The sequence below is a fragment of the Vibrio sp. OPT41 genome, assembly GCF_015163595.1.
Taxonomy (GTDB): Bacteria; Pseudomonadota; Gammaproteobacteria; order Enterobacterales; family Vibrionaceae; genus Vibrio; species Vibrio alginolyticus.
Map to the genome: position 1 here is coordinate 12,717 of NZ_JADDYH010000030.1, position 45,730 is coordinate 58,446.

Sequence of the window (45,730 nt, forward strand, 5' to 3'; positions counted from 1 at the left end):
TCCTTGGTGTCGCTTCAGACCGCACTATCCGTGGTCACCGCTTCATGGGTGAGCAAGAGTTCACTATCGATTCTGCTGAGCAATACCCTGCGATTCTAGAAGAGCGCGGTAAAGTAATGGCAGATTACGAAGCGCGTAAAGCAATCATCCTAGCTGACGCACAAAAAGCGGCAGCAGCGGTTGGCGGTATCGCTGATCTAGAAGATGACCTAGTAGAAGAAGTAACGTCTCTGGTTGAATGGCCAGTAGTACTAACAGCGAAGTTTGAAGAAGAGTTCCTAAAAGTGCCTTCTGAAGCGTTGGTTTACACCATGAAGGGTGACCAGAAGTACTTCCCTGTCTACGATGAAAACAAGAAGCTACTACCTAACTTCATCTTCGTATCGAACATCGAATCAAAAGAGCCTCGTTACGTAATCGAAGGTAACGAGAAAGTGGTTCGTCCTCGTCTTGCTGACGCAGAATTCTTCTTCAACACAGACCGTAAGCGTCCGCTTATCGACCGTCTGCCAGAACTAGAACAAGCGATCTTCCAAAAGCAACTGGGTACGATCAAAGACAAAACAGACCGCATCACTGAACTTGCTGGCTACATTGCTGAGCAAATCGGTGCTGACGTTGAGAAGTCAAAGCGTGCTGGTCTACTAGCAAAATGTGACCTAATGACCTCAATGGTATTCGAATTCACGGATACTCAAGGCGTTATGGGTATGCACTACGCTCGCCACGACGGTGAAGCAGAAGAAGTTGCAGTAGCACTGAACGAGCAATACATGCCTCGTTTCGCAGGTGATGAACTGCCATCAAACGGTGTTTCAACTGCAGTTGCAATGGCAGACAAGCTAGACACTATCGTAGGTATCTTCGGTATTGGTCAAGCGCCTAAAGGCAGCGATCCATTCGCACTACGCCGCGCATCTCTAGGTGTACTACGTATCATCGTTGAATACGGCTACAACCTAGATCTTGTTGACCTAGTAGCGAAAGCGAAGTCACTGTTCGGCGACCGCCTAACCAACGACAACGTTGAACAAGACGTTATCGAGTTTATGCTTGGTCGTTTCCGTGCTTGGTACCAAGACGAAGGCTTCAGCGTAGACATCATTCAAGCGGTTCTAGCTCGTCGTCCGACGAAACCAGCAGACTTCGACCAACGAGTTAAAGCGGTTTCTCACTTCCGTGAACTAGAAGCAGCAGAGTCTCTAGCAGCAGCGAACAAACGTGTAGGTAATATCCTAGCGAAATTCGACGGCGAACTAGCAGCAGACATCGACCTAGCACTTCTACAAGAAGACGCAGAGAAAGCACTAGCAGAAAGCGTTGAAGTAATGACTGAAGCGCTAGAGCCAGCATTTGCTACAGGTAACTACCAAGAAGCCCTAAGCAAGCTAGCTGACCTACGTGAACCAGTTGATGCGTTCTTTGATAACGTAATGGTAATGGCAGACGACGAAGCACTTAAGAAGAACCGTCTGACACTACTGAACAACCTGCGTAACCTGTTCCTACAGATCGCAGACATTTCTTTGCTTCAAAAGTAATTCATTACTCTTCGAAGTGATTAAGAAATAAGTAAAAGGGAAGCAGATGCTTCCCTTTTTTGTTGCCTTCAAACCGATGAGGGTGACGCTTATTATTCATTTTGTGAACAAGACTAAAATTTGTAGGGTGAGACGCGTTTAACTTGTTGGTATAGAGCTCGGATTGTAGAGGCACAGTTTTGCTATAACTGGACTGTTTATTCGGGGGAAGGACACAATGAAAAAAACAATTCTCGCACTCTCTATCGGTCTACTGAGCGCCTGCAGCCAGATTCCAGAAAATGCCATCGTATTAAGCGTTGGTGATGATACCGCTGTTTTTGAGGAAAACTCACAGGGCTTACTTGTCGCCGAGCAAAAACTCGAAAAAGGCAGCTACACCTTTACCATTGCCGACAGTAATCAAAGCTGTGGAAGTAGCTTTGCCCTAGCAGAAGAAGATCGCATTAAGTTCAATCGTCCATTAAAAATGGATAATTGCGCCACTGATGCACAAATGCCGCTGCGTATCTTCAAAGCCAATACCTATCAATTTACGCTCAATCCAACCACCAACGAACTGACGGTAAAAATTAAACCAAAACAAAGTCAGGACATCACCTACTCTTGCCCTGTCGCAACTGACACGCCAAAAACCATCAACGTTGCTCAAACCTTTAATGATGGCGCTGTCGTTCGTGATGCCTTAACCGAACAAGAAACCACTGTCGCCAATGGCAGCGTCACCATGCAACCGGGTCCTATGAGCCAAGGTCTATTGCTGCTAGAAGAAGTTGAACAGCAAGCCGACAAACCGTTCAGCTGGGATAACGCAACAGTGTACTTCGTCATGACTGACCGCTTCTACAATGGCAACCCTGACAACGACAACAGCTACGGTCGCAGTAAAGACGGAAAATATGAGATTGGTACCTTCCACGGTGGTGACTTAGCGGGTCTGACGAAAAAACTCGATTACATCGAATCACTTGGTGTGAATGCTATCTGGATAACCTCACCACTGGAACAAATCCACGGCTGGGTTGGCGGCGGCGATAAAGGCGACTTTAAGCACTACGGCTACCACGGCTACTACCATCAAGACTGGACCAAGCTTGATGCCAACATGGGTACCGAAGATGAACTCAGAACCTTCGTCGATACCGCCCACAAGAAAGGTATCCGCGTGATTTGGGATGTAGTCATGAACCACACAGGTTATGCGACATTAGCAGACATGCAGGAATTCGGCTTTGGTCAGCTTTACCTTGATGACCAAGAAGCCAAACAAGTCCTTGGTGAAAAATGGACCGACTGGCAGCCAAAATCAGGACAAAGCTGGCACAGCTTCAACGACTACATCAAATACGGTGATAGCGAAGCGTGGGATAAATGGTGGGGCAAAGACTGGATTCGCACCGACATTGGCGACTACGATGCTCCGGGCTACAACGACATCACCATGTCTTTGAACTACCTACCGGATCTCAAAACCGAATCGACTCAGAAAACCGGATTACCAAACTTCTTCCGCAATAAAGACACCAATGCGCAAGATGAGCTGCAAACCCCACGTGAACACCTGATTACCTGGTTATCCGATTGGGTACGTGACTACGGCATTGACGGCTTCCGTGTCGACACCGCAAAACACGTTGAAATGGAAGCGTGGGCAGAGCTGAAAGCCAGCACCACCCAAGCGCTTGCCCAGTGGAAGCAAAACAACCCGGACAAAGCCTTGGATGACTTACCTTTCTGGATGACGGGTGAAGTGTGGGCACACAGCGTGGTGAAAAGCCCGTATTTCGATAACGGCTTCGATTCCATCATCAACTTCGAGTTCCAATCTGACGTAGCACCAAAAGCGCTGAAGTGTTTCGCTCAACTTGATAATGATTACCGCCGCTATGCAGAACGCATCAATACCGATCCTGAGTTCAACGTGTTGAGCTACCTGTCTTCACACGATACACAGCTGTTTTGGTCAGCGCGCAGCCGCAGCTTTGATGACCAAGCACGTGCAGCGAATGCACTGATGCTGGCTCCCGGTGCAGTACAGATCTATTACGGTGATGAGATAGCTCGTGATTTTGGCATTACTGGTTCAGACGCCCACCAAGGCACACGCTCAGATATGCCATGGGATAAGATTCATGGCGAGCGTGAAGATCTGCTGCAACATTGGCAAAAGTTGGGTGAATTCCGTAAACGCCACCCAGCGGTTGCTCAAGGTAAGCACATCACTCGCAATCAAGAAGGTTACTACGCGTTCGAACGCCAATACCAAGACGACAAGGTGCTGATTGTTTACACCGGTGAGTAAATCACACTCTTTCCACCAGCAAGGGAAGCATAAGCTTCCCTTTTTTATTGTTCTTTTTGCCCTTTTGTCTCGTTCCTCTGGTCTGATGACGCACTTTTTTCTTTTTCGGCTTAATTCACACTTTGCGTTAATTACACATTGAGGTAAGGTCAAGGATTACTCGATAAGCCGATAAAACATCGGCATAAACATACACAAAGCAATCACAATGAATTAGGTATAAGTCAGCATGCAGTTCTCAAAGTTTGGTGAAAAATTTAATCAGTATTCAGGTATTACGCAGTTAATGGACGATTTGAATGATGGCCTGCGCACACCAGGTGCCATCATGCTCGGTGGAGGTAATCCTGCCGCCATTCCTGCCATGCTCGATTACTTTCACCAAGCCAGTGAGGAAATGCTCGCCAGTGGGGAGCTCGTCGCCGCCCTCGCCAACTACGATGGCCCGCAGGGTAAAGACGCGTTCGTCAAAGCGCTAGCTCAGTTATTCCGTGAAACTTACGGCTGGGATATTTCCGAAAAAAACATCAGCCTAACTAACGGTAGCCAAAGTGGCTTTTTCTACTTGTTCAACTTGTTGGCAGGTAAACAGCCAGACGGTTCGCACAAGAAAGTGCTACTGCCTATCGCGCCTGAATACATCGGTTATGGTGATGCTGGCATTGATGAAGATATCTTTATCTCTTACCACCCAGAAATCGAGCTGTTAGATAACGGCCTGTTTAAATACCACGTCGATTTTGAGCAACTCGCCGTCGACGACTCTGTTGCGGCAATCTGCGCGTCTCGCCCAACTAACCCAACGGGTAATGTACTGACAGATGAAGAAGTACGTAAGCTGGACAAGCTAGCACGTGAGAACAACATCCCGCTGATCATCGATAACGCCTACGGTCTACCTTTCCCGAACATCATCTTTGAAGATGTCGAACCGTTCTGGAATGAAAACACCATCCTATGCATGAGCCTATCTAAACTTGGCTTGCCAGGTGTGCGTTGTGGCATTGTGATTGCGAGTGAAGAAATCACTCAAGCGTTAACCAATATGAACGGCATCATCAGCCTAGCGCCGGGCAGTGTTGGTCCAGCGCTGGCAAACCATATAATTGGCAAAGGCGATCTGCTTAAACTGAGTTCAGAGGTGATTAAGCCGTTCTACAAGCAAAAATCACAACGTGCGGTTGAACTGCTCCAACAAGCAATTACCGATGAGCGATTCCGCATCCACAAGCCGGAAGGCGCTATCTTCTTGTGGTTATGGTTTGATGAACTGCCAATCACAACAATGGAACTGTACCAACGCTTGAAAGCGCGTGGCGTATTGATTGTCCCTGGTGAATATTTCTTTATTGGTCAGCAAGACGAGTGGGATCACGCGCACCAATGCCTGCGTATGAACTACGTTCAAGATGATGAGATGATGCAAAAAGGCATTGCGATTATCGCTGAAGAAGTGGAAAAGGCTTACCGCGAAGGTAAATAGATGGATTGAACTCAGCCGTTCTTCTCTTTGAAATTACGGCTTTAAAATAGCGGATTTGAAAACCCCAAACTAAAAAGAGCGCCCATATGGCGCTCTTTCTCATTCTATAACTGGGTGGTTAACTGATTAGTTGTTCTCAATCAGGTTGTTACCACCGATAGCAATCTTACGTGGTTGCATGGCTTCAGGGATTTCACGAACTAAATCGATATGAAGTAGACCGTTTTCCATTGATGCACCGACAACTTTTACGTAATCCGCTAGCTGGAATTTACGTTCAAAATCACGTTCTGCAATACCTTGGTAAACATAGTTTTTGCCTTCTTCGGCTTTACGTTCGCCCTTTACAATCAACATGTTTTCGTTTTGAGTCAGATCGAGCTGTTCTTCAGCAAAGCCAGCAACGGCCATAGTAATACGGTAGTTGTGCTCGTCTTTTTGCTCAATGTTGTATGGAGGGTAACCGCCAGAAGTATTTTTCGCTGTATTCGCTTCCATCAGGTTTAGCAGACGATCAAAGCCAATTGCATTACGGTATAGTGGTGAGAAATCTACATTACGCATAAATCTATCCTCTTAATTAAGCAATAGTCTTAGTTCAGATGAGTTTCATCCTACTGGCGTGTTTATGCAAAAACCAACGCCGAACTAAGAGATTCTTATCATTCCACTGGCCTTGGTTTGGCTCGGAGACATGATATTGAATCTAAAGGTTTAAGTTGTGTGCTAAAACGCCATATCCTCTTCTGAGCGATCTCGTTTTAGCGATTTCAGAGGGCTGGTCTTCTAGTCTCTAGCAAGCCAGTCACCCTCTTCGTAACTAGATATAAGGTCGTCAAAAATGACTTTCAAGGGAAAAAATAAAAAATTTTTAAAGCATCCACTATCCCCTTGAACAGCTTAGTTCCTCATCACTTCGCGATCTGTGATAAAAAGCCCGCCGTTCTGGGGGGCTCAATCTACACTTTACTTGCGGGAGGATTTACGCGCTTTTACAACGTCCTTTTCTGCCGCCTTTTCCTGCTTTAGTTTGCGCTTTTCTTTTAGACTCAACTGCGGTTGTTTCTTTTCTTTCTTACTCATGACTTCACCTCTATTTATTGGCACAACAGACAACCACACAGCATTTTCTGAGCTGGTGGCTGCGATTGATGAACAATTTCAGTAATCACAAAGCAGCGTCGCTGATTAAAAATTTCCACTTCGAGCGCATCATTTTTAGCTCGACCTAACAGTCGAGACCCCAAATAAGAATCGACCGCGAGCATACCTGTCATGGGTTGCCCCTTACGCGAGCTGACCAATGTCATGCGATATTGATAGGCGCGTTCAACATCCACTAAGCGAACCGTGTCCCCAACCGCAATACGAGCTCGGTTACGGCAATGGGCTTGTTGCTCGCAGATTTCAAATAGCGATAACAACCTTAGTGGTGATTGATAGGTTAAAAAGCGACTGGTTAACCACCAAGTTCGCAGCGCCAAGCAGTACGCTGAGAACCAGCGTTCAAACATGATTATTTCCTTCTTAATGCCTTGTCTTACAAATAAATTCAGTGCATTGAACCGGAAGTGCATCACTTCCGGCTTAGTTCAGGAAAGTCATCACCATTTTCTTAGTCTCCTTATTCATCAGCTCTTCAGCACTATAGCGAGCAGAAAAAAGAAAGCAAAAACGCTCAAGCGAACAAAATGGCGAGAAAAAAAGAAAACAGAAATAAAATGGCAGGCTTGATCGGGTTGTTGGCAGTTAGTACCAGAAAAACATCCGCTTTAGCAGAAAGTGGCGATTTTAGCTGGTGGTACAACAAAAAAAGCAGCGATTTCTCGCTGCTTTTTACTATCACGAACAGTGTCGTTATACGTCTAGGTTCGCTACTTTCAGTGCGTTCTCTTCGATGAAGTTACGACGAGGTTCTACTTGGTCACCCATTAGCGTAGTGAACAGTTGATCTGCACCTACCGCATCTTCAATCGTTACCTGCATCATACGACGAGTTTCTGGGTCCATGGTGGTTTCCCAAAGTTGGTCTGGGTTCATCTCACCTAGACCTTTGTAGCGCTGACGGCTTAAGCCACGCATTGACTCTTTCACTAACCAGTCAAGCGCTTCTGCAAAGTTTGCCACTGGCATAGTACGCTCACCACGTTTGATGTACGCGCCTTCTTCCAGAAGTCCATCAAGTGCTTCTGATAGATCAGCCAACTTGCCGTACTCTTTCGAGTTTAGGAAGTCGATGCTAATTGCATGTTCGTGCGTCACGCCGTGAGTACGAACCACAATCTTAGGCAAGTTTAAGCCTAGCTCTTCGTGCTGCTCAACTTCGTAGCTGTACTGGCTTGCACCCACTTCTTTCGCATTCAGCTGTTCAATAAGCTGCTTCGTCCAAGCTTCCACAACTGATGCGTCATGGCATTGCTCTGGCGTTAGGCGAGGAGTGTAAATCAACTCGTTTACCAAAGCACTTGGGTAGCGACGGCTCATACGTTCCGCCAGTTTAATACCCGCATTGTACTGTTGAACAAGCTTCTCTAGTGCTTCACCAGCCAGTGCAGGTGCTTCTGCGTTTACGTGTAGCGATGCATTATCCAGAGCTAATGATACTTGGTATTGGTTCATCGCTTCTTCATCTTTGATGTACTGCTCTTGTTTGCCTTTTTTCACTTTGTATAGTGGTGGCTGAGCGATGTACACGTAACCACGCTCGATAAGCTCTGGCATTTGACGGTAGAAGAAGGTCAACAGTAGCGTACGGATGTGCGAACCATCGACATCGGCATCGGTCATGATGATGATGTTGTGGTAACGAAGCTTGTCCGGGTTGTACTCGTCACGACCGATACCACAACCTAGTGCGGTGATCAGTGTTGCTACTTCTTGAGAAGATAGCATCTTGTCGAAACGTGCTTTTTCTACGTTAAGAATCTTACCTTTTAGCGGTAGGATCGCTTGGTTCTTACGGTTACGGCCTTGTTTTGCGGAGCCGCCTGCCGAATCACCCTCCACTATGTATAGTTCAGAGAGTGCCGGGTCTTTTTCCTGACAGTCTGCAAGTTTACCTGGAAGGCCAGCTAGGTCTAGTGCACCTTTACGGCGCGTCATTTCACGAGCTTTACGCGCAGCTTCACGTGCACGTGCTGCATCGATGATTTTCGAACAAACCATCTTCGCTTCTGTCGGGTTCTCAATCAGGAACTCAGACAGTTTTTCACCCATTGCAGACTCAACAGCTGATTTCACTTCAGAAGAAACTAGTTTGTCTTTTGTTTGGCTTGAGAACTTAGGATCAGGCACTTTCACCGAAACAACCGCAGTTAGACCTTCACGCGCATCGTCGCCTGAAGTCGCTGTTTTCGCTTTCTTCGAGAAACCTTCTTTATCCATAAAGCTGTTCAATGTACGTGTTAGCGCAGCACGGAAACCAGCAAGGTGAGTACCACCATCACGCTGTGGGATATTGTTGGTAAAGCAGAAGATGTTCTCTTGGAAACCATCGTTCCATTGCATCGCCACTTCAACTGAAATGCCGTCTTCACGCTCAGAGTTAAAGTGGAAGATTTTTTCGATGATTGGCGTTTTGTTGGTGTTTAGGTGATCAACGAACGCTTGAATACCACCTTCATACATGAAGTGATCATGTTTGTCCGCTTCACGTTCATCAACCAATTTGATCGACACACCAGAGTTCAGGAATGACAGTTCACGCAGGCGTTTCGCCAGAATGTCATAGTGGAACTCAGTGTTAGAGAACGTTTCGGCACTTGGCCAGAAACGAATTTGTGTACCGGTTTTATCCGTATCACCCACAACGGCTAGTGGCGCTTGAGGCTCACCATGTCGGTAGGTTTGCGTATGGATATGGCCACCACGATGAATCGTTAGCTCAACTTTCTCTGATAGTGCGTTTACTACTGAAACACCTACCCCGTGAAGACCACCCGATACTTTGTATGAGTTATCGTCGAACTTACCACCCGCGTGAAGAACCGTCATGATTACTTCTGCTGCAGAGACATTTTCCTCTGAGTGGATTTCTGTTGGAATGCCACGACCATCATCGCTAACGGAAACCGAGTTATCCTCATGAATTGTCACAACGATGTCTTTACAGTGACCTGCCAACGCTTCATCAATTGAGTTATCCACCACCTCGAAAACCATGTGGTGAAGGCCGGTGCCGTCGTCCGTATCGCCGATGTACATTCCTGGACGCTTACGTACCGCATCCAGACCCTTCAGTACCTTAATACTCGATGAATCGTAATTTTCAGACATGAGTTTCTCTCTTCTAGTTTGACTCTATCCTGCCATGTTCCACATGAAACAATTTACCGTTATCGTCCAACATATCGGCGATTTGGCTTTCAGTGATAGAGCTTACAAATACTTGTGCGCCCGTCTCTTTTAAGCAGTCAGCAAGACGCTTGCGACGTTGGCTATCTAATTCCGACGCGAAGTCATCAATTAGGTAAATGCATTGTTTACCGGCCATCTCTGTCAGGTGTTGCCCTTGCGCTACACGCAATGCACACACCATGAGTTTTAATTGACCGCGTGACAGAACATCTTCAACGGGCGTTCCGTTCACTTTAATGCGCAAATCAGCTTTGTTTGGGCCACTAAAGGTGTATCCCAATGCCTGATCACGCTCAAAATTCTTTTCTAGTATCTCGTGGTATGGAGTGTCTTTATCCCAGCCACGATAATACTTCAATTGGATCTCAAATTCTGGCAAAAATGTCTGACAGATAGTTTCTGCGACAGTTTTCATCTGCTCGATGTAACTTGCTCGCCATTGGCTGATGTTTTCAGCCAATCCTGCCATTTCCTGATCCCAATAACTGAGCTCACGATAACTATTGGCGGTTTTCAACAACGCGTTGCGCTGCTTGTTCAGGCGCTTGAACCTTCCCCATGCTTGATAAAAAGCGGGCTCGGTATGAAACACGCCCCAATCAATAAACGCACGACGATGTTTAGGGCCATCTGTCAGTAAATCAAACCCTTCTGGGTGTATCAACTGCAGAGGCAGAACTTGTGCCAGCTGCGCTAATTTTTGTCCAGATTGACCGCCTATTTTAACCTCTGTTGAGCCATCACGCTGCTTATTAATGCCGATAGGTAGCTCAAATTGATCCGAGTTCAAAAAACGACCATGAACAAACAGTTCGTCACACTCATTTTGTATCACTCGTCCGGTGAGAGAGCTCTTGAATGAGCGGCCATGCCCGAGCAGATAAACCGCTTCTAAGACACTGGTTTTACCGCTGCCGTTCGGCCCGATAAGAAAGTTAAAGCCTGCTGATAACTCAATATCACAGGCTTTAATGTTTCGAAACTGCTGAATGATGAGACGAGAAAGAGGCATTCAGTTGGCTTATAGACGAATTGGCATCACCACGTACATGGCACTGTCATCGTCGGCATTTTCAATCAACGCGCTAGCGTTAGCATCCGACATCGACACACGTACATTTTCACAACGCAACGTGTTCAGAACATCAAGCACATAGCTTACGTTAAAGCCGATTTCGATAGCGTCACCTTCAAAGGTTACATCAAGCATCTCTTCCGCTTCTTCTTGTTCTGGGTTATTCGCGGTTATGCGCATTTCAGTATCAGCCAGATTCACACGCACGCCACGGAATTTTTCGTTGGAAAGAATCGCAGCACGAGAGAAGGCTTGGCGCAACTCGTCACAACTTGCTATTAGGGTCTTATTGGTGCTCTGAGGCAATACACGGCGGTAGTCAGGGAAACGACCATCAACCAACTTAGAGGTAAAAGTAAAGTTATTCACCTCAGCACGAACATTGGAGCTACCGATCTGAAGTACTACAGGCTGCTCTGGCGCATCCATCAACTTTACTAATTCTTGCACACCTTTGCGTGGCACGATGATTTGCTTCTGCGCAAAGTCTGCACCTAGCTGAGTTTGCGATACCGCCATACGGTGGCCGTCCGTCGCCACGCTGCGTAACGTGGTGCCGTCAATTTCAAACAACATGCCGTTGAGGTAGTAACGAACGTCTTGATTCGCCATCGAGAACTGAGTTTTGTCGATCAGCGTACGTAGATCGGCTTGGCTCAGTGATACTTCCACTTCGCTTTGCCAGTCTTCAATATTAGGGAAATCGTTCGCAGGAAGTGTTGCCAATGAGAAACGGCTGCGACCAGAGCGAACTTGTACGCGATCACCTTCTAATACAAATGTGATGATCGCATCGTCCGGTAAACCACGGCAGATATCGAGAAACTTACGCGAAGGAACGGTAATGCTGCCCGCTTCAAAATCACCTTCTAGCGTCACTTTGCTTACTAACTCTACTTCAAGATCGGTTGCCGTCATCGACAATACGTTCTCTTCTACTTTAAGAAGTAGGTTACCCAAGATTGGCAGAGTTGGTCGGCCACCTAAAGCGCCCGAAACCTGCTGTAGCGGTTTGATTAAATGACTACGTTCAATGGTAAATTTCATGCTTGGCTCTTTACGCTGTCAGCTCAATAAATGATTTGCTTAGAATACCGTTATTCTAACCGATTACGAAGACAGGGTGCGAATCAAGTTAGAGTAATCTTCTTTAATGTCGTGGCTCTCTTCACGCAGCTGCTCAATCTTGCGACAAGCATGAAGTACGGTCGTATGATCGCGGCCCCCAAACGCATCGCCAATTTCAGGCAAGCTATGGTTGGTTAGTTCTTTTGCTAACGCCATGGCCAGCTGACGAGGACGCGCAACAGAACGAGAGCGACGCTTAGACAGCAAGTCCGCTACTTTAATCTTGTAATATTCCGCCACGGTCTTTTGAATGTTATCGATCGTCACCAGCTTCTCTTGTAGAGCAAGCAGATCGCGCAGCGCTTCACGAACAAAATCAATCGTAATTGGACGACCAGTAAAGTTCGCGTTCGCGATAACACGGTTCAGTGCACCTTCGAGCTCACGAACGTTCGAACGCAGACGCTTGGCAATGAAGAATGCCACTTCATCAGCAAGGTGGATTTGGTGATCTTCGGCTTTTTTCATCAAGATCGCCACACGCGTTTCAAGCTCAGGCGGCTCGATCGCAACAGTAAGCCCCCAACCAAAGCGAGATTTAAGACGATCTTCAACGCCATTAATTTCTTTAGGATAACGGTCAGACGTTAGAATGATCTGCTGATTACCTTCCAATAGTGCGTTGAAGGTATGGAAGAATTCTTCTTGTGAACGTTCTTTATTAGCAAAGAATTGGATGTCATCGATAAGGAGCGCATCAACGCTGCGGTAGTAGCGTTTGAATTCTTCAATCGCATTGTTTTGCAGCGCTTTTACCATGTCTTGCACAAAACGTTCTGAGTGCATGTAGACCACTTTTGCGTTCGGGTTGTTATCCACAATCGCGTTGCCCACCGCATGCAACAAGTGCGTTTTACCCAAGCCCGTGCCGCCGTATAGGAACAGCGGGTTGTAAGCAGCTCCAGGATTATCCGATACCTGACGCGCCGCAGCCAAACCCAGTTGGTTCGACTTACCTTCAACAAAGTTGTCGAACTTGTGTTTTGGGTTCATGTTTGAGCGGTGATTGATAGCCGCAATCGCTTGAGCGTCGTCATCCCAGGTTTTGTGTACTGGCTTACGCGCTTGTAATTGTGCAGGTGCAGATGACTCGGCAGCCACATCTGCAGGCGTACGTGTCGGCGCTGGTTTTGGAGCAGAGACAGGTCGGCTCCCCACTTCAAAGCGTAAGTTAGGAATATCGCCACCGCAGTATTCCTGCAGTAAGCGAGTAATATTGTTCAGATACTTATCACGCACCCAGTCCAACACAAAGCGGTTTGGCGCGAATAGAGTGAGAGTATTGTCATTGAGCTCCGCTTGTAGCGGACGAACCCACATGCTGAATTCTGTAGCTGGTAGCTCTTCTTGAAGCTGCTGCAAACATTGCAGCCAAAGCGAAGATGACACGGTGCCCCCACTGAGTAATTGAATTATCGGAAAAGACTGGCAATTTTACCTGTTGATAACCAAGATCGCCAGCGATTGATCGACGATCCAGTGAATAAGATCCAAGTTATTCACAATTATTTCTGCAAACTTGATGAGATCAACACACCTTGCCCCAAATTTGCCCACACAACGATCCACAATTGGGCAAAATTCACAAGATCGAGCGATTGGTGATAAGTCTGTGTATTATTTTATTCCCAATGCTGATTTTGTCGATCATTTCGCTAGGTTCAGTTCGCATTTTCGTCACATTTAACATTCTTCTTCTATTATCTAATAACTCACAGGTCTAGGTTATTGCTCTTGGTTATTTATTTAATTGAGCTAACTAACAGTAGTATTTCCAACCATAAAATTATGGAGATGTATTATGAAAAACTGGATTAAGGTTGCCGTTGCAGCCATTGCACTGTCGGCAGCAACCGTACAAGCCGCTACTGAAGTCAAAGTTGGTATGTCAGGTCGCTACTTCCCGTTTACTTTTGTAAAGCAAGACAAGCTACAAGGCTTTGAAGTCGACATGTGGGATGAAATCGGTAAACGTAACGATTACAAAATCGAATACGTAACAGCCAACTTCTCTGGTTTATTTGGTCTTTTAGAAACTGGTCGTATCGATACGATCTCCAACCAAATCACCATGACTGATGAGCGTAAAGCTAAATACCTATTTGCTGACCCTTACGTTGTAGATGGCGCACAAATTACCGTGCGTAAAGGCAACGACAGCATCAAAGGTGTTGACGATCTTGCGGGCAAAACCGTTGCGGTGAACCTAGGCTCTAACTTTGAGCAACTGCTGCGTCAATACGACAAAGACGGCAAGATCAATATTAAAACGTACGACACAGGTATCGAACATGACGTGGCGCTCGGTCGTGCAGATGCATTTGTAATGGATCGTCTTTCTGCTTTAGAACTGATTAAGAAAACTGGTCTTCCTTTGGAATTGGCAGGCGAACCGTTTGAGACCATTCAAAACGCATGGCCTTTCGTGGACAACGAGAAAGGTCGTAAGCTGCAAGAAGAAGTAAACAAAGCACTGGCTGAGATGCGCGCAGATGGTACAGTAGAGAAAATTTCCGTGAAGTGGTTTGGCGCTGACATCACGAAATAAGAACTCTTTGTACTTTAGGCCGCAAAGTGGTATCACTCTCGGACTAAAATAAACTTACGTAAAGGTGGAACTTGTTTTCCACCTTTTCTTTTCTCTAGCCTTTAGGTAAGCCGTATGGGATTTGACTTTAATTACATGTTGGAACTGCTGCCGATATTGCTGAAATATCTTGGCACAACCATGGAAATGGCGACATGGGGATTGGTGTTTTCGCTGATTTTATCCGTCATTTTAGCCAATATTCGCGTATTTAAACTGCCAGTTCTGGATCAATTAAGCCAACTGTACATCAGCTTCTTCCGTGGCACCCCACTGTTGGTTCAGCTTTTCCTGCTTTATTACGGCTTACCGCAAATTTTTCCATTGATGGTCGGTATCGACGCCTTTTCAGCAGCGGTTATCGGTTTAACGCTGCACTTTGCCGCTTATATGGCGGAAAGTATTCGTGCCGCCATTATTGGCATTGATCGCAGCCAAATGGAAGCGAGCTTATCGGTCGGTATGACGACATCCCAAGCAATGCGCCGAGTGATTTTACCTCAAGCAACGCGTGTCGCACTGCCTTCATTGATGAACTATTTCATCGATATGATCAAGTCAACGTCTCTCGCTTTCACGCTTGGTGTGGCCGAAATCATGGCGAAAGCACAGATGGAAGCCTCATCAAGTTTCCGTTTCTTTGAAGCTTTCCTTGCGGTTGCTCTTATTTACTGGGGCGTGGTGGTGATTCTGACTCGCGTACAAATCTGGGCAGAAGCAAAACTGAATAAGGCGTACGTACGATGATTAAGTTAGAAAATATTCACAAACGTTTTGGTGAGACTGAAGTGCTGAAAGGCATCGACCTCGATATTAAGCAAGGTGAGATCATCGTGATTATCGGCTCAAGTGGTACGGGTAAATCAACCTTGCTGCGTACGGTGAACTTTCTAGAACAAGCAGATGAAGGTCGTATCACGATAGATGACATCTCCGTTGATACTCAAAAACACACTAAAGCCGAAGTATTAGCGCTGCGTCGTCGAACTGGCTTTGTGTTCCAAAACTATGCCCTGTTTGCCCACATGAATGCGCGCCAGAACATTGCCGAAGGTCTAGTGACCGTTCGAGGTTGGAAAAAAGCCGATGCTCTCAAACGAGCGCAACAAATTCTGGATGACATCGGCCTTGGGGATAAAGGCGATAGTTATCCAGCGTCATTATCTGGCGGCCAACAACAACGTGTGGGTATCGGCCGAGCGATGGCGCTGCAACCAGAACTGCTGTTGTTTGACGAACCAACTTCTGCGCTGGATCCTGAATGGGTCGGTGAAGTTCTCTCATTAATGAAGAAGTTAGCTAATCAGCATCAAACCATGCTGGTGGTGACGCACGAGATGCAATTCGCGAAAGAAGTCGCTGATAGAGTGATCTTCATGGCGGAAGGCAATATCGTTGAGCAAGGTTCTCCACAGGATATCTTCAATAATCCACAAGATCCTCGTTTGAAAAAATTCCTTAACCAAGTAGGAATAGAGTAACGATCAAGCATCAGGATCGATTGATCCTTGAGATTTTACTCACACTACGTATAATCGCCCGGCCGGAATTTCGTACTCATTGAGTCATTGACACATTATGTGAGTGTGATTACAATTCCGCCTCTTTGTTGAGAGGCGTCGGTTGTCCTTCTCTATATAAAGAGCTTCTTTATATAAGAAAGCAAATAACCACGCCGGGTTTAACAAGAACCTAAAACTACTGATCAGTAAAGGTAATTATCATGAAACGCACTTTTCAACCTACAGTTCTAAAGCGCAAGCGTACTCACGGCTTCCGTGCTCGCATGGCAACTAAGAACGGTCGTAAAGTTATCAACGCACGTCGTGCAAAAGGCCGTGCGCGCCTATCAAAATAATCGCTAGTTTATTTTGAACACGTACGCGTTTAATCGGGAGTTACGTTTGTTAACTCCCGAGCATTATCAAAACGTCTTCCAGCAAGCTCATCGAGCTGGCTCGCCTCATTTCACCATCATTGCTCGCAATAACAAACTTTCTCACCCACGATTAGGTTTAGCGGTTCCCAAAAAGCAAATCAAAACGGCTGTCGGTCGTAACCGATTTAAGCGTTTGGCTCGTGAAAGCTTTCGTAACAATCAACATCAGCTTCCAAACAAAGATTTTGTTGTGATTGCAAAGAAAAGCGCGCAAGATTTAAGCAATGAGGAAATTTTTAAGTTGTTTGATAAGCTATGGCAACGCCTGTCTCGCCCTTCACGTGGATAGCCATTGGGCTCGTTTATCTGTATCGCTGGTTTATCAGCCCTTTGATTGGTCCTCGTTGCCGGTTCACACCAACCTGTTCCACTTACGCGCTAGAAGCTTTGAGAGCTCACGGTTTTGTAAAAGGATGTTGGTTATCAGGCAAACGTCTATTAAAATGCCACCCTTTGAATGAAGGGGGGTATGACCCCGTTCCACCAGTCCAAAAACAAGACAGAGATAACTAACGATGGATTCTCAACGTAATATCCTGCTCATCGGTTTGGCCCTGGTTTCTTTTTTGCTGTTTCAACAATGGCAAGTTGCAAAGAATCCAGAACCTCAAGCAGTTGAACAGGCTCAATCAAGCAGCACTCTACCTGCACCATCTTTTGCTGATGAACTTGACCCAGTTCCTGGTCAACAGCAAGCTTCTGCAAAAACTATCACAGTAACGACTGATGTTTTAACTCTGTCGATCGACACCGTTGGTGGCGATGTGGTACATGCCAACCTTAACGAATACTCTGCTGAGTTAGATTCATCAGATTCCTTTGTTCTGCTTAAAGACGCTCAAGGTCACCAATTTATCGCTCAAAGCGGTCTAGTGGGTCCTCAAGGTATCGACTTGAGCAGCACAAATCGCCCTCACTACAACGTAAGTGCAGACAGCTTCACAATGGCTGACGGTCAAGATGAACTTCGCGTTCCGATGACATTCACTGCAAACGGCATCGAATACACCAAAACTTACATCTTTAAACGCGGCAGCTACGCGCTTAATGTTGAATACGATGTAGTGAACAACTCAGGCAACAACGCAACATTTGGTATGTACGCTCACCTACGTCAAAACCTAATGGACGATGGTGGTAGCATCACAATGCCTACTTACCGTGGTGGCGCATACTCAACAGAAGATACGCGTTACAAGAAGTACAGCTTTGATGATATGCAGGATCGCAACCTGTCTCTTAACCTAGCCGATGGCCAAGGTTGGGCAGCAATGATTCAGCACTACTTTGCCGCAGCTTGGATCCCACGTAACGAACCAGGTACTAACCTATACACTCGTGTAATTGGCAACCTAGGCGACATCGGCGTTCGTATGCCAAACAAAACTATCGCAACAGGCGATCAGGCTAAGTTTGAAGCAACACTTTGGGTTGGTCCAAAACTGCAAGATGAAATGGCAGAAGTGGCACCTAACCTAGACCTAGTAGTGGACTACGGCTGGTTATGGTTCATTGCGAAGCCTCTTCATATGTTGCTTTCATTCATCCAGAGCTTTGTTGGTAACTGGGGTGTGGCAATCATCTGTCTGACCTTCATCGTTCGTGGTGCAATGTACCCACTAACAAAAGCGCAATACACGTCTATGGCGAAAATGCGCATGCTACAGCCTAAGCTGCAAGCAATGCGTGAGCGTATCGGTGATGACCGTCAGCGCATGAGCCAAGAAATGATGGAACTGTACAAGAAAGAGAAAGTGAACCCACTAGGTGGTTGTCTACCTCTTATCCTACAGATGCCTATTTTCATCGCACTATACTGGGCGCTAATGGAATCGGTAGAGCTACGTCACTCACCATTCTTCGGTTGGATTCATGACCTTTCAGCGCAGGACCCTTACTACATCCTGCCGCTATTGATGGGTGCGTCTATGTTCCTAATCCAGAAGATGAGCCCGACAACGGTAACGGATCCAATGCAGCAGAAGATCATGACCTTTATGCCGGTTATGTTTACCTTCTTCTTCTTGTTCTTCCCATCAGGTCTCGTTCTGTACTGGTTGGTGTCGAACATCGTAACGCTTATCCAGCAAACTCTGATCTACAAAGGATTAGAGAAAAAAGGCTTACACAGCAAGTAACCTTTTAGGAAATGATTGAGAAAGGCGGCCAAAAGGTCGCCTTTTTGTTTTTGGCTGATTACAATTCAGCTAATTAATTGTGATGGCTCCCTAGGTATCTTCCCTATAGCCCAGCTCAAAAGGCAAAATTATGACTACAGATACGATTGTCGCTCAAGCGACCGCGCCTGGTCGTGGCGGTGTCGGTATTATTCGAGTTTCTGGCCCTAAAGCCAACCAAGTGGCGTTAGAAGTCACTGGCAAAACACTAAAGCCCCGCTACGCAGAGTACCTGCCGTTTAAGTCAGAAGATGGCACTGTGCTTGATCAGGGCATCGCACTGTACTTCCCTAACCCACACTCATTTACCGGTGAAGACGTACTTGAGCTACAAGGCCATGGCGGCCCTGTCGTGATGGATATGCTGATAAAACGCATTCTAGGTATAGATGGTATTCGAGCTGCTCGCCCTGGTGAGTTCTCTGAACGCGCATTTCTGAACGATAAACTCGACCTCGCTCAAGCCGAGGCGATCGCAGACCTCATTGATGCCAGTTCTGAAGAAGCAGCAAAATCGGCACTGCAATCCTTACAGGGCGCATTTTCAGGCCGCATTAATACCTTAGTTGAGTCGCTGATTCATTTGCGTATCTATGTTGAAGCAGCCATCGACTTCCCTGAAGAAGAGATCGACTTTTTGGCCGACGGTAAAGTGGCTGGTGACCTACAAGCCATCATCGACAACCTAGATGCGGTGCGCAAAGAAGCTAACCAAGGCGCTATTATGCGTGAAGGGATGAAAGTCGTGATTGCGGGTCGTCCAAATGCGGGCAAATCAAGCCTACTGAACGCGCTATCGGGTAAAGAATCTGCAATCGTAACCGACATCGCAGGAACCACGCGTGATGTACTGCGTGAGCATATCCATATTGATGGCATGCCACTACACATCATTGATACAGCAGGTTTGCGTGATGCTTCCGATGAAGTAGAGAAAATCGGTATCGAACGCGCGTGGGATGAAATAGCCCAAGCAGACCGCGTATTGTTCATGGTGGATGGCACGACAACCGATGCCACCGATCCGAAAGATATCTGGCCAGATTTTGTGGATCGCCTACCAGACAACATTGGCATAACTGTGATCCGTAATAAAGCGGATCAAACGGGTGAAGATATGGGGATCTGCCACGTCAATAACCCTACTCTTATCCGTTTGTCAGCGAAGACTGGTGCAGGGGTTGAAGCTCTGCGCGATCATCTCAAGGAGTGTATGGGCTTCTCTGGCAACAGTGAAGGTGGGTTTATGGCTCGTCGTCGTCATCTCGATGCATTAGAACGTGCCGCACAGCACCTTCAAATAGGCCAGGAGCAGCTTGAAGGCTATATGGCAGGTGAAATATTGGCTGAAGAGCTACGCATCACCCAACAACATCTCAATGAGATTACCGGTGAGTTCAGTTCTGACGACTTACTGGGACGAATCTTCTCTTCATTCTGTATCGGGAAGTAAATAATCGAACGCGCGGTGCTGAGCTTAACTCACACCGCGTTTCTTTTTGTACGGCAAGCCATCCATGAGCTTTAGCCGTCGCATTCAATAAGGAAGAAGTATGATCCACATTATTACAGGCAGCACGTTAGGTGGCGCAGAATACGTAGGGGATCACCTGAGTGATCTACTCAACGAGAATGGATTTGAAACAACGATCCACAACCAGCCTTCCCTCAATGATATCGAAAATCAAGGTACGTGGTTGGTGATCACCTCTACACATGGAGCTGGTGAGTATCCTGATAATATCCAACCTTTTATCGCAGCATTACAAAATACACCGCCAAAAATGACTGATGTAAAATTTGCGGTGATTGCGATTGGTGACTCTAGCTACGATACGTTCTGTGCCGCTGGTCAACACGCTTATGATTTATTAGAGGATATTGGTGCAACCCCTCTCGCAGATTGCTTTAAAATCGATGTACTGAGCCATGATGTGCCAGAAGACGCCGCAGAGATGTGGTTAAAAGAGAATATCGAACGTTTTTAAACTCACGACTTTCCCTTCAACAGAGTCGAAATTCGGCTCTGTTTTCTCCCATGTGAATAACTCCCACCAAATTATTTTGTTTAACCGCTCAAAAACCAACCAAACATACTGTGGATAACTACAATAAGATCCAGTGATTTTCCTTTAGTTATCCCAATAACAACTTTGATCAATTTTACCCCCTGTGTATAACCACCACTTTTGATCCCAGGTAATCCTCGATCTGATCCAATCATGATCACAAGATATGATCCAAAGAAGATCCATGATCTTGTTGATCATTTTTAGGTTATCCACAGAAACGGTCGATCCTAATAGTAGATCTAATAAAAGATCATATATATAGATCTTATATATATTTATCTTGAAGCTTAAAACGGATAAAACGAGAAAACGTTTTTCTCTCTGGCATAAAGCAGGTAAAATACGGCTCCTTTATCTGTCCATTAAATCCCTTTGAATACCTGAGGTCAGTTCATGCTTTATCACGAAAACTTTGACGTCATTGTTGTCGGTGGCGGACACGCAGGAACGGAAGCCGCGCTCGCATCTGCACGCACAGGACAAAAAACACTTCTCCTTACCCATAACATCGATACATTAGGCCAGATGTCTTGTAATCCGGCGATCGGTGGTATTGGTAAAGGTCACTTAGTAAAAGAAGTAGATGCTATGGGCGGTTTGATGGCTGAAGCCATCGACCATGCAGGTATTCAGTTTCGTACACTAAATGCCTCCAAAGGTCCTGCAGTACGAGCAACTCGAGCTCAAGCCGATCGCGCTCTGTACAAAACGTACGTTCGTAATGCATTAGAAAATGCGCCTAACTTAACGTTGTTCCAGCAATCAGTTGATGATCTGATTGTTGAACAAGATCGCGCAGTTGGTGTGGTAACTCAAATGGGACTTCGCTTCCATGCGAAAGCCGTTGTGCTAACCGTGGGTACCTTCCTTGGTGGTAAGATCCACATAGGTATGGAAAGCTCGTCTGGTGGTCGTGCCGGGGATCCACCATCGATCGCATTAGCGGATCGACTGCGTGAACTGCCGTTCCGTGTGGATCGTTTAAAAACAGGTACTCCACCGCGCATTGATGCTCGTACTGTTGATTTTTCAGTGCTAGAAGCTCAGCACGGTGATAACCCAACGCCTGTATTCTCGTTCATGGGCAAACGTGAACAGCATCCGCGTCAGATTCCATGTTTCATCACCCACACCAATGAACAAACTCACGATGTGATCCGTAGTAACTTGGATCGCAGTCCAATGTACGCAGGTGTGATTGAAGGTATTGGTCCGCGTTACTGTCCGTCTATTGAAGACAAAGTGATGCGTTTCGCTGACAAAAACAGCCACCAAATCTTTATTGAGCCAGAAGGCCTAACCACGCACGAGTTATACCCTAATGGTATCTCGACCAGCTTGCCATTTGATGTGCAAGTACAAATCGTGCGCTCAATGAAAGGGTTTGAAAATGCACACATCGTTCGCCCAGGTTATGCGATTGAATACGATTTCTTCGATCCACGTGATTTGAAGCAAACGTACGAGACGAAGTTCATCCATGGTTTGTTCTTTGCTGGCCAGATTAATGGTACGACTGGCTACGAAGAAGCCGCAGCGCAAGGCTTGATGGCGGGCCTAAACGCAAGCTTGTTTAGCCAAGACAAAGAAGGCTGGAGCCCACGTCGTGACCAAGCTTACATGGGCGTGTTGATTGATGACTTATCGACCATGGGTACCAAAGAGCCGTACCGCATGTTCACTTCTCGTGCGGAATACCGCCTGCTACTTCGTGAAGATAACGCCGATTTACGTTTAACGGAAAAAGCGCGCGAGCTAGGCTTGATTGATGATGTTCGTTGGGCTCGCTTTAACGAGAAAATCAACAATATGGAAACGGAGCGTCAGCGTTTGAAAGCAACGTGGATGAATCCGAAGTCAAAGGGTGTTGATGAGTTGAACAAGCTGCTGAAAACCCCAATGGCCCGTGAAGCGAGTGGTGAGGATCTTCTGCGTCGTCCAGAGATCACTTATTCGCAACTGACGCAACTTGAAGCGTTTGCTCCTGCTCTTGAAGATCAGCAAGCGGCTGAGCAAGTTGAAATTCAAGTGAAATACGATGGTTACATCAAGCGTCAGCAGGAAGAGATCGAAAAATCACTGCGTCACGAAAATACCAAGTTACCTGCTGATTTGGATTACCGCGATGTAAAAGGTTTATCAAACGAAGTCGTTGCTAAACTGAGCGAGGCCAAACCAGAGAGCATCGGTATTGCATCACGCATTTCTGGTATTACGCCTGCTGCAATTTCTATTCTACTTGTTCACTTGAAAAAGCATGGTTTGCTGAAGAAAGGTGAGGAAGAATAATGAGCGCATTGCGAACAAAGCTGGATTCACTGATCGCGAAAACCGATTTGGAAGTGTCAGAACAGCAACGAGAGCAGTTAGTTGGTTATGTCGAACTGCTCGACAAATGGAACAAAGCATACAATTTAACATCGGTACGTGATCCGCTTGATATGTTAGTGAAACATATTCTTGATAGTATCGTTGTAAGCGCACACCTGCCCGGTGAGCGCTTCATTGATGTTGGTACTGGTCCGGGGTTACCGGGCATCCCTTTGGCAATCATGAACCCTGAGAAAACCTTCTTTTTGCTCGACAGTCTTGGCAAACGCATCCGTTTTATCAAGCAAGTTGTGCACACATTAGGGCTGAAAAACGTGACACCAATTCAAAGTCGCGTCGAAGAATTCCAGCCTGAAGAAAAATTTGATGGCGTTTTGAGTCGAGCTTTTGCTTCAATGACAGACATGGTGGAATGGTGCCACCATTTGCCGAAACAAGAGCACGGGGTGTTTCTAGCGCTGAAAGGACAGCACCCTAAAGATGAAATGGATCAGCTTCCTGAATGGTGCAGTGTGACAGAGATCATATCTTTGGCTGTTCCTGAGTTGGAAGGTGATCGTCATCTAGTAATCTTATCGCGCAAGGAAAATTAGCGAGGTAATCGTGGGTAAAATTGTAGCAATCGCCAACCAGAAAGGTGGGGTCGGCAAAACAACAACGTGCATTAACTTAGCGGCTTCGATGGCGGCAACAAAGCGCAAGGTTTTGGTGATCGATCTCGACCCGCAAGGTAATGCTACGATGGCCAGTGGCGTGGATAAGTATATGGTCGACGCCACCGCATACGATCTTTTGGTCGAAGATACACCGTTCGATCAAGTCGTTTGTACCCAAACAACAGGGAAGTATGATTTGATCGCGGCGAACGGAGACGTAACCGCGGCAGAAATCAAATTGATGGAAGTTTTCGCTCGTGAAGTGCGTCTAAAAAATGCATTGTCGTCAGTTCGCGATAACTATGATTTCATCTTTATTGATTGTCCTCCTTCTCTAAACCTTCTTACAATCAATGCGATGGCGGCAGCTGACTCTGTGCTGGTGCCGATGCAATGTGAATACTTTGCGTTAGAAGGTTTAACTGCTCTTATGGATACAATCAGCAAGTTAGCGGCTGTTGTGAATGAAAACCTCAAAATCGAAGGTTTATTGCGTACCATGTACGACCCACGCAACCGCTTATCGAATGAAGTATCCGATCAACTTAAAAAACACTTTGGGAATAAAGTTTACCGTACTGTCATTCCGCGTAATGTTCGTTTGGCTGAAGCACCAAGTCACGGTAAGCCAGCAATGTACTACGATAAGTACTCCGCAGGTGCCAAAGCGTATCTTGCTCTAGCGGGCGAAATGCTCCGCCGCGAAGAAATCCCAGTTTAACTCTAACCTAAGGAATTCAATCCCATGTCTAAGCGTGGTCTCGGAAAAGGACTGGATGCGTTATTGTCGACCAGTTCGTTTGCTCGTGAAAAACAGCATATTGCATCGCATAGCCAAGAATTATCGGCAGACGGTGAGTTAACCGATTTAGCGATTGGTCAATTGCAGCCGGGCGTATACCAACCGCGTAAAGATATGGCGCCTGAAGCGCTAGAAGAACTAGCGGCTTCGATTCAATCACAAGGCATTATTCAACCAATCGTGGTTCGCCAGGTCGAAAGTGGTCAGTTTGAGATCATCGCAGGTGAGCGCCGCTGGCGTGCTGCAAGGCAGGCGGGTTTAAAACGCGTGCCGTGTTTGGTGAAAAAAGTTGAAGATCGTGCCGCCATCGCCATGGCGTTGATTGAAAACATTCAACGTGAAGACTTGAATGTGATTGAGGAAGCCCAAGCGCTTGAACGTCTACAAGATGAATTCACGCTGACACATCAGCAAGTGGCCGATGTGATTGGTAAATCAAGAACGACGGTCAGTAACCTATTACGTCTGAATCAGTTGGAAGTTGATGTAAAAGGTCTGGTTGCAGATAAAAAATTGGAAATGGGTCATGCTCGAGCTCTGTTAGCGTTAGAAGGCGAACAGCAAGTCGAAGTAGCTCAACAAGTGGCTAAGAAGCAAATGACTGTTCGCCAAACCGAACAGTTAGTAAAAAAGTGCTTAGCCCCACAAAATGAGCAAAAAGGGCAACAAGAGGATACCGAAGCCGAGCAAATGTCGCATAAATTGAGTCAGCTGCTTGATGCAAAAGTTTCTCTTACCCGTTCTGCAAACGGAAAAGCGAAATTGACGATAAGTCTTGATGAGCCTCACAAATTGGACCAACTAATTGCCAAGCTTGAGGCCTAGATGAGATAATTGATTTAGGTCAATTAATCTAATTAATCGAATTTTGTGCGAAAGTTGTCGTTTTGTAAACAAAACTGTAAGTTTTTGATGCAATCGAATTGCTTTACGTTGAACTGAACGTATAATTTTCGCCAATTTCCCAGCACAGAGAGTTAAGTGCGAAGTGGATATTACTAGAGGTACGAATACATGGTAGCTGCGTTAGCTAGACCAGGACGAGAGCTCGCAAGGCAATTGTTAATGATCCAGTCTGGCGCGGTTATTTTTGTGGCAGCAGGAATGGCGGTAGCCATAAATCCTGACTGGGGATTTTCAGCGCTGATTGGCGGAGGCATTTTTGTTGTTGCCAATGCAGTATTCGCGCTGTGTGCTTTCATGTTTAGTGGAGCTCGCGCTGCCAAGCGCATCGCTGCTTCCTTCTATACGGGTGAAGTACTGAAAATTCTCATCACGGTTGCACTGTTCTATGTTGCCTACATGTATATGCAGGTGGAACTTGTTCCCCTCAAACTAACCTATTTGCTGGTACTAGGTATTAATATCTGTGCACCAGTGCTATTCATTAACAACAAAAAATAGGATGAGTTATGGCTGCGCCAGGTGAAGCGCTAACATCGTCCGGTTACATTGCCCACCACCTTTCTAACCTATCGCTATACAAGTTGGGTTTAGTAGGGTCGGAGACAAGTTTCTGGAACGTACATATCGATAGCCTGTTTTTTTCTTGGTTTACTGGTTTAATCTTCCTCGGAATTTTTTACAAAGTAGCAAAGAGAACAACAGCGGGTGTACCGGGTAAGCTTCAGTGTGCTGTAGAAATGATCGTTGAATTTGTCGCCGATAACGTCAAAGACACGTTCCATGGACGCAACCCACTGATCGCGCCTTTAGCACTGACTATCTTTTGTTGGGTATTTTTGATGAACGTGATGGACTTAGTTCCTATCGACTTCTTACCATACCCAGCAGAGCATTGGCTAGGTATTCCTTACCTTAAGGTTGTACCGTCTGCTGATGTGAATATCACCATGGCTATGGCTCTAGGCGTTTTTGCATTGATGATTTACTACAGCATCAAAGTAAAAGGTCTAGGTGGATTCGCAAAAGAACTTGCACTACATCCATTCAATCACCCACTGATGATTCCGTTTAACCTACTAATTGAAGTGGTATCGCTATTAGCGAAACCTCTATCACTTGGTATGCGTCTATTCGGTAACATGTTCGCGGGTGAGGTTGTATTCATTCTTTGTGCGGCAATGCTACCATGGTACTTACAATGGATGGGTTCACTACCGTGGGCAATCTTCCATATCTTGGTTATTACGATTCAAGCCTTCGTATTCATGATGTTGACAATTGTTTACCTGTCAATGGCACACGAAGATCCTGATCATTAATTTTTTTAAAGCTTTTTATTTGGGCACTAAGCCAACAACTATAAATTGGAGATAGTAATGGAAACTTTACTGAGCTTTTCTGCAATCGCCGTAGGTATTATCGTCGGTCTTGCTTCTCTTGGTACAGCGATTGGTTTCGCACTGCTAGGTGGTAAATTCCTAGAAGGTGCTGCACGTCAACCAGAAATGGCTCCTATGCTACAAGTTAAGATGTTCATCATCGCGGGTCTACTTGATGCGGTTCCAATGATCGGTATCGTAATCGCGCTACTATTCACTTTCGCAAACCCATTCGTTGGTCAACTAGGTTAATCACCTTTAACTCGGGACGGGCGATTATCGCTTGTCACTGATTAACACTAAGTCCAAATAGAGGGGTAGCTGTTGTGAACATAAACGCAACTCTGCTAGGTCAAGCAATCTCGTTCGCACTATTTGTGTGGTTCTGCATGAAGTATGTATGGCCACCATTGATGCAAGCGATCGAAGAGCGTCAGAAGAAAATTGCTGATGGTCTTCAAGCAGCAGAACGTGCTGCGAAAGACTTGGATCTAGCACAAGCCAACGCTTCTGATCAATTGAAAGAAGCGAAGCGCACAGCAACTGAGATCATCGAACAAGCGAACAAGCGTAAGTCTCAAATTCTTGATGAAGCTCGCGAGGAAGCTCAGGCAGAACGCCAGAAAATCCTAGCGCAAGCAGAAGCAGAACTTGAAGCTGAACGCAATCGTGCACGCGATGAGCTGCGCAAACAAGTTGCTACTCTGGCTGTAGCTGGTGCTGAGAAAATCCTTGAGCGTTCTATCGATAAAGATGCGCAAAAAGATATTCTCGACAACATTACTGCAAAACTTTAAGTCTGGGGGCGCATATGTCTGATTTGACTACTATCGCACGCCCCTATGCTAAAGCAGCCTTCGACTTTGCTTTAGAGAAAGACCAGTTGGACCAATGGGGCCAAATGTTATCTTTTGCTGCTGAAGTGGCCAAAAACGAACAAATGAACGAACTACTAACGGGTTCGGTTTCTGCTGACAAAATGGCAGAAATTTTTGTTGCAGTTTGCGGCGAACAAGTTGATGCGCACGGTCAAAACCTTTTGAAGGTAATGGCTGAGAATGGTCGTTTATCGGCCCTTCCTGATGTTTGTACGGAGTTTTTTACTCTGAAAAAAGAACATGAGAAAGAAATTGATGTTGAAGTAATTTCAGCAACAGAGCTTTCTGATGAACAACTTGCAAACATTGGCAGCAAACTTGAAAAGCGTCTTGAACGCAAAGTGAAGCTGAATTGCAGTGTAGATGAGACCCTACTTGGTGGGGTTATTATTCGAGCCGGAGACCTAGTCATCGATGACTCAGCGCGTGGTCGTTTGAACCGCCTGAGCGATGCATTGCAGTCTTAATGGGGATTGGAGCATGCAACTTAATTCCACGGAAATTAGCGATCTGATCAAACAACGTATCGAATCTTTCGAAGTTGTTAGTGAAGCTCGCAACGAGGGTACTATCGTATCGGTAAGCGATGGTATCATCCGCATCCACGGCCTAGCGGACGTGATGCAAGGTGAAATGATTGAATTACCGGGTGGCCGTTATGCACTGGCACTTAACCTTGAGCGTGACTCGGTTGGTGCGGTTGTAATGGGCCCATATGCTGACCTTAAGGAAGGCATGAAAGTTACAGGTACTGGCCGCATTCTTGAAGTGCCAGTTGGTCCAGAACTACTAGGCCGCGTAGTAAACACGCTGGGTGAGCCTATCGATGGTAAAGGTCCAATCGAAGCGAAAATGACTTCGCCTGTAGAAGTGATCGCACCAGGTGTAATCGACCGTAAATCGGTAGACCAACCTGTGCAAACTGGTTATAAGTCAGTTGACTCTATGATCCCAATCGGTCGTGGTCAGCGTGAGCTTATCATCGGTGACCGTCAGATTGGTAAAACAGCACTGGCGATCGACGCGATCATCAACCAGAAAGACTCTGGTATTTTCTCTATCTACGTAGCAATCGGTCAGAAAGCATCGACTATCGCTAACGTTGTTCGCAAACTAGAAGAGCACGGCGCACTACAAAACACTATCGTTGTAGTTGCATCAGCTTCTGAATCTGCAGCGCTTCAATACCTAGCGCCTTACGCAGGTTGTGCGATGGGTGAATACTTCCGCGATCGCGGTGAAGACGCACTGATTGTTTACGATGATCTATCTAAGCAAGCGGTAGCTTACCGTCAGATCTCTCTACTACTTAAACGTCCACCAGGCCGTGAGGCATTCCCAGGTGACGTATTCTACTTACACTCGCGTCTACTAGAGCGTGCAGCTCGTGTAAACGAAGAGTACGTAGAGCGTTTCACTAACGGTGAAGTGAAAGGTAAGACTGGTTCTTTGACTGCTCTTCCTATCATCGAAACTCAAGCAGGTGACGTTTCAGCATTCGTACCGACTAACGTAATCTCGATTACCGATGGTCAGATCTTCCTACAAACTGAGCTATTCAACGCTGGTGTTCGTCCTGCTGTTGACCCAGGTATCTCAGTATCTCGTGTAGGTGGTTCAGCTCAGACGAAAATCATCAAGAAACTATCAGGTGGTATCCGTACAGCACTAGCTGCATACCGTGAACTAGCGGCATTTGCTCAGTTCTCTTCTGACCTTGATGACGCAACGAAGAAACAGCTAGACCATGGTCAAAAAGTTACAGAACTAATGAAGCAGAAGCAGTATGCTCCAATGTCTGTATTTGACCAAGCTCTAACTATCTTCGCGGCAGAGCGCGGTTACCTTGATGATGTAGAACTTAACAAAGTTCTAGATTTCGAGGCGGCTCTACTATCGTACGCTCGCGGTCAATACGCTGAACTAGCAGCTGAGATCGACAAGTCTGGCGCTTACAACGATGAAATCGAAGCTCAGTTGAAGAAACTGACTGACGACTTCAAAGCAACCCAAACTTGGTAATTAGGTCGGTGGCAGTTTCTGCCACCAACTAACGGAGAGTAACGATGGCCGGCGCAAAAGAGATACGTAATAAAATCGGTAGTGTTAAAAGCACTCAGAAAATTACGAAAGCGATGGAAATGGTAGCAGCTTCAAAAATGCGTCGTTCTCAAGATGCAATGGAAGCTTCTCGTCCATACGCTGAAACAATGCGTAAAGTGATCGGTCATGTGGCTAACGCAAACCTAGAGTACCGTCATCCGTACCTAGAAGAGCGTGAAGCTAAACGTGTTGGTTACATCATCGTTTCGACAGACCGTGGTCTGTGTGGTGGTTTGAATATTAACGTGTTCAAAAAAGCCGTTACAGACATGCAAGCATGGAGAGAGAAAGGTGCTGAGATTGAGCTAGCCGTTGTTGGCTCAAAAGCAACAGCTTTCTTTAAACATGGTGGCGCAAAAGTTGCGGCACAGGTTTCTGGTCTTGGAGATAATCCAAGCCTACAAGACCTAATCGGCTCTGTTGGCGTAATGCTGAAGAAATACGATGAAGGTGAACTGGACCGTCTATATGTAGTATTCAACAAGTTTGTAAATACTATGGTTCAGCAACCAACGATCGATCAATTGCTACCTTTGCCTAAATCGGACAGCGAAGAGATGCAGCGTGAGCATTCATGGGACTACATCTATGAGCCTGAACCAAAACCTCTACTGGATACGCTATTAGTGCGTTACGTAGAGTCTCAGGTATACCAAGGTGTGGTTGAGAACCTTGCTTGTGAGCAAGCGGCTCGAATGATTGCGATGAAGGCTGCAACGGATAACGCAACCAGTTTGATTGACGATTTGGAACTTGTGTACAACAAAGCCCGTCAGGCTGCGATTACACAAGAACTATCAGAAATCGTTGGTGGTGCAGCTGCGGTTTAAGCTTAGGTAAAACGAAATAGTTTAGAGGATTAACGATGGCTACAGGTAAGATCGTACAGATCATCGGTGCGGTAGTCGACGTAGAGTTCCCACAGAGCAATGTACCTAGTGTATATGACGCTCTAAACGTAACGGACTCAAAAGAGCGTCTAGTTCTTGAAGTTCAACAACAGCTAGGCGGTGGCGTAGTTCGTTGTATCGTAATGGGTAGCTCTGATGGTTTACGTCGTGGAGTTGAAGTGGTTAACACTGGCGCTCCAATTTCAGTACCAGTAGGTACTAAAACTCTAGGTCGTATCATGAACGTCCTAGGTGACGCAATTGACGAGCGTGGTGAAGTGGGTGCGGAAGAGGTTTACTCTATCCACCGTAGTGCACCAAGCTACGAAGAGCAATCAAACGAAATTGCACTTCTAGAAACGGGCGTTAAAGTAATCGACCTAATTTGTCCATTCGCTAAGGGTGGTAAAATCGGTCTATTCGGTGGTGCAGGTGTAGGTAAGACCGTTAACATGATGGAACTTATCAACAACATCGCACTACAGCACTCAGGTCTATCAGTATTCGCTGGTGTTGGTGAGCGTACTCGTGAAGGTAACGATTTCTACTACGAGATGCAGGAAGCGGGCGTTGTAAACGTTGAGAAGCCTGAAGAATCAAAAGTAGCGATGGTTTACGGTCAGATGAACGAGCCACCAGGTAACCGTCTACGTGTTGCACTGACTGGTCTAACAATGGCAGAGCGTTTCCGTGACGAAGGTCGTGACGTACTACTGTTCATTGATAACATCTACCGTTACACACTTGCAGGTACAGAGGTATCAGCACTACTAGGTCGTATGCCTTCTGCGGTAGGTTACCAGCCAACTCTTGCAGAAGAGATGGGTGTACTTCAGGAGCGTATCACGTCAACGAAATCAGGTTCTATCACGTCTGTACAGGCGGTATACGTACCAGCGGATGACTTGACTGACCCGTCTCCAGCAACAACGTTCGCGCACTTGGATGCAACGGTTGTACTTAACCGTAACATCGCTGCAATGGGTCTATACCCTGCGATCGACCCGCTAGATTCAACATCTCGTATGCTTGATCCACTAGTCGTTGGTCAAGATCACTACGAAGTTGCTCGTGGTGTTCAGCAGACTCTTCAGCGCTACAAAGAGCTGAAAGATATCATTGCTATCCTAGGTATGGACGAGCTATCTGAAGAAGATAAGCAAGTTGTATCTCGTGCACGTAAGATTGAGCGTTTCCTAACTCAGCCTTACCACGTAGCAGAAGTATTTACAGGTGACCCTGGTATTTACGTACCTCTAAAAGAGACTCTACGTGGCTTTAAAGGTCTACTAGCTGGTGAATACGACGACATTCCTGAGCAGGCATTTATGTACTGCGGTAGCATCGACGATGCTATTGAGAATGCGAAGAAGCTATAAGGCTAACTAGGAGGCGATATGGCAGCAATAACCTTTCACCTAGACGTAGTAAGCGCTGAGAAGAAAATCTTCTCTGGTCGTGTTGAAACGTTTCAGGTGACCGGTAGCGAAGGTGAACTTGGTATTTTCCATGGTCACACACCGCTGCTGACCGCTATCAAGCCTGGTATGGTGCGTATTGTGAAACAGCACGGCCACGAAGAAATTATTTATGTTTCTGGTGGTATGGTAGAGATTCAGCCTGGTACAGCGACTGTACTAGCTGATACAGCTATCCGTGGTGAAGAGCTAGACGCAGCGAAGGCAGAAGAAGCCAAACGCCGCGCTGAGGAGCAAATCCAGAATCAGCATGGTGACATGGACTTCGCACAAGCGGCCAGTGAACTGGCTAAAGCCATTGCTCAGCTACGAGTTATCGAGCTGACAAAAAAGCGTCGCTAAGCTCAATTAGCAACGTTGCATGAAAAAAGGCGGCCAATTGGTCGCCTTTTTGATTAATTTTAGTTGGAAATTTACCTTACTCCATTAACTATTTTAAAAGAGCTGTTTAAAATAACGGCCAATTAACATAAAACGTCAATAGGTTATCAATGAAATTCAGTGCTGTGATTCTTGCAGCGGGTAAAGGTACCCGTATGCATTCGAACATGCCTAAAGTGCTACACACTTTGGCAGGCAAGCCAATGGCAAAACATGTGATTGATACATGTACAGGTCTAGGTGCACAAAATATCCACTTGGTCTTTGGTCACGGTGGTGATCAAATGCAAACCACTCTTGCAGAAGAGCCTGTAAATTGGGTGCTTCAAGCGGAGCAGTTAGGGACTGGTCATGCGGTTGATCAAGCATCTCCTCGCTTTGAAGACGATGAAAAAATCCTCGTGCTTTACGGTGATGTTCCACTGATTTCAGCTGAAACGATTGAAAACCTATTAGATGCACAGCCAACTGGCGGTATTGCTCTGCTCACCGTTATGCTTGATAACCCGACAGGCTACGGTCGTATTATCCGTAAGAATGGTCCTGTTGTTGCGATCGTTGAGCAAAAAGATGCAACAGAAGAACAAAAACAAATTAAAGAGATCAACACTGGCGTGATGGTTGCGACTGGTGGGGATCTTAAGCGTTGGTTGTCTGGCTTAAACAACAACAACGCACAAGGCGAATACTACCTAACTGACGTTATTGCAGCTGCACACGATGAAGGTCGTGCCGTTGAGGCAGTACACCCAGTCAATGCCATTGAGGTGGAAGGGGTCAATGACCGCGCGCAGCTTGCTCGTCTAGAGCGTGCTTTCCAGTCAATGCAAGCTCAGAAGCTGCTAGAGCAAGGTGTCATGCTACGCGATCCAGCACGCTTTGATTTGCGTGGTGAGTTACAGTGCGGTATGGACTGTGAAATCGACGTGAATGTTATCATCGAAGGTAATGTTTCACTGGGTGATAACGTGGTTATCGGTGCGGGTTGTGTACTGAAAGATTGTGAAATCGACGACAACACCATCGTTCGCCCTTACAGTGTGATTGAAGGTGCAACGGTTGGTGAAGAATGTACGGTTGGTCCATTTACTCGCCTTCGTCCTGGTGCTGAAATGCGTAACGATTCCCATGTGGGTAACTTCGTTGAAGTGAAAAATGCGCGCATCGGAGAAGGTTCAAAAGCGAACCACCTAACTTACTTAGGTGATGCAGAGATCGGTCAACGTACTAACATCGGTGCAGGTACGATCACTTGTAACTACGATGGTGCGAACAAGTTTAAAACCATCATCGGTAATGATGTTTTTGTTGGTTCTGATAGCCAGCTGGTGGCGCCTGTCACTATCGCTGATGGCGCAACCATCGGTGCAGGCACGACACTAACAAAAGATGTTGAAGAAGGTGAGTTAGTAATTACTCGCGTCAAAGAGCGCAAAATTACTGGCTGGCAGCGTCCTGTAAAACAGAAATAAGCATTACCTACACTCTGTCAAAGCCGCTCAACAAGAGCGGCTTTGTTGTTTCTAGCTAAGGCTTCATCGCTAGTAGCTAGGAATGGCAATACGTTTTTCGAGCCAACGAACGGCTTGAGATACAAATAGGATGAGCAACAAGTACTCCAAAACGAGGAAGGTATAAATCTCTAAGGGTAAGTACTCATTCACCACCAGCTCATTAGCACGGCGAGTGAGATCGCTTAAACCAATCACGCTGACTAAAGAACTCATCTTGAGAATGTAGACAAATTGATTACCCAGTGGTGGGAGAATTTGCCGAAACGCTTGGGGAAGAATTACCAAGCGCATCTTTTGCCAATAGCTTAAGCCCAAAGATTCAGCCGCTTCATGCTGGCCACGGCTGATAGCTTGTATTCCACCGCGAAATACTTCCGCCATAAACGCGCTCTCAGCGATAGTCAGTGCAATAACACCCGCCCAAAAGTGATTGAGTGAGACATCCAATAGCGTAGGCATGCCGTAATACACCCAAAGTAGTAAGACTAAAACTGGCACTGAACGGATCACCTCGACATAAATACGGTTTATCCACTTCAGAGAGGCTGAGTCCGACAGAGCGGGTAACGCAACGATCAGGCCCAAGCTCATCGCAAATAACATACTGAGGAGTGATACCTGAATGGTGTCATTAAACCCAGCGATTAAAAACTTTAGATTGGTGAGTCCTTGATCCGTCGAAGGGTCAAGTACATACCAGCCCCATTGATAATCTGAACAACCAGTGAGTAATAGCAGTGAAAACAGCCATAGAGTTCGAAACGTCACATTTACTCCCTGAATTAACTAAAAAACTTCCTTTGTTGCTGCTATGTTATCAGTAGAGCTCTAATAAAGGTTAATTATTAAACCGTATAAGGTCATTATTTTTAAGGGAATAAAAATGAGAAAGATTTTACTAGTGCTAGGAATGTGTTTGCTTGCTGCGACTCAAGTCGCTCACGCTGAAAGCCGTCTTCAATCCATTTTAGACAATGGCGTACTCCGAGTTGGAACGACGGGAGATTGGAATCCGATGACGATGAAAGACCCTGCGACAAACAGTTATCGTGGCTTCGATATCGATGTAACAACAGAACTTGCTAAAGATCTCGGTGTAAAAGTGGAGTATGTGCCCACGGATTGGAAGACGCTAGTTAATGGCATTACCGCCAACAAATACGATATTACTGGCAGCGCATCTCTGAACATGTCTCGCGCGAAAGTAGCTGGATATAGCCAGCCATATTTCTACCTTGCCTTTGTACCTGTGGTGCAAAAGAAAGATCTCGCCAAATTCTCTGATTGGGCGGATTTTAATAAACCAGAAGTAAAAGTCGCGGCGACGTTAGGTACGGTACAAGAAAAAATGGTGAAAGAGTTCTTCCCGTCTGCTCAGCATATTGTTATTGAAGCGCCAGCGCGCGACTTCCAAGAACTACTATCTCGCAGGGCCGATGTATCGGTGACGTCCAATGTGGAAGCAGCGACGTTGGTGGATAAGTTTAAACAATTGGCGATAGTGCCAGTGACCGCACCGCGTAAACCAACCCCAATTGCTATGTTGTTGCCGCAAGACGATCAAGTATGGATTAATTACATCAATCACTGGGTAGAGTTGAAAAAGACTCAAGGCTTTTTTAAGCAGACTGCCAAGAAATGGGGGTTGAAAAGCTTATAAACAGAAAGAGCCGCATTGCGCGGCTCTTTTTATTATCTGAACGATTAAAGTTCGTCTTCACTCACGACTCGGGCGTTGTCAGGAGTCGTAAAGTGCTTGGATAATTCGCGATTCGACAGAATGTATCCCATCCACAGCCCACCCATACAGATGATGATTGCGATGCCAGTAACCATCTGAGCTTGGCTTGCCATTGCGGCTACCAATGCACTTGAGAAGCTACTTACACAGATTTGCAGGCTGTTTTGCAGACCTGCTGCTGTTGCAGGGCTCTGTTGTGCGCTGGCCAATGCACGGTTTACCACGATTGGGTACAGCGCGCCGTTAGCAACGGCAATCAAACAGAATGGCGCAAGAATAGGCCAAATCGATGACAGATCCCACTGTGAAGCAATGAAAATCATTAATGCCGCGACACTAAATAGGCCAATCAGTTGGCGCAGAACCTTTTCATCACCAAATTTTCGAACGCCTACTTTACCTAAGTAGCCACCAGCCATAAACGCGATGGTTTGTGGGATAAAGCTCAAACCAATATCTTTTGCTTCGTAGCCCAGTTGCGCCATGATTTCTGGCATCCCAGTTAGGTAAGCAAAGAATGCAGCTGAAGCCGTCGCAAACATAAACACGTTGCCAAGGTATTTTTTAGAACTCAGCAGCGCTTTGATGTCGGCAGACATACTGGTTTGTTTGATTTCTGCTTTCTCGTCTTTTTGTGCCATGGTCGCAAAGACCAAAAAGACACCAACCAGTGTTAGCGTAATAAAGATACTGTGCCAGCCGAAGTTATCTGCCAACACTACCCCTAATTGAGGTGCTAGTGCTGGTGATAGCGCGACGAGTGGCATGATTGTCGCAAAAATTTGTTGGCTACTGCTTGAGTAGCGTTTAATGACCATAGCCTGCCAGATCACGGCTGGTGCACACACACCGATAGCTTGGATAAAGCGCAGTGTGAGTAGTTGCCATACTTGATCACAGAAAGCCAAACCGAATGACGCGATAGTAAATAGCACCAACCCGGCTGCGAGTGTATTACGATGGCCAAATTTATCGGATGCCAATCCCCACATTAGCTGGCCAATCGCCATACCAACGAGGAATACCGTTAAAGAGAGCGCAATTTGCTCAGGGCCTGTTGCAAAGTCGATTTCCATCGCTTTGAATGCTGGCAGATACATATCGGTAGCAACGAAGCCAAGCATCGATAATGCTGCCAGATAAATGAGCTGTAGTTTTGAGATTTTCATGATTCAACCAGTCAAATTATTTAATCATTTTTTAATCAACATCAGTTGGCGCCAACCCTGATTTATTTACCTTATTATTCTATTTTTCGATTTTGAGAAAATAAAACGCTAAAATTGTTGGTTATCAATCAAATTTTTTGAAAGGTTAAATCATGTTCTCTAAAGCGTCTTTGGAAATGCTGGATACGGTTGCCCGTTTAGGCAGTTTCACCGCTGCGGCTGAGGTATTGCATAAAGTCCCCTCAGCCATCAGCTATGGAGTAAGGCAGGTCGAGCAAGATTTAGATGTGGTGCTGTTTCGACGTTTACCAAGGAAAGTCGAGCTAACTCCAGCGGGTGAACTTTTTATGGCCGAGGCGCGCTCTTTGCTGCGTCAAATGGAAGAGGTGAAAGCACAAACGCGGCGAGCGGCTCAAGGATGGAAAAGCACGTTAAAGCTGACCTTAGATAACGTGGTGAAGTTAGAAAAACTCAAACCTTTGGTGGAAGATTTCTATCGCGAGTTTGAATTTGCTGAATTGCAGATCAATATGGAGGTCTTCAATGGTTCTTGGGAAGCCATAGCACAAGGTCGAGCCGACATTGTCGTTGGCGCGACATCTGCGGTTCCCGTTGGGGGAGATTTTGAAGTCAAAGATATGGGCGTATTAGATTGGGCATTTGTAATGTCACCCGCTCATCCTTGCGTTCGACAACAAGTGCTTACTGAAGCGTTTGTGAGTCAATTTCCGGCGATCTGTCTTGATGATACTTCGAACGTGCTGCCAAAACGCCATACTGGCCATTATCCGCAACAGCGCCGATTATTATTGCCCAATTGGTATAGTGCGATTGAATGTTTAAAAAATGGGGTGGGCGTGGGTTACATGCCACGTCATATTGCAACACCCTTAATCAATGATGGTGTGCTGGTGGAGAAGGTCATGCCGGATGATAAACCGCTCAGTCACTGCTGCTTAGTATGGCGCAAAGATGATAATCATAAATTGATCCAGTGGATGGTGGACTATCTTGGGTCGCCTAATCAGCTACATAAAGATTGGTTACAGTCATAAAAAACACCTCGCATTAGCGAGGTGTTTTCATTGATATGTTTAAAATGTGGCGTTTTATGACAAGAAAAACTTATACGATGGGTTGTCTGTCTCGTCTTTGCATTGATAGCCAAGTTCACGTAAATGTGCAGAAAACTGAGCTAAATCGCTTTCATCTAACTCGAAACCACATAAAACACGTCCGTAGTCAGCGCCGTGGTTACGGTAGTTGAACAAGCTGATATTCCAATGAGTACCGAGTGTGCTTAAGAACTTGAGTAGCGCTCCCGGATATTCTGGGAATTCAAAGCTGTAGAGGCGCTCTTTAAGCGGCTTAGACGGCTTACCACCAATCATGTAGCGCACGTGCAGCTTCGCCATTTCATCATCAGACAAATCAACCACTGGGTAGCCACCATCACGTAAGTCGTGAATGATATGTTCTAGCTCTTCCTGACCGCCTTGCAAACGCACACCGACAAAGATATTTGCCAATGCGTCATCGTTGTAGCGGTAGTTAAACTCCGTTACGGCGCGGCCGCCAATGAGGTTACAGAACTCAAAGAAGGCACCTTGACGCTCAGGAATGGTGACGGCAAGCAAACCTTCACGTTTCTCACCAAGCTCGCAACGCTCAGAAACATAACGTAAGCCATGGAAGTTAGTGTTGGCACCAGACAGCACAGTACCTAAATTCTTACCTTGCAGTTTGTTTTGCTCAGCAAACTTCTTCAAACCCGCCAGAGCAAGCGCGCCAGAAGGCTCTGCAATCGCACGGGTGTCTTCAAAGATGTCTTTTACTGCTGCGCAGATTTCATCGCTAGAGACGGCAATATGGCCATCAATGTACTTTTGGCATAGACGGAAAGTCTCTTCGCCAATGCGTTTTACAGCGACGCCATCGGCAAACATGCTGACTTGGTCTAGTACTACTGGCTCACCAGCATCCAAAGCAGCTTTGAGGCATGACGAATCTTCTGGCTCAACTGCAATCACTTTGATTTCTGGCATGAGCTGCTTCACAAGTACCGCAACACCCGCAGCCAAACCGCCACCACCGACAGGGACGAAAATGTAATCAAGGTGACCATTTTGCTGCAGCATTTCCATGCCGATGGTGCCTTGACCTGCAATCACCAGTGGGTGATCGAAAGGAGGGACAAATGTGTACCCATGCAGATCAGAAAGGCGTTCCGCTTCCGCTTTTGCCTCATCAAAGTTGCTGCCGTGCAGCACTACATTGCCACCGAAGCCACGTACCGCATCGACTTTGATGTCTGGTGTGGTTTTAGGCATCACGATGGTGGTTTTGATGCCTAGCTTAGTACCAGAGAGCGCCATGCCTTGAGCGTGGTTACCTGCCGATGCTGCAATGACACCAGCGGCTTTTTGTGCTTCAGATAAACTCGCCACCATGTTGTATGCACCGCGCAATTTGAACGAGTGTACGGGTTGGCGATCTTCACGCTTGATCTGCACGTTATTCCCGATACGTGCAGATAAACGAGGCATTTCTTGCAGTGGCGTCACTGTTGCTACTTCATAAACAGGTGCGCGAAGGATTTGGCGCAGATAATCTGCGCCAGTTTGGTTCACTTGTTTTTCGGGTTGAGCTTCCATCATTGCTAGCCCTCTAGCTTCGACTTGTCTCGTACTGCACCCTTGTCAGCACTGGTTGCCATACTCGCGTACGCTTTGAGTGCAAATGAAACTTCACGTTGGCGGTCAACTGGTTTCCAGCCTAGTTCGTCTTGTTTTGCACGGCGCTCAGCAAGTTCTTGTTCAGACACTTGGAGTGAAATTGAACGGTTTGGAATATCAATTGCGATTATATCGCCTTCTTTTACCAGGCCAATTGCACCGCCGTTTGCTGCTTCAGGAGAGGCGTGGCCGATAGAAAGACCTGATGTGCCGCCAGAGAAACGGCCGTCAGTCAGAAGTGCACACTCTTTGCCAAGGCCCATCGATTTTAGATAAGTGGTTGGGTAAAGCATTTCTTGCATGCCCGGACCACCTTTAGGGCCTTCGTAACGGATAACAACCACGTCGCCAGCTTTTACTTTGCCGCCTAAGATGCCTTCTACGGCGTCTTCTTGGCTTTCGAAAACTACGGCTGGGCCAGTGAATTTATGAATGCTCTCATCCACACCAGCAGTCTTAACGATACAACCATCTAATGCGATGTTGCCTGATAGAACGGCTAGGCCACCTTCTTGGCTAAAGGCATGATCGATAGTACGAATACAGCCTTCCGCACGGTCGTCATCAAGGCGATCCCAGCGGCAATCTTGTGAGAACGCTTGAGTAGTACGAATTCCCGCAGGACCTGCGCGGTAGAACTTAAGTACTTCTTCGTCTTCAGTTTGGATGATGTCGTATTTCGCCAGCTGCTCTTTCATCGAAAGGCCAAGCACGGTGCGCGCATCATTGTGTAGAAGACCTGCACGATCTAACTCACCAAGAATTGCCATGACGCCACCAGCGCGGTGTACGTCTTCCATGTGATATTTCTGGGTAGATGGTGCCACTTTACATAGGTGTGGTACTTGGCGTGATAGGCGATCGATATCTTCCATATCGAAATCCACTTCACCTTCTTGCGCTGCAGCCAACAGGTGCAAAATGGTGTTGGTTGAGCCACCCATTGCAATATCCAGTGCCATCGCATTTTCGAACGCATCAAACGTAGCGATGTTGCGTGGCAGTGCTGATTCGTCATCTTGCTCGTAGTAACGACGAGTCAGTTCAACGATACGACGACCTGCATTAAGGAACAGTTGTTCACGGTCAGCGTGCGTTGCCAGCATAGAACCGTTACCTGGTTGAGAAAGACCCAGTGCTTCCGTTAGACAGTTCATTGAGTTTGCAGTGAACATGCCTGAACACGATCCACACGTTGGACATGCGCTGCGTTCGATCTGCTCGCTTTGCTCATCAGACACTTTTGGATCCGCGCCTTGGATCATCGCATCTACAAGGTCTAGTTTGATGATCTGATCAGAAAGCTTGGTTTTACCCGCTTCCATTGGACCACCAGAAACAAAGATAACCGGGATGTTGAGACGCATAGATGCCATCAACATTCCCGGAGTGATTTTGTCACAGTTAGAGATACATACCATGGCATCGGCACAGTGCGCGTTGACCATGTACTCCACAGAGTCTGCGATCAGTTCGCGTGAAGGCAGTGAGTACAGCATGCCGCCGTGACCCATTGCGATACCATCATCAACCGCGATGGTGTTGAATTCTTTTGCGATGCCGCCGGCTTTTTCGATTTCACGCGCTACAAGCTGGCCCATGTCTTTCAGGTGTACGTGACCCGGAACAAATTGAGTAAACGAGTTTACAACGGCGATGATTGGTTTACCGAAGTCTTCTTCTTTCACACCCGTTGCACGCCACAGTGCTCGTGCACCCGCCATGTTACGACCATGTGTGGTGGTAGCTGATCTATATTTTGGCATTTCCTAATCCTTCTTACTTCTGTTCTGGGTACACATAGTCTAACCAGCCCCACTTATCTTCCGTGGTGCCGTCAAATAGGCCAAAGTAGGCTGCTTGTAGTTCTTTAGTGATTGGGCCGCGTTTACCTGTACCTACTTCAATTTTGTCGATGGTTGCCACTGGTACAATCTCAGCCGCAGTACCTGTCATGAAGACTTCATCGGCAAGGTAAAGGGCTTCACGAGCAATGTTCGCCTCACGTACTTTGTAGCCTTTATCGCGTGCAATTGTCATGATCGAGTCACGAGTGATGCCCGGTAGAATCGCGCTAGTTGCTGGTGGTGTAGTGATTACGCCATCTTTGATAACGAAGATGTTTTCACCAGCCCCTTCCGATAGGTAACCATCTACGCTTAGCGCAATACCTTCGTCGTAACCGTGACGACGCGCTTCACCACCAACCAGTAGTGAAGATAGGTAGTTACCGCCTGCTTTAGCCGCAGTTGGGATGGTGTTTGGCGCAGCGCGATTCCAGCTTGAAATCATCGCATCGACACCTTTTTCTAGCGCTTCTTCGCCTAAGTAAGAGCCCCAAGGAAATGCTGCAATGATTAGATCCATCTCAGTGCCAACTGGTGGACATACGCCTAAGCCAACATTCCCGACAAAACCCAATGGACGAATGTAAGCGCTGTCGAGTTTGTTTTGGCGCAGTGTTTCGCGGGTCGCTTCCATGATTTCTTCTACAGAGAAAGGGATCGGAAAGCGGTAAATCTTGGCAGAATCTTTTAGACGTTGTGCATGCTCACGGTGACGGAAGACAATTGGGCCTTTTGGTGTGTTGTAACAGCGCACGCCTTCAAACACGGATGTACCATAGTGCATTGCGTGAGTCAGAACGTGAACGTTCGCCTCTGCCCATGGAACCATCTCACCATTAAACCAAATGAAATCTGCAGTTTTCGTTGCCATTTGTTGCCTTCCTTATGCACTTACGTGTTGTTGTAAGTTGTGATTTGGCAGTTCATCGTTGCGGATTTTTAGCACCTCAACCTTACGAACGTCCCACAACTTCTCTATTTGATTGATCAAAAACGAGATTGGTCGATCGCTGTCGACGATGATCTCGACGCTGGCTACTTTGCTTTCGTGGTTTTGCGTAGCAGCGACTTGTTTGATCACGAAACCTCGGTGACGAATCACACGTAGAACGCGCTCCAACAGTACCGGTTTGTCATCGGCTTTGATGTCGAGTAAATATCTGTCCATGCGATTGTCTCCTATGTATTTTCCAACATATCACTGTTTGATGCGCCAGGTGGCACCAATGGCCACACGTTTTCTTCTTCATCAATCAAAACGTGAAGCATGTAAGAAGTTTCACTCGCTAGCATCTCTTTGAGAGCAGGTTCGACTTCTTCTTTCTTGGTGATGGTTTTGCCCGGGATATCGAATGCTTTTGCTAACATCACGAAATCTGGGTTGTCATCAAGAATGGTTTCACTGTGGCGACCGTCAAAGAACAATGACTGCCATTGGCGAACCATGCCAAGACGTTGGTTATTAAGAAGGACAATCTTCACTGGAATCTGCCGACGCTTCAGCGTGCCCAATTCCTGAACGTTCATCATAAATGAACCGTCACCTGTAATAAGGATAGACTGATCATCAGGACGTGCGACTGCAGCGCCCATCGCTGCTGGCAAGCCAAAGCCCATGGTGCCAAGACCAGCAGAAGTGATGAAATTTTGTGGTTCGCGTGGCTGGATATGTTGCGCTGCCCACATCTGGTGTTGACCGACGTCGGTCGAGACAATTGAGCTATCTGGCATCATGTCAGACAGTTGTTTAAGCAATAGCGGTGCGTAGATTAACTCGCCCGGGTGGTCGTAACGCCACTTAAAGCCGCTGCGCAGACTTTCACTGTGATGAACCCACGGTGAAATATCTTGAGTCAGCTCTAGCTGAGGAAGAATGGTGTTGATGTCGCCACGTAATGGTGCGTTGGCGTGGCGCAGTTTATGAATCTCCGCAGCATCAATGTCGATATGAATCACTTTCGCATTTGGTGCAAACGTGTCGAGCTTACCCGTCACACGGTCATCAAAACGCGCGCCAACCACAATCAATAGATCGGCTTCTTGAACCACTAGGTTGGCGGCTTTGGTGCCGTGCATACCCAACATACCAAGATAGTGAGGATCATGGCGTTCAATGGTACCGAGACCTTTTAATGTGCTAACTGCAGGCATTGGGTTTAAGCGAAGAAATTCGCGTACTGCATCGGTTGCTTTCGCAAGTTGCACGCCACCACCAACATACAACACTGGGCGAGTAGATGCTGCCAGCACATCTTGCGCACGTTTGATATCTTCAGCGCTGACATCTTCGATTGCTGGTGCTATGTATGGAGGAAGAAGGTCTGTGGGTGCTTGAGCAAGTTGAACATCTTTGGCGATATCGACAATGACAGGACCCGGACGACCGGTTTTTGCGACTTCAAAGGCTTCGGCAAGTGTCGGAGCTAGATCTTCAATTTCGGTCACGAGATAGCTGTGCTTAGTACAGGCTAGGGACATTCCGATCACATCCATTTCTTGGAATGCATCGGTACCGATATGAGAGCTAGCTACCTGGCCTGTGATGGCAACTAGAGGTACGGAGTCAAGGAAAGCGTCGGCAAGGCCGGTAACAAGGTTAGTGGCTCCTGGGCCGGAAGTTGCCATGCACACAGCAACGTCTTGAGTGGAACGAGCCATCCCGATAGCTGCCATAGCGGCCCCTTGCTCGTGACGGCATAGGATGTGTTCCACCCCACCGTCATACAAAGCATCATAGATTGGCATGATGGCCCCGCCGGGGTAGCCAAAAACGGTTTCGATGCCTTGCTGTCTTAAAGCGGCTACGACAAGTTGTGCACCAGTCATCGTAAACCTCCTTTGCTACGTTGTGGCTCGTAGCGATTGCCATATTTATTGCACTTCATGTGCACTCCCATTCTTCCCGTTAAACTGTCCGAGGGTTAGACAGATGACAACTTGTAGTTGTAAAAAAACCCCCGGACTTTTCAGTGCGGGGGTTTTCTGTAATTTGTGGTTACCTTTCGCCCACAATACCCCGCGCGGTGCCAATAATGACCACGATAATCAGGGCTAGCAGTGCGTTGATATGAGCGAAAAGGTTCATCTGTCTGTCGTTCTTTTTTCGTTAAAAAATGTTGTGTAATGTTCTACGAAATTGTTTGCGTCATTAGTGGTATCACACAATTCCGCTGCATGACAAGCAAAAAGTCATTCTTTTTTCACATTAACTCTCAATTGGGACGCGGTATATAACATAACCAACTAGATAAAACATTTGTTTACAGAGTGTTCAAAAAAATTGAGGAACGTATGGGGCTGGCAATCATTCATAGTCGAGCAAGCGTCGGGGTGCAAGCGCCATCGGTTAGTGTAGAAGTTCATATCAGCAACGGCATGCCAGGGTTTACCTTAGTAGGCTTGCCAGAGACAACGGTAAAAGAGTCCAAAGATCGCGTACGCAGTGCGATCATTAATTCTAACTTTCAATTTCCTGCTAAGCGGATCACCGTGAACTTGGCTCCGGCAGATCTACCCAAGGAGGGAGGACGTTTTGATCTTCCTATTGCATTGGGAATTTTGGCCGCTTCGGAGCAAATCGCGACAGATAAGCTCAAAAACTACGAATTTGTGGGTGAGTTAGCACTATCTGGTGGTCTGAGACCTGTAAAAGGTGTGCTGCCTGCTGCGCTGGAAGCCAGTAAGATTCAACGTCATTTGGTCGTCCCACATGTGAATGGCGATCAGGCGGCGCTGGTGGGGAAGGAACAACATAAATCGGCCCAATCATTACTGGAAGTATGTGCCGAGCTTTGTGGTCAACATCGACTGAATCTTTTTCAAACGCCTAAGCGAAAAACGATCGAAAAACATGGTCGAGACTTACAAGATATTATTGGCCAACAACAAGGTAAGCGAGCACTGGAGATTGCTGCCGCTGGAAACCACAACTTACTTTTCCTTGGCCCGCCAGGTACTGGAAAAACGATGTTGGCTTCGCGTTTGTGTGACTTATTACCGGAAATGAGTGACGAAGAAGCAATGGAAACCGCTTCGGTGGCATCGTTGACTCAGAGTGAAATTAATGAGCATAACTGGAAGTCGCGTCCGTTTCGTTCTCCGCATCATTCAAGTTCAATGGCGGCATTAGTCGGCGGTGGTTCGGTACCCAGACCAGGGGAGATCTCTTTAGCCCACAACGGGTTATTGTTTCTCGATGAAATGCCCGAATTTGATCGTAAAGTTCTGGACTCGTTACGCGAACCGCTCGAATCTGGCGAG

At 46.6% G+C, this 45,730-nt stretch carries 42 protein-coding genes; 29 read left to right on the forward strand and 13 right to left on the reverse strand.

The window, feature by feature from the left end; translation table 11 throughout:
- From glyS to IQP38_RS13890, 3 genes are all read left to right on the forward strand, one after another.
- Positions 1 to 1,541: glycine--tRNA ligase subunit beta (gene glyS, locus IQP38_RS13880; RefSeq protein ID WP_228010069.1), on the forward strand; the 1,541-nt coding region annotated here is incomplete at its 5' end.
- A gap of 217 nt (positions 1,542 to 1,758) precedes the next feature.
- Entirely contained in the window at positions 1,759 to 3,843 is a 2,085-nt protein-coding gene (locus tag IQP38_RS13885) for an alpha-amylase (protein ID WP_193837679.1), read from the forward strand.
- Between the two features lie 229 nt (positions 3,844 to 4,072).
- The gene (locus tag IQP38_RS13890) at positions 4,073 to 5,326 is read left to right on the forward strand and encodes a valine--pyruvate transaminase (protein WP_017635592.1); all 1,254 of its coding nucleotides are present in this window, start codon (positions 4,073 to 4,075) and stop codon (positions 5,324 to 5,326) included.
- Between the two features lie 126 nt (positions 5,327 to 5,452).
- Here the strand turns inward: IQP38_RS13890 and IQP38_RS13895 are convergent, their stop codons facing one another.
- The 6 genes from IQP38_RS13895 to dnaA all read right to left on the reverse strand — a co-directional run bounded on the left by IQP38_RS13895 (position 5,453) and on the right by dnaA (position 13,274).
- Positions 5,453 to 5,890 (reverse strand): Hsp20 family protein, encoded by a 438-nt coding sequence (locus IQP38_RS13895; protein WP_005378857.1) that lies wholly within the window; start codon positions 5,888 to 5,890, stop codon positions 5,453 to 5,455.
- A gap of 533 nt (positions 5,891 to 6,423) precedes the next feature.
- Positions 6,424 to 6,840 (reverse strand): GreA/GreB family elongation factor, encoded by a 417-nt coding sequence (locus IQP38_RS13900; protein WP_017635594.1) that lies wholly within the window; start codon positions 6,838 to 6,840, stop codon positions 6,424 to 6,426.
- A 343-nt stretch (positions 6,841 to 7,183) separates the two neighbouring features.
- Positions 7,184 to 9,601, reverse strand: coding sequence for a DNA topoisomerase (ATP-hydrolyzing) subunit B (gyrB, locus tag IQP38_RS13905; protein WP_005378841.1), 2,418 nt, complete (start codon positions 9,599 to 9,601; stop codon positions 7,184 to 7,186).
- A 13-nt stretch (positions 9,602 to 9,614) separates the two neighbouring features.
- Positions 9,615 to 10,694, reverse strand: a complete 1,080-nt coding sequence (gene recF, locus IQP38_RS13910) for a DNA replication/repair protein RecF (RefSeq protein ID WP_005378839.1) — start codon at positions 10,692 to 10,694, stop codon at positions 9,615 to 9,617.
- A gap of 9 nt (positions 10,695 to 10,703) precedes the next feature.
- On the reverse strand, positions 10,704 to 11,804 hold the full coding sequence (dnaN, locus tag IQP38_RS13915) for a DNA polymerase III subunit beta (RefSeq protein ID WP_005394106.1): 1,101 nt from the start codon (positions 11,802 to 11,804) through the stop codon (positions 10,704 to 10,706).
- Between the two features lie 63 nt (positions 11,805 to 11,867).
- Positions 11,868 to 13,274: a chromosomal replication initiator protein DnaA gene (dnaA, locus tag IQP38_RS13920; RefSeq protein ID WP_005378835.1), complete on the reverse strand. Its 1,407-nt coding sequence runs from the start codon at positions 13,272 to 13,274 to the stop codon at positions 11,868 to 11,870.
- A gap of 412 nt (positions 13,275 to 13,686) precedes the next feature.
- On the opposite strand from dnaA, the gene IQP38_RS13925 reads away from it, so the two are divergent.
- From IQP38_RS13925 to glmU, 23 genes are all read left to right on the forward strand, one after another.
- Positions 13,687 to 14,433: an amino acid ABC transporter substrate-binding protein gene (locus IQP38_RS13925; protein WP_005378831.1), complete on the forward strand. Its 747-nt coding sequence runs from the start codon at positions 13,687 to 13,689 to the stop codon at positions 14,431 to 14,433.
- Between the two features lie 114 nt (positions 14,434 to 14,547).
- A complete protein-coding gene (locus IQP38_RS13930; RefSeq protein WP_005378829.1) occupies positions 14,548 to 15,219 on the forward strand; it encodes an amino acid ABC transporter permease in 672 nt (223 codons plus the stop codon).
- Positions 15,216 to 15,953 carry an amino acid ABC transporter ATP-binding protein gene (locus IQP38_RS13935; protein ID WP_149192463.1) on the forward strand — a complete coding sequence of 246 codons (738 nt, stop codon included), beginning with the start codon at positions 15,216 to 15,218 and terminating at the stop codon, positions 15,951 to 15,953. The genes IQP38_RS13930 and IQP38_RS13935 overlap by 4 nt, the downstream gene beginning before the upstream one ends.
- Before the next feature lie 242 nt (positions 15,954 to 16,195).
- Positions 16,196 to 16,330, forward strand: a complete 135-nt coding sequence (gene rpmH, locus IQP38_RS13940; protein WP_005378825.1) for a 50S ribosomal protein L34 — start codon at positions 16,196 to 16,198, stop codon at positions 16,328 to 16,330.
- Between the two features lie 46 nt (positions 16,331 to 16,376).
- Positions 16,377 to 16,700, forward strand: a complete 324-nt coding sequence (gene rnpA, locus IQP38_RS13945; protein ID WP_005394102.1) for a ribonuclease P protein component — start codon at positions 16,377 to 16,379, stop codon at positions 16,698 to 16,700.
- On the forward strand, positions 16,667 to 16,924 hold the full coding sequence (yidD, locus tag IQP38_RS13950) for a membrane protein insertion efficiency factor YidD (protein WP_005378822.1): 258 nt from the start codon (positions 16,667 to 16,669) through the stop codon (positions 16,922 to 16,924). Before rnpA ends, yidD begins: the two co-directional genes overlap by 34 nt.
- 2 nt (positions 16,925 to 16,926) lie before the next feature.
- Complete coding sequence (gene yidC, locus IQP38_RS13955) at positions 16,927 to 18,549, forward strand: membrane protein insertase YidC (protein WP_005383834.1); 1,623 nt, start codon at positions 16,927 to 16,929, stop codon at positions 18,547 to 18,549.
- Positions 18,550 to 18,679: 130 nt separating this feature from the next.
- A complete protein-coding gene (gene mnmE / locus IQP38_RS13960) occupies positions 18,680 to 20,041 on the forward strand; it encodes a tRNA uridine-5-carboxymethylaminomethyl(34) synthesis GTPase MnmE (protein ID WP_005383836.1) in 1,362 nt (453 codons plus the stop codon).
- A 100-nt stretch (positions 20,042 to 20,141) separates the two neighbouring features.
- Positions 20,142 to 20,576 (forward strand): FMN-binding protein MioC, encoded by a 435-nt coding sequence (gene mioC, locus IQP38_RS13965; protein ID WP_053304046.1) that lies wholly within the window; start codon positions 20,142 to 20,144, stop codon positions 20,574 to 20,576.
- Between the two features lie 477 nt (positions 20,577 to 21,053).
- The gene (gene mnmG, locus IQP38_RS13970) at positions 21,054 to 22,949 is read left to right on the forward strand and encodes a tRNA uridine-5-carboxymethylaminomethyl(34) synthesis enzyme MnmG (protein ID WP_193837680.1); all 1,896 of its coding nucleotides are present in this window, start codon (positions 21,054 to 21,056) and stop codon (positions 22,947 to 22,949) included.
- Entirely contained in the window at positions 22,949 to 23,584 is a 636-nt protein-coding gene (gene rsmG / locus IQP38_RS13975; RefSeq protein ID WP_005378902.1) for a 16S rRNA (guanine(527)-N(7))-methyltransferase RsmG, read from the forward strand. The genes mnmG and rsmG overlap by 1 nt, the downstream gene beginning before the upstream one ends.
- Positions 23,585 to 23,594: 10 nt before the next feature.
- Positions 23,595 to 24,368 (forward strand): ParA family protein, encoded by a 774-nt coding sequence (locus tag IQP38_RS13980; protein ID WP_005383838.1) that lies wholly within the window; start codon positions 23,595 to 23,597, stop codon positions 24,366 to 24,368.
- A 24-nt stretch (positions 24,369 to 24,392) separates the two neighbouring features.
- Positions 24,393 to 25,274: a ParB/RepB/Spo0J family partition protein gene (locus IQP38_RS13985; protein ID WP_017821562.1), complete on the forward strand. Its 882-nt coding sequence runs from the start codon at positions 24,393 to 24,395 to the stop codon at positions 25,272 to 25,274.
- A 189-nt stretch (positions 25,275 to 25,463) separates the two neighbouring features.
- Positions 25,464 to 25,853, forward strand: coding sequence for a F0F1 ATP synthase subunit I (locus tag IQP38_RS13990; RefSeq protein ID WP_005378921.1), 390 nt, complete (start codon positions 25,464 to 25,466; stop codon positions 25,851 to 25,853).
- Positions 25,854 to 25,861: 8 nt separating this feature from the next.
- Positions 25,862 to 26,674, forward strand: coding sequence for a F0F1 ATP synthase subunit A (gene atpB, locus IQP38_RS13995; RefSeq protein ID WP_005378922.1), 813 nt, complete (start codon positions 25,862 to 25,864; stop codon positions 26,672 to 26,674).
- 57 nt (positions 26,675 to 26,731) lie between these two features.
- Positions 26,732 to 26,986: a F0F1 ATP synthase subunit C gene (gene atpE, locus IQP38_RS14000; protein ID WP_002540812.1), complete on the forward strand. Its 255-nt coding sequence runs from the start codon at positions 26,732 to 26,734 to the stop codon at positions 26,984 to 26,986.
- 74 nt (positions 26,987 to 27,060) lie between these two features.
- On the forward strand, positions 27,061 to 27,531 hold the full coding sequence (atpF, locus tag IQP38_RS14005; protein WP_005378929.1) for a F0F1 ATP synthase subunit B: 471 nt from the start codon (positions 27,061 to 27,063) through the stop codon (positions 27,529 to 27,531).
- A gap of 14 nt (positions 27,532 to 27,545) precedes the next feature.
- Positions 27,546 to 28,079 carry a F0F1 ATP synthase subunit delta gene (atpH, locus tag IQP38_RS14010; RefSeq protein WP_053350671.1) on the forward strand — a complete coding sequence of 178 codons (534 nt, stop codon included), beginning with the start codon at positions 27,546 to 27,548 and terminating at the stop codon, positions 28,077 to 28,079.
- 13 nt (positions 28,080 to 28,092) lie between these two features.
- The gene (gene atpA, locus IQP38_RS14015) at positions 28,093 to 29,634 is read left to right on the forward strand and encodes a F0F1 ATP synthase subunit alpha (protein WP_005378931.1); all 1,542 of its coding nucleotides are present in this window, start codon (positions 28,093 to 28,095) and stop codon (positions 29,632 to 29,634) included.
- A 44-nt stretch (positions 29,635 to 29,678) separates the two neighbouring features.
- Positions 29,679 to 30,545 (forward strand): F0F1 ATP synthase subunit gamma, encoded by an 867-nt coding sequence (gene atpG / locus IQP38_RS14020; protein ID WP_005378932.1) that lies wholly within the window; start codon positions 29,679 to 29,681, stop codon positions 30,543 to 30,545.
- A 35-nt stretch (positions 30,546 to 30,580) separates the two neighbouring features.
- On the forward strand, positions 30,581 to 31,984 hold the full coding sequence (gene atpD / locus IQP38_RS14025) for a F0F1 ATP synthase subunit beta (RefSeq protein ID WP_005383849.1): 1,404 nt from the start codon (positions 30,581 to 30,583) through the stop codon (positions 31,982 to 31,984).
- An 18-nt stretch (positions 31,985 to 32,002) separates the two neighbouring features.
- On the forward strand, positions 32,003 to 32,425 hold the full coding sequence (locus tag IQP38_RS14030) for a F0F1 ATP synthase subunit epsilon (protein WP_005378937.1): 423 nt from the start codon (positions 32,003 to 32,005) through the stop codon (positions 32,423 to 32,425).
- A gap of 149 nt (positions 32,426 to 32,574) precedes the next feature.
- A complete protein-coding gene (gene glmU / locus IQP38_RS14035; RefSeq protein WP_193837681.1) occupies positions 32,575 to 33,936 on the forward strand; it encodes a bifunctional UDP-N-acetylglucosamine diphosphorylase/glucosamine-1-phosphate N-acetyltransferase GlmU in 1,362 nt (453 codons plus the stop codon).
- Positions 33,937 to 34,005: 69 nt separating this feature from the next.
- Here glmU and IQP38_RS14040 read toward each other — a convergent pair whose 3' ends face one another.
- A complete protein-coding gene (locus tag IQP38_RS14040; RefSeq protein WP_005383852.1) occupies positions 34,006 to 34,746 on the reverse strand; it encodes an amino acid ABC transporter permease in 741 nt (246 codons plus the stop codon).
- A gap of 115 nt (positions 34,747 to 34,861) precedes the next feature.
- Here IQP38_RS14040 and IQP38_RS14045 point away from each other — a divergent pair, with 115 nt between their 5' ends.
- Positions 34,862 to 35,638: a transporter substrate-binding domain-containing protein gene (locus IQP38_RS14045; protein WP_062730792.1), complete on the forward strand. Its 777-nt coding sequence runs from the start codon at positions 34,862 to 34,864 to the stop codon at positions 35,636 to 35,638.
- 44 nt (positions 35,639 to 35,682) lie between these two features.
- Here IQP38_RS14045 and punC read toward each other — a convergent pair whose 3' ends face one another.
- Positions 35,683 to 36,888: a purine nucleoside transporter PunC gene (gene punC, locus IQP38_RS14050; protein ID WP_054579443.1), complete on the reverse strand. Its 1,206-nt coding sequence runs from the start codon at positions 36,886 to 36,888 to the stop codon at positions 35,683 to 35,685.
- Between the two features lie 152 nt (positions 36,889 to 37,040).
- On the opposite strand from punC, the gene punR reads away from it, so the two are divergent.
- Complete coding sequence (gene punR, locus IQP38_RS14055; RefSeq protein WP_005378948.1) at positions 37,041 to 37,943, forward strand: DNA-binding transcriptional activator PunR; 903 nt, start codon at positions 37,041 to 37,043, stop codon at positions 37,941 to 37,943.
- Positions 37,944 to 37,997: 54 nt separating this feature from the next.
- Here the strand turns inward: punR and ilvA are convergent, their stop codons facing one another.
- From ilvA to ilvG, 5 genes are read right to left on the reverse strand one after another with little or no spacing between them, the layout of a single operon-like run.
- A complete protein-coding gene (gene ilvA / locus IQP38_RS14060; protein WP_017635600.1) occupies positions 37,998 to 39,545 on the reverse strand; it encodes a threonine ammonia-lyase, biosynthetic in 1,548 nt (515 codons plus the stop codon).
- 2 nt (positions 39,546 to 39,547) lie between these two features.
- Complete coding sequence (ilvD, locus tag IQP38_RS14065) at positions 39,548 to 41,389, reverse strand: dihydroxy-acid dehydratase (RefSeq protein ID WP_132937262.1); 1,842 nt, start codon at positions 41,387 to 41,389, stop codon at positions 39,548 to 39,550.
- A 13-nt stretch (positions 41,390 to 41,402) separates the two neighbouring features.
- Entirely contained in the window at positions 41,403 to 42,341 is a 939-nt protein-coding gene (ilvE, locus tag IQP38_RS14070) for a branched-chain-amino-acid transaminase (protein WP_025768922.1), read from the reverse strand.
- 12 nt (positions 42,342 to 42,353) lie between these two features.
- Positions 42,354 to 42,638 carry an acetolactate synthase 2 small subunit gene (gene ilvM, locus IQP38_RS14075; protein ID WP_005378958.1) on the reverse strand — a complete coding sequence of 95 codons (285 nt, stop codon included), beginning with the start codon at positions 42,636 to 42,638 and terminating at the stop codon, positions 42,354 to 42,356.
- Positions 42,639 to 42,649: 11 nt separating this feature from the next.
- Positions 42,650 to 44,296 carry an acetolactate synthase 2 catalytic subunit gene (ilvG, locus tag IQP38_RS14080; protein WP_005378960.1) on the reverse strand — a complete coding sequence of 549 codons (1,647 nt, stop codon included), beginning with the start codon at positions 44,294 to 44,296 and terminating at the stop codon, positions 42,650 to 42,652.
- A 465-nt stretch (positions 44,297 to 44,761) separates the two neighbouring features.
- On the opposite strand from ilvG, the gene IQP38_RS26445 reads away from it, so the two are divergent.
- Positions 44,762 to 45,730, forward strand: a 969-nt coding sequence (locus IQP38_RS26445) for a YifB family Mg chelatase-like AAA ATPase (RefSeq protein ID WP_228010070.1), incomplete at its 3' end; no start/stop codon positions are given.

Coding starts and splice junctions, on each gene's coding strand:
- IQP38_RS13885 (WP_193837679.1), top strand. CDS start 1,759: ATGAAAAAAACAATTCTCGCACTCTCTATCGGTCTACTGAGCGCCTGC.
- IQP38_RS13890 (WP_017635592.1), top strand. CDS start 4,073: ATGCAGTTCTCAAAGTTTGGTGAAAAATTTAATCAGTATTCAGGTATT.
- IQP38_RS13895 (WP_005378857.1), bottom strand. CDS start 5,890: ATGCGTAATGTAGATTTCTCACCACTATACCGTAATGCAATTGGCTTT.
- IQP38_RS13900 (WP_017635594.1), bottom strand. CDS start 6,840: ATGTTTGAACGCTGGTTCTCAGCGTACTGCTTGGCGCTGCGAACTTGG.
- gyrB (WP_005378841.1), bottom strand. CDS start 9,601: ATGTCTGAAAATTACGATTCATCGAGTATTAAGGTACTGAAGGGTCTG.
- recF (WP_005378839.1), bottom strand. CDS start 10,694: ATGCCTCTTTCTCGTCTCATCATTCAGCAGTTTCGAAACATTAAAGCC.
- dnaN (WP_005394106.1), bottom strand. CDS start 11,804: ATGAAATTTACCATTGAACGTAGTCATTTAATCAAACCGCTACAGCAG.
- IQP38_RS13925 (WP_005378831.1), top strand. CDS start 13,687: ATGAAAAACTGGATTAAGGTTGCCGTTGCAGCCATTGCACTGTCGGCA.
- IQP38_RS13930 (WP_005378829.1), top strand. CDS start 14,548: ATGGGATTTGACTTTAATTACATGTTGGAACTGCTGCCGATATTGCTG.
- IQP38_RS13935 (WP_149192463.1), top strand. CDS start 15,216: ATGATTAAGTTAGAAAATATTCACAAACGTTTTGGTGAGACTGAAGTG.
- rpmH (WP_005378825.1), top strand. CDS start 16,196: ATGAAACGCACTTTTCAACCTACAGTTCTAAAGCGCAAGCGTACTCAC.
- yidD (WP_005378822.1), top strand. CDS start 16,667: ATGGCAACGCCTGTCTCGCCCTTCACGTGGATAGCCATTGGGCTCGTT.
- yidC (WP_005383834.1), top strand. CDS start 16,927: ATGGATTCTCAACGTAATATCCTGCTCATCGGTTTGGCCCTGGTTTCT.
- mnmE (WP_005383836.1), top strand. CDS start 18,680: ATGACTACAGATACGATTGTCGCTCAAGCGACCGCGCCTGGTCGTGGC.
- mioC (WP_053304046.1), top strand. CDS start 20,142: ATGATCCACATTATTACAGGCAGCACGTTAGGTGGCGCAGAATACGTA.
- mnmG (WP_193837680.1), top strand. CDS start 21,054: ATGCTTTATCACGAAAACTTTGACGTCATTGTTGTCGGTGGCGGACAC.
- rsmG (WP_005378902.1), top strand. CDS start 22,949: ATGAGCGCATTGCGAACAAAGCTGGATTCACTGATCGCGAAAACCGAT.
- IQP38_RS13985 (WP_017821562.1), top strand. CDS start 24,393: ATGTCTAAGCGTGGTCTCGGAAAAGGACTGGATGCGTTATTGTCGACC.
- IQP38_RS13990 (WP_005378921.1), top strand. CDS start 25,464: ATGGTAGCTGCGTTAGCTAGACCAGGACGAGAGCTCGCAAGGCAATTG.
- atpB (WP_005378922.1), top strand. CDS start 25,862: ATGGCTGCGCCAGGTGAAGCGCTAACATCGTCCGGTTACATTGCCCAC.
- atpE (WP_002540812.1), top strand. CDS start 26,732: ATGGAAACTTTACTGAGCTTTTCTGCAATCGCCGTAGGTATTATCGTC.
- atpH (WP_053350671.1), top strand. CDS start 27,546: ATGTCTGATTTGACTACTATCGCACGCCCCTATGCTAAAGCAGCCTTC.
- atpA (WP_005378931.1), top strand. CDS start 28,093: ATGCAACTTAATTCCACGGAAATTAGCGATCTGATCAAACAACGTATC.
- atpG (WP_005378932.1), top strand. CDS start 29,679: ATGGCCGGCGCAAAAGAGATACGTAATAAAATCGGTAGTGTTAAAAGC.
- atpD (WP_005383849.1), top strand. CDS start 30,581: ATGGCTACAGGTAAGATCGTACAGATCATCGGTGCGGTAGTCGACGTA.
- IQP38_RS14030 (WP_005378937.1), top strand. CDS start 32,003: ATGGCAGCAATAACCTTTCACCTAGACGTAGTAAGCGCTGAGAAGAAA.
- glmU (WP_193837681.1), top strand. CDS start 32,575: ATGAAATTCAGTGCTGTGATTCTTGCAGCGGGTAAAGGTACCCGTATG.
- IQP38_RS14045 (WP_062730792.1), top strand. CDS start 34,862: ATGAGAAAGATTTTACTAGTGCTAGGAATGTGTTTGCTTGCTGCGACT.
- punC (WP_054579443.1), bottom strand. CDS start 36,888: ATGAAAATCTCAAAACTACAGCTCATTTATCTGGCAGCATTATCGATG.
- punR (WP_005378948.1), top strand. CDS start 37,041: ATGTTCTCTAAAGCGTCTTTGGAAATGCTGGATACGGTTGCCCGTTTA.
- ilvA (WP_017635600.1), bottom strand. CDS start 39,545: ATGATGGAAGCTCAACCCGAAAAACAAGTGAACCAAACTGGCGCAGAT.
- ilvD (WP_132937262.1), bottom strand. CDS start 41,389: ATGCCAAAATATAGATCAGCTACCACCACACATGGTCGTAACATGGCG.
- ilvE (WP_025768922.1), bottom strand. CDS start 42,341: ATGGCAACGAAAACTGCAGATTTCATTTGGTTTAATGGTGAGATGGTT.
- ilvM (WP_005378958.1), bottom strand. CDS start 42,638: ATGGACAGATATTTACTCGACATCAAAGCCGATGACAAACCGGTACTG.
- ilvG (WP_005378960.1), bottom strand. CDS start 44,296: ATGACTGGTGCACAACTTGTCGTAGCCGCTTTAAGACAGCAAGGCATC.